This window comes from Actinosynnema sp. NPDC037264 (assembly GCF_055603705.1).
Genome location: NZ_JBVJVK010000069.1, coordinates 1 through 40,621 on the forward strand (window position 1 = coordinate 1; position 40,621 = coordinate 40,621).

Below are 40,621 nucleotides of genomic sequence, written 5' to 3' on the forward strand. Positions count from 1 at the left end.
CCCCCCCCCCCCCCCCCCCCCCCCCCCCCCCCCCCCCCCCCCCCCCCCCCCCCCCCCCCCCCCCCCCCCCCCCCCCCCCCCCCCCCCCCACCCCTGCGCGCACTCAGTTCGCCAGCCCCGCGTCGCGCGCCAGCAACGCCGCCTGCACCCGGTTCGTGAGCCCGAGCTTGGCCAGCAGCCTGCTCACGTAGGTCTTCACGGTCGCCTCGCTCATGTGCAGCCGCTGCCCGACGTCGGCGTTGGACATCCCCAGCCCGAGCAGGGCCAGCACCTCGACCTCGCGTTCGGTCAACCCCTCGACCTGGCGCATCGCCGCCTGCCGGCGGGGCTGACCCACCTGGGCCACCATGCCCACCACCCGGCTCGTCACCATGGGTGACAGATAAGCCTCGCCCGAGTGAACGGCGCGCACGGCGCGCAGCAGTTCCTCCGGGGCGGAGTCCTTGAGCAGGAACCCGGCCGCGCCGTCGGACAGCGCCCGGACGATGTTGTCGTCCTCGCCGAACGTGGTGAGCATCACCACCCGCACCGAGGGTGCGACGGTCCGCAGCTCGCGTGCGGCGGCCAGGCCGTCCAGGCGGGGCATGCGGATGTCGAGCACGGCGACGTCCACCCGCCGCTCCAGGGCGATGCGGACCGCTTCCCGCCCGTCACCGGCCTCGGCGACCAGTTCGATGTCGTCGGCGGTGCCGAGGATGGCCTTGATGCCCGCGCGCATCAGCGGCTCGTCGTCGGCGATGAGGACCCGGATCACTGTCACATCCCCTGCAAGTGGGTGTTCTTCTCGACCAGCGTGCCGTCGGCGAAGCAGAACCGCACGATCTTGGTCGCTCGCGAGGAGTAGGTCTGCACGTCGGCGACGCGGTACTCGCACCGCGCGCCGGCGGGCTCGGCATCGGCGTCGGAGTTGAGGTCGCCCAGCGGCGGCTCGGCGCCGCCCGGCAGCTTGGCCATCACCTCCGCCTCCGCCTGCCCGACCGACACCGAGTCGTACAACTCCTCGGACACCACCTTGGTGACGGGTTGCGACCCGATCCACGTGTAGCCGCCGACGACCACCAGCACGACGATCCCGGCCAGCACGATCGAGCCGACGCCCGCCCACTTGCGGATGCCGGTGGGCTTGGCGGGTTCGGGCTGCTCCTCGTCGGACGGCTCGTCGCCCGCCGCGGCGGTGTCCTCGTACGGCAGCACGGCCGCGATGCGGAACCCGCCGGTCGGCAGCTCGCCCACGTGCAGCATGCCGCCCGCCAGCCGCACCCGCTCGCCGAGCCCGATCAGGCCGAACCCGGCGCCGCCGGGCAGCTTCGTCCGCGGCGGGTTGTTGCGCACCTCCACCACCAGCGCGTCCGGTTCGTACTTCACGGTCACCTGCACGCTCGCGCCCGGCGCGTGCTTGTTGGCGTTGGTCAGGCCCTCCTGGGCGATGCGGTACGCGGCGTGGCTGACCTTCGCGGGCAGCGGCACGGCCAGGCCGCCGCGGACCAGGCTGACCCGCACCCCCGCCCGGCGCGCGCCGTCGACCAGCTCGTCGATCGCGTCGACGGTCCGGTTGTCCCGGCCGACGGTGCTCCCCCGCACCTGGTCCTCGTCCGGTTCCTCGTCGCGCCGCAGCACGCCGATGACGCCGCGCAGCTCCTCCATCGCGGTGAGGGCCGCGCTGCGCAGCACCTGCACGGCCTCGCGCTGGCGTTCGCCGAGGCCGGTGTCCAGGGCCAGCGCGCCCGCGTGCACGGAGATGAGGCTGAGCCGGTGGCCGAGGCTGTCGTGCATGTCCTGCGCGATCCGGTTGCGCTCGCGCAGCCGCACCTGGCGCGACACCATCCGCCGCTCCCGCACCACGCGCTCCTCGCGTTCCTGCAAGGCCGCGACCAGCGCGTTGCGCTGCGCGACGTACCGGCCGACCAGGAACGGCAGCGCCACGACCATGCAGTAGACGGTCAGCATCACCCACTGGCCGAACGGCCCGGACAGGCCGGGCGCGGACAGGCCCCAGGCGAACATGTGCAGGGCGAGCGCGAGGACGGCGGTGAGCAGCGAGCGCTGCCACGGCGCGATCCGGTAGCCGGCGGCGTAGGAGAGCATCACCACCAGCGCGACGCCGCCGTGCTCGGAGCTGAAGACGACCCACGTGGCCGCCAGCAGGGCCAGCGCGGGGAACAGCAGCCGGGACAGGTAGATCACCACGTACCCGGCGCCCAGCAGGATCAGCGTCCAGCCGGAGAGCCGCGAGTTGCCCGAGACCCAGCCGGGGAACACGTCCAGGCCGAGGAACACGACGACCGCCAGCACCTCGCGCCCCACGCGCAGGGGCGTCACCTGGCCGAGGCGCTCGGCGTGGGCGCGCAGGAACGCGGAGGGCGCCTCCCGGAGATCCGGCAGGGCGGGCCGGAGCCGCTGAACGACAGACGTCACGGGGGACCACGGTAAAGAACCAGCCGCCGGACGGCCGCGTTCATTGGTCTCGACCGCCTCCGACGAAAGTTGACGCAGGTGACGCGCGGCGCGCCCGCCAGGCCACCACGAGCACGCCGGCGATCAGCAGCGCCGCGCTCACCGCCACCATCACCGTCGACAGCGCGACGATCTCCGGCGACACGCCGCGGCGGCCGGCCTGGGCGTACACGAACACCGGCAGCGTGGTCGAGCCCACCCCGGTCAGGTAGCTGGACGTCACCACGTCGTCGAACGACAGCAGGAACGCGAACGCCGCACCCGCCGCCACCGCGGGCGCGACCAGCGGCAACGTGACCGTGCGGAACGCCACCAGCGGGCTCGCGCCGAGGTCGGCGGCGGCCTCTTCGAGCCGGTGGTCCACGCCCGCCACCCGGGACCGCACCACGACCACCACGAAGCTCAACGAGAACGCGACGTGCGCGGCCAGCAGCGCGCCGAACCCGAGGGGAATGCCCGCGAGCTTCACGCAGAACCCGAGCAGCGCCACGCCCAGCACCACCTCGGGCACCACCAGCGGCAGGCTCAGCAGGACCGTCCACACGCCCCGGCCGGGGAACGCGCGCCGAAGGCCGAACGCCGCCAGCGTGCCGACCGCCGTGGCGACGACGGCGCTCGTCGCCGCCAGCCGCAGGCTCAGCCCGAGCGCGTCGAGCACCCGCGCGTCGCGGAACAGCGCCGCGTACCAGCGGACCGACAGCCCGGTGAGGCGGCTCAGCGACCGCGAGTCGTTGAACGACACCAGCGCCAGCCACCCGATCGGCGCATAGAGGAACAGGAACACCAGGGCGGCGACCGCGCCCAGCGCCCACGGGCGGCGGTTCACAGCACGTCCTCGCCGCGCCGGCCGCGCGCCACCAGCACGACCACCACCAGGACCAGCAGCAACACCGCCATCGCCGACCCGAGCGGCCAGTTGTTGCCGCCGCGGAACTGGTCGTCGATCACGCTGCCGAACGTCGACTGCTCCACGCCGCCGAGCAGCTTCGGCGTGACGAAATCACCGGCCGACGGCACGAAGACCAGCAACGACCCGGCCAGCACGCCCGGGAACACGCCCGGCAGCACCACGCGGAAGAACGTCGAGGCCCGCGCGTGCCCCAAGTCGTAGGACGCCTCCACCAGCCGGTGGTCGAACCGCGCGCACGCCACGTACAAGGGCAGCACCATGAACGGCAGGAACCCGTACGTCAGCCCCACCACCACCGCGCCGTGCGTCAGCAGGAACCCGCCGTCACGGCCCAGGCCCACGGCGCCCAGCAGCCGGTTGACCAGCCCCTCGCCGTCCAGCAGCGCCTTCCACGCGTAGATCCGGGCCAGGTAGCTCGACCAGAACGGCACCAGCACCGCCACCAGCAGCGCGGTCCGGTGCCGGCCGGCGTGCCGGGCGATGAACCAGGCCAGCGGGAAGCCCAGGAGCAGGCACAACGCCGTCGTCACGCCCGCGTACGCCAGCGTGCGGCCGAAGATCGGCAGGAACGCCGGGTCCAGCGCGGTCGCGTAGGCCCGCAGCGTCCACGGCAGCACGGCCCGCGCCACCCCCGTGTCGCGGGTGGCGAAGCTGAACTGCACCACCAGCGCCAGCGGCGCGACCAGGAACAGGCCGAGCCACGCACCGGTCGGCGCGAGCAGACCGGTGGCGACCAGCCACCGCGGCCGGGCCATCAGCCGGTCTTGACCCTGGTCCACGCGTCGGCGTAGCGGGCCTCCACGTCCGCGCCGAGGTCCTTGGTGAACGGCAGCTTGGCCAGTTGCTCGTCCGACGGGTACACCAGCGGGTCGTTCAGCAGCTCCGGCTCGATCATGGGCTTGGCGGCCTCGTTCGGGCTGCCGTAGCGGATGGCGTTGGCCAGCGCCGCGCCGACCGACGGTTCCAGCACGTAGTCGATGAACCGGTGCGCGTTCTCCGCGTGCGGCGCGTCCTTGGGCACGCACAGCAGGTCGACGTAGGACAGGCCGCCCTCGACCGGGATCGCGTAGGCCAGGTCGTCGTTCGCGTCACGGGCCTGGAACGCGTCGCCGGAGTACGCCTGCGCCAGCGGCGTCTGGCCCGAGGTCAGCGGCTCGATCACGTCCGAGGTGATCTGGCCGAGCTTCCCCTTCAGCTCCAGCAGCACCTCGACCGCCTCGGCGATCTGCCCGGCGTCGGTGGTGTTCGGGTCGTGCCCGAGCTTGAGCAGGCCGAGCGCCAGCGCGTCGCGCGCCTCGTCCAGGATCGTGGCGCGGCCCTGCGCGGCGGCCAGGTCGTAGGCCGAGAACCCGGTCACGTCGCCGAGCTGCGACTTCGAGTACGCCAGGCCGGTCGTGCCCCAGGCCCACGGCACGGAGTAGGCGTTGCCCGGGTCGTAGTCGGCCTCGGTGAACCGCTTGCCGAGGTTGCCCAGGTTCGGCAGCAGGTCGTGGTCCAGCGGCGTGAGCAGCCCGGAGCGCAGGAACCGGCGCAGAAAGTTGTCGCTGGGCACCACCAGGTCGTACCCGGCCGCGCCGGAGGCGATCTTGGCCTCCATCTCGTCGTTGGAGCTGAAGTTGTCGTAGGTGACCTCGATGCCCGAGGCGTCCTTGAAGCCGGGCAGCGTGTCGGGTGCGATGTAGTCGGTCCAGTTGTAGAAGTTGAGCTTCGGCTCGGCGACCGCGTTGCTCGCCCTCGCGGCCGACGCGGGCGCGCTGCTCGTGCCGGTCGGTGGCGCGTCGCCGACGCCGCACGCCCCGGTCGCGGCGAGGGCGAAGAACGCCGTCGAGCGCAGCACGGTCCGGCGGGTCACCTTCGCGTCCTCCGGGTCCCAGAGTCGGGCGATCCGCAGTGTCCGCTCAGTCATCGGCGCTCCCCAGCAACACGGTGAAGTCGGGATCCCAGGCCATCCGCACGGGCTGCCCCGGCGAGCCCGCGTCGGCGACGCGGTGGGTGTTCTGCGCGAACGCGACCAGCTCCGCGCCGCCCGGCACGTCCACCACGTACTGCGTGGACACGCCCGCGTACACGACGTCGCGGACCGTGCCGGTGAGCACGCACCAGCCCGTCGGCGGTTCGTCGGCGAGGTCGTGCAGGTGCACCTTCTCCGGGCGCACGGTCGCCGCGACCCGTTGCCCGTGGCGGACCTCGTGGCCGTTCAGCGGCGCCCTGAGGCCGGTGACGCCCGGCGCGTCGAGCACCGCCCAGCGACCGTCCACACCGGACACCCGGGCGTCGAGGATGTTGGAGGTGCCGATGAAACCGGCGACGAACCGGGTGGCCGGGCGCTCGTAGACGTCCTCCGGGTAGCCGACCTGCGCCACCCGGCCCGCGTTCATCACGGCGACGCGGTGCGACAGCACCAGCGCCTCCTCCTGGTCGTGCGTGACGTAGAGGAAGGTGGTGCCGACCTCGCGCTGGATGCGCATCAGCTCGATCTGCAACTCCTTGCGCAGCACCGCGTCCAACGCGCCGAGGGGCTCGTCCAGCAATAACAGCCGGGGGCCGGCGCCGAGCGCGCGGGCGATGGCGACGCGTTGCTGCTGGCCGCCGGAGAGCTGCGCGGGCCGCCGCTTCGCGTACTGCTCCAGTCGGACCAGTTCCAGGTGCTCCCCGACGACCTGCTTCAGCCGCGCGCCGCGCACGCCCTTGCGCTTGACGCCGTAGGCGACGTTGTCCCACACCGACAGGTGCGGGAACAGGGCGTAGGACTGGAAGACCGTGTTCACGTCACGCCGGTAGGGCGGCACGCCGACCACGTCCACGCCGTCGAGCTCGATCCGGCCCGCGGTCGGGTCCTCGAACCCGGCGATCATGCGCAGCAACGTGGTCTTGCCGCAGCCGGAGGGGCCGAGGACGGAGAAGAATTCGCCTTCGTGGATCCGCAACGTGACGTCGTCGACCGCGGTCTGGTCGGCGAAGCGCTTGGTGACGCCGTGGACGCCGACTTCGACCGGTGCGAAGGTGTCCGGCGTGCGGCCCTCGGCCGGGTGGAACCGTTCGGTCAACCTCGTCGCCCTTCTGGGCGGTTGCGGCGCCCGTTCCGGCCTGGCGGGGTGCGGTGCGAACACGCGGCGGGTACGCGCGAGGGCCGAGGGTAGACGTCACGGCGGTGCCGCGCACCTCACGTCTCGCCTGGCGCGCGGGTGTGCGACGATGACGCCGTTGGTGAACGTGATCGGGCAGGAAGGTCGTGCGGCTGTGTCTTCGTCCTCGGAACTGGACAAGCGTCCGGCGGTCGACACCCACGAAGAGCCGTCGGCCGAGTGGGGTTGGCACGGCACCTTCCCCAAGGGCATCAAGATCGCGGGCTGGCTCTCCACCCTCGCGGTGTTCTCCCTGCTGATCGGCAACCACCACGGCCAGACCGAGAACATCTGGGTGATCCTGACGGGCCTCACCATGGCCGCCCTGCTGATCTGGGACCAGGTCCGCAGCCGCACCTCCTGGCGCCGCTAGACCCTCGGCGGTAGGTCAACTGCCTTGCCGCGCAGCGCCCTCACCGGCCGCGGACGAGTTGTCGACGGCTCACTGATCGGCTGACCGGCTCCACCGCTGCACCGCGGGTGAGGACAGCGCGATGTCGGCGAGTCAGCCTTCGAACCGGTCCCGATCCCGCCGGTCGAGCGACCCTTGCCAATCGGTCTCCACGAGGCTGCCGTCGGGCAGGACTCCGACCCGGCGGCTCCGCAACTCCTCGAGCAGGTCCTCGACATCGACGGACAAACCGTCGAGTTCATCGGACTCCGCACGTCGAAGCCGCACCACGAGGGAAATCGGCAGGCCGACCCGGATGCCCAGACTGGCGATTTCGGCGAATTGGTAATCCTCGTCCTGCCCTGGAGTGCCGATTTCGAGCGCCCGGAGGAACGGCGAATAATAGGCGAGCATGAAGCGGTCCCTGGTCACGTCCAAGGCGACCGCCTCGACGTCGTCGGCGTCCGGGTCGAAGGCCTCCAAGTGCAGGGGCCCGTTCCGCCGGGGAAAGTGTGCGACACACCCTAGAGCCACCCATGGCGGCTTACCCTCCACTGCTGAGACCGAGCGCTTTTGGGCCTCCAGCGCACGCCGCACCTCAAGGGGGACCCTGCCGGAACGACCCTTGGCCTCGGCGACCACCCAGCCTCGTGGCGAGATCCCGAACAGGTCAGCTCGGCGCGTGCTGCGCCGAAGCGAACGCCGCCCGACTCCGACCGATCCAAGGTCAACGCCAAATCCGAGCGCACCTATTCCGCACCGTAAGCCCGACGGACATAAGTCGGAACGAGCGACGCCCGTTGCAACCATTCATATACCGATGACTTACCGTGAGCGAACTCGTCACCGGGGGCGCGACCCGTCATGAAGAGCGCATGCGCGAGATCGTTCGCCGAGAACTGCAAGAAATCCCGATGCGGAACCACGCCGGCGGGGAACGCGAACGCACGGAAGGGCACCCGGAAATCAGGGGGTGGATTCCTCACGGTCAACATTCGGCAGAGACACCGTTCGTGCGCAGGGTCGGCTCGCACGCCGCTCGCGACGCACTCTAGCGACTCCGCAGGGAACCGATCACGTCACGCTACGTCGACCGGCGGACCTCGGCGCCCCCAACGCCGCCTCAACGCGGTCGGTACACGTCGGCACGGTGTTCGACGCGGAGCACGGTGACCTCACGTCGTTCGTCGTCGATCTCGTACAGCACCCGGAAGGCGCCACGCCGAGCCGAGTGGACACCTTCCAGTTCGTACCGCAGCGGTTTGCCGACCCTGTGGGGGTTTTCCAGCAATGTGCGGGTGATGAACTCGATCACGGCCGACGCCACGCCCTCGGGCAACTTGTCCTGGATGGTTCGCGCAGCACTGGTCGCCACGTGAAGCTCGTACGGCTCGGTCACGAACGTGGCCGCAGTGCTCGAACCGCCTCCACACCGCTCACCACGTCGCCACGGGCCACCTCGTCGCGGGACTGCCTGATCGCCGCCACCGCGTTGGGGTCACTGAGGATCTCCAGCGTCTCCTCAAGCGCCGCCAAGTCCTCGTACCCGATCAGCACGGCCGCAGGTCGCCCGTTCCGGGTGACCACGACGCGCTCGTGCTCGCGCTCGGCCCGGTCGATGAAGTCCGACAGGTGGTCGCGCACCGATCGCAGCGGCTCGATGGTCATGGCCACAATTGTGGCACAACTGACCGCAGACCTTCCAGCGCTCAGCCCTCGGCGGCGAGCTGGCCGCAGGCGGCGGCGATTTCCTGACCCCGGGTGTCACGCACGGTGCACGCGACGCCCTGGTCGTTGACCCTCCGGACGAACTCGCGCTCCACCGGCTTCGGCGACGCGTCCCACTTCGAGCCCGGCGTGGGGTTCAGCGGGATGACGTTGACGTGGACGAGCTGGCCCAAGTGCCGGCGCAGCAGCTTGCCCAGCATGTCCGCACGCCACGGCTGGTCGTTGATGTCGCGGATCAGGGCGTACTCGATCGACACGCGGCGGCCGGTGCGGTCGGCGTAGCCGCGAGCCGCCTCCAGCACCTCGGCCACCTTCCACCGGGTGTTGACCGGCACCAACGTGTCGCGCAGCTCGTCGTCCGGCGTGTGCAGCGACACCGCCAGCCGGACCTGGAGGTTCTCCTCGGTCAGCTTCCGGATCGCCGGCACCAGGCCCACGGTCGACACCGTCACCGAGCGCTGCGAGATCCCCAGACCCTCCGGAGCCGGGTCGCAGATGCGGTGCACCGCCTCGACCACGCGCTTGTAGTTGGCCAGCGGCTCGCCCATGCCCATGAACACGATGTTCGACAGCCGTCCCGGCCCGCCGGGCAGCTCGCCGTCACGCATGGCCGCCGCACCGCGCCGCACCTGGTCCACGATCTCCGCCGTGGACAGGTTGCGGGTCAGGCCGCCCTGCCCGGTCGCGCAGAACGGGCACGCCATGCCGCAGCCCGCCTGCGACGAGATGCACAGCGTGGCGCGGTCCGGGTAGCGCATCAGGACGCTCTCGACCAACGTGCCGTCGTGGGCGCGCAGCAACGTCTTGCGCGTCGTGCCGCCGTCGGCCTCGACGCTGCGCAGCTCCGTCCACAACGGCGGCATCAGGTCGGTCACCAGGCGTTCCCGCGCGGCGGCGGGGATGTCGGTCATCGCGTCGGGGTCGACGGTCAGCCGGCCGAAGTAGTGGTTCGACAGCTGCGCGGCGCGGAAGGGCTTCTCACCGAGTGCGGTGACGGCCTCTCGACGCTGGTCGGCGGAGAGGTCGGCGAGGTGGCGCGGCGGCAGCCCGCGCTTGGGCGCGTCGAAGACGAGGGGGAGGGCAGTCATAGCGCCCTCCAGTGTCCCACGCGCGCGCCGCACCCATGACCACGCCGACTGCGATCGCCATCACCGTTGCATCGCGATACGTTCCGATATATCGTCGACACGTCGCAACCGATCGATACGAGGAGCAGGAAGATGCACTTCCACGGACACAGGCACCACGAACACCGGCACCACCGCGAGCACGGCTTCGGCGACCCACGACAGGGGTTCGGCGGCGGAGGGTTCGGCGGCGGCTTCGGCCGCGGCCCCTTCGGCGGTCCCCCGCCACCGCCCGACCCGTTCGGCGGCCCCCCGATCCCGCCCGAGCCGCCCGGCTTCGGCGGGCACGGCCGGGGACGGGGTCGCGGCGGGAGGCAGCGCAAGGGCAACGTCCGCACGGCGGTCCTCGCGCTGCTCGCCGAACGCCCCATGCACGGCTACGAGATGATCCAGGAGATCAGCGGCCGCACGGACGGCCTCTGGCGGCCCAGCCCCGGCTCGGTCTACCCGACCCTGCAGATGCTGGCCGACGAGGGCCTCGTCGCCTCCACCGAGGAGGCGGGCGGCAAGAAGCTGTTCACGCTGACCGAGACCGGTCGGGAGACGGCCGCGAAGCTCGACGGCGCGCCGCCGTGGCAGCAGGTCAACGACGACCTCGACCAGCACGCGGCGAAGCTGCGCACGGCGGCACGGCACCTCGGCGCGGCCATGCAGCAGATGGCGCACGCGGGCACGCGCGAGCAGCAGGCGCGGGCCGTCGAAGTCCTCGGCGAGGCCCGCCGCAAGCTGTACGCGATCCTCGGCGAGTTCGACGTCGAGGAGGACAACGCGGAGGAGTGACCTACCAGCGGTCGTGGACCAGCGGCCGGACCAGCGAGTCGTACACGGCCCGCACCTCGTCCTGGGCCTGCGCCGACAACGGCGCGAGGTCCGCGGCGGCCGAGTTGGCCCGAGCCTGCTCGGCGTTGCGCGCGCCGGGGATGACCACGGTGACGCCCGGCTGGTCCACGACCCACCGCAGCGCGAACTGCGCCATGGTCGCGCCGGGCGGCACGAGGGCGCGCAGCCGCTCCACCGCCTCCAGCCCGACCTCGAACGGCACGCCGGAGAACGTCTCGCCGACGTCGAACGCGTCACCGTTGCGGTTGTAGTTGCGGTGGTCGTCGGCCCCGAACGTGGTCGACGCGCTGTACTTGCCGGACAGCAGCCCCGAGGCGAGCGGAACGCGGGCGATGATCGCCACGCCCGCTTCCGCCGCCGCGGGCAGCACCCGCTCCAGCGGCTTGAGCCGCAGCGCGTTCAGGATGATCTGGACGCTCGCAACACCCGGCCGCGCGATCGCGGTCAGCGCCTCGTCGACGGTCTCCACGCTCACGCCGTACGCGGCGATCCGCTTGGCCTCGACCAGCTCGTCGAGCGTGTCGAACACCTCGTCGGTCGAGAAGACCGGCGTCGGCGGGCAGTGCAGCTGGACCAGGTCGAGCGTGTCGACGCCGAGGTTGGCGCGCGAGCGGTCGTTCCAGGCCAGGAAGTTCTCGCGGTTGTAGTTCTCCGGCGTCTGGTCGACGCGGCGGCCCATCTTGGTGGCCACCGTGATGCCCGCGTCGCCGCGCTCGCGGAGGAACTTGCCGATCAGCGTCTCGCTGCGGCCGTCGCCGTAGACGTCGGCGGTGTCGAAGAAGTTCACGCCGGTGTCGGCGGCGGCGTGCAGCACCGCCAGCGCGTCGGACTCCTCGACCTGGCCCCAGTCGGCGCCGAGCTGCCAGCAGCCGAGACCGATGACGCCGACCTGCCGACCCAACCTGCCCGCGTTCCTGTTCTCCACGTCCCGAATCCTAGGTGAGCGTTCTCAGGGCAGCACAATCCCGGCCGGCTTGCGCCTCACGTGGACGCGGTAGCCGACCTCGAACGACAGGCCGGGCGTGCGCGCGATGGCCTTCTCCGCGACCGCCGCGGAGAACTCGATGCGCAACACCGCCTCCAGGTCCTCACGGCGGTCGAACCGCCACAGCGCGCGCACGCGGCGCAACGAGAACCCCTGATCGGCGAAGAACCGCTCCACGTCCACGGGGTTGTAGCGCGGCTCGTCGGAGCACAGCCAGGGCCCGTAGGGCTCGGCCAGGCCGTCGAGGTCCACGATCGCCAGCGCGCCGCCCGGCCGCAGCACCCGATCGGCCTCGCGCAGGCCCGGCTCGCAGCCGGGGCCGAAGAAGTACGCCGTGCGCGCGTGCACCAGGTCCGCCGTCGCGTCCCGCAGCGGCAGGCGTTGCGCGGGACCGGCCACCGCCTCGGCGTTCGGCACGTCCGCCACCCGGGCCCGGGCGCGCCGCACCAGCGGGGCGTGCGGCTCGACACCGATGACCGAGCGCGCCTCCCGTGCGAACACCGGCAGGTGGAACCCGTCACCGCAGCCGACGTCGACCACGTCCCGCCCGACCCAGTCGCACTCCTCGCGCAGCACGCGCCAGATGGCCCCGTCCACGTCCTGGGCGCGGTTCTCGACCTCGTAGAGCTCGGGCCAGTGCCAGATGTTCGGGCTCGGCAGGACGTCGACAGGCCGGACGGCGGCCAACGCGGCGCGGACGAATCCCTTCACGGGACGACTCTAGAGCCGTAGCGTGATCGAATAGGCGGCTTGCAGGAGGTACGCGGTGTCGATCGTCCCCAATTCTCCCGCTTTGGCCGAGTTGCACCACGGCGCGCCGTGCTGGGTCGACATCGCCACGACGGACCTCCAGGCCACGATCGACTTCTACTCCGGGCTGTTCGGCTGGTACTTCTCCGACTCGGGCGGCAACGCGATCGCCCTGGTGGACGGGATGCCGGTGGCCGAGCTGGTCGTCGCCGACGCGCCGAGCGCGTGGACGCTCTACCTGAACACGCCGCACGCCCGCGCGACCGCCGAGAAGGCGCAGGCGTTGGGCGGCCACGTGCTCGGCGAGCCGTCGGACACCGTCACCGTGCTCGCCGACCCGAGCGGCGCGGTGGTCGGGTTCCGGCACGTCCCACCCGACTGGGTGTTCGGCGCGGACGGGCACGGCGCGTACGCCTGGGCCGAGCTGAACACGCGTGACGGGCACGCCGCGGACGAGTTCTTCCGCGAGCTGTGCGGGTACGAAATCACCCAGATCGGTGACGGCCAGGCGGTCGACTACACGCTCTGGGCCGTGCAGGGGCACACCGTGCTCGGCCGGCAGCGGATGGGCCGGGCGTTCGCGCCGGACACCCCCGCGCACTGGATGGTGTACTTCACGGCCGCGCCGGAGATCGGCACGGACTCGGCCGCGTCCAGGGTGCTCGAGCTGGGCGGGCGCGTCACCGTGGAGCCGTACGACACGCCGTTCGGCCGGATCACGGTCGTCGCCGACCACACGGGCGCGGTGTTCTCGGTGATCGACCCGTCCCGCACCACGCCGCTGTCGGAGGAGGAGGCCACCGAGACGCGGGTGGACGACCCCTACGACGACTGAGAGCTAGCCCGGCACGAACACGTGCAGCAGCAGCCAGGCGACCACGGCGGACGGCAGCAGCGAGTCCATCCGGTCCATCAGGCCGCCGTGACCGGGCAGCAGCGTGCCCATGTCCTTGATCCCGAGGTCGCGCTTGATCAGCGACTCGACCAGGTCGCCCGCGGTCGCGGTGACGACCAGGGCCGCGCCGAACAGCACGCCCTGCCACCACTGGCCGTCCAGCATCAGGCCGACCGTGAGCGCGCCGCCGACCATGCCCGCCACCATCGAGCCCGCGAAACCCTCCCAGGACTTCTTCGGGCTGATGGTGGGGGCCATCGGGTGCTTGCCGAACAGCACGCCGGCCACGTAGCCGCCGGTGTCGGACAGCACGACGCCGATCAGGAACGCCAGGACGCGGAAGACGCCGTCCTCCGGCACGACCAGCATGACCGCGAACGACGCGAACACGGCCACGTAGGCGACCGTGAAGATGGACGCGGTGACGTCGCGCAGGTAGCCGTCCGCGCCGTCCTTGAGCCGCCAGAGCAGGCACGCCAGGATCGTCACCACGAACGCGGCGAGGACGCCGCCGCGCTCGTAAGGCCAGGCCAGCCACACCACGGCCTGCCCGCCGACCAGCACGGGCAGCAGGGCCACCCGGATGCCCGCGCCACGCCGCAACGCGCCCGTCAGCTCGTACACCGACACGGCGACGGCGACGGCGACGACGCCGACGAACAGCTCGCGCACCGTGAACAGCGCGACGAGGATGACGGCGCCCAAGCCGACGCCCACGGCGATGGCCGCGGGCAGGTTGCGCCCCGCGCGTGACGCGCCCTTCTCCGGCGCGTCCTGGTCACCGCCGCCTGACACCTGCTGTGCTCCTATCACGGCCGTGCACCGGCCGAGCCAAGCGCGCGGGCTCCTCGCCCGACCCGCCGAACCGACTTGACCACTAGACCTCGAGCAGTTCGGCTTCCTTGTGCTTGACCAGCTCGTCGATCTGGGCGACGTAGCGGTGGGTGACGTTCTCCAGTTCCTTCTCGGCCCTGGTGCCGTCGTCCTCGCCGACCTCGCCGTCCTTGACCAGGCGGTCCAGCTCTTCCTTGGCCTTGCGGCGGATGTTGCGGATGGAGACCTTGGCGTCCTCGCCCTTGCCCTTGGCGACCTTGACCATCTCGCGGCGGCGTTCCTCGGACAGCTGCGGGATCACCACGCGGATGATCGAGCCGTCGTTGCTCGGGTTCACGCCCAGGTCGGAGTCGCGGATGGCCTTCTCGACCGCGTTGAGCTGGGTGGCGTCGTAAGGCTTGATCACCGCCATGCGCGCCTCCGGGATGGCGACGCTGGCGAGCTGGTTCAGCGGGGTGGGCGAACCGTAGTACTCGACCACGATGCGGGAGAACATCGAGGGGTTGGCGCGGCCCGTGCGCACCGAGGCCAGGTCCTCCTTCGCCACGGACACCGCTTTTTCCATCTTCTCCTCGGCGTCGAGGAGGGTCTCGTCAATCACGACTGACTCCCTTGGTGTGCGCAGTTCGGCTCGAATCCCAGCAGGTCTAGAAGGACGGGCGACCACCGGGGGTGCTCACCAGTGTGCCGATCTTCTCACCACGCACGGCTCGCGCGATGTTCCCCTCGGTGAGCAGGTTGAAGACCATGATCGGCATGTTGTTGTCCATGCACAGGCTGAACGCGGTCGCGTCGGCGACGTTCAGGCCGCGTTCGAGCACTTCGCGGTGGGTGATGTTGTCGAACATCAACGCGTCCGGGTCGATCTTGGGATCCGCCGTGTAGACGCCGTCCACGGCCTTGGCCATCAGCACGACCTCGCACCCGATCTCCAGCGCGCGCTGCGCGGCGGTGGTGTCGGTGGAGAAGTACGGCATGCCCGCGCCGCCGCCGAAGATCACCACGCGCCCCTTGTCGAGGTGCCGCATGGCCCGCCGGGGGATGTAGGACTCGGCGATCTGGCCCATCGTGATGGCGGTCTGCACGCGGGTCTCGATGCCGTGCTCGCGCTCCAGGAAGTCCTGCAGGGCGAGGCAGTTCATCACGGTGCCGAGCATGCCCATGTAGTCGGCGCGGCTGCGGTCCATGCCGCGCTGCTGCAGTTCGGCGCCGCGGAAGAAGTTGCCGCCGCCGATGACGACCGCGACCTGGACCCCTGTTCGGACGACCGCGGCGATCTGGCGTGAGACGGTCTGCACGACGTCGGGGTCGACGCCGACACCGCCACCGCCGAACATCTCGCCGCCGAGCTTGAGCATCACCCGGCGGTAGCCCTGGATCGGCTCGTCGTCGGCGTGATCGGCTTTCGCGTGGTCTACCTCTGCGCTCACAGGTACTCCTCTGGACACGGCAAGGGCGGGGTCGCGACGTCTGCGCGCAACCCCGCCCTCACGCGAATCAGGCCTGGCCGACCTCGAACCGGGCGAAGCGGGTCACGGTGACACCGGCCTCGTCCAGCACGGCCTTGACGGTCTTCTTGGACTCGGTCACGGACGACTGCTCCAGGAGCACGACGTCCTTGAAGAAGCCGTTCACGCGACCCTCGACGATCTTGGACAGCGCCGCTTCCGGCTTGCCCTCCTCGCGAGCGGTCTCCTCGGCGATGCGGCGCTCGTTGGCCACCACGTCCGCGGGGACCTCGTCGCGGGTGAGGTAGCGGGGACGCATCGCGGCGATCTGCATCGCGGCGCCGCGGGCGGCGTCCTCGTTGTCGCCGGTGTACTCGACCACCACGCCGACGGCGGGCGGCAGGTCGGCGGCACGGCGGTGCAGGTAGGTGGTCACGGCGCCGTCGAAGATGGCGACCTTGGCCAGCTCCAGCTTCTCGCCGATCTTGGCCGAGAACTCCTGGACGACGGCGTCGACGGCCTTGCCGTCGAGGTCGGCGGCCTTGAGCACCTCGACGTCAGCCGGGCGGGTGGCCTTGGCGACCGCGACGATCCGCGCCGCCAGCTCCTGGAAGTCGGCGTTCTTGGCGACGAAGTCCGTCTCGCAGCGCAGCTCGATCATCACGCCGCCCTCGGCCATGACCAGGCCGTTCGCGGTCGTGCGCTCGGCGCGCTTGTCGACGTCCTTGGCGCCCTTGATGCGCAGGAGCTCGACCGCCTTGTCGAAGTCGCCGTCGGTCTCCTCGAGCGCCTTCTTGCAGGCCATCATGCCTGCGGCGGTCAGCTCGCGGAGGCGCTTCACGTCAGCGGCGGTGTAGTTCGCCATCGTGCGATTTCCGTTCCTTCTGCGGTCTGGTCGTCGGCTCGCTCGCCGACGCGTTTACGCGCTTGGGGGTGGTGCGGTACCAGCCGGTCGGGCGCTGGTCGCTGTGCGCACGCCGCGCCCACCGTGATCAGGGCAGGCGCGGCGTGCGGACAGCTCAGGACTGGACGGACTCGGTGCCCTCGGCGGGCGCCTCGCCGGCGGGGGCCTCGGCGGCCGCCGGTGCGGCGGGCGCGTCGGCGCCGACCAGCAGCTCCTGCTCCCACTCGGCCAGCGGCTCGTCGACGCCCGGCTCGGGCTTGTCCGCGCCGTCGGCGGCCTTGGTGCGGGCGCCGGAGCGCGCCATCAGACCGGCGGCGGCGGCCTCGGCCACCACCTTGGTCAGCAGCGCGGCGGACCGGATCGCGTCGTCGTTGCCCGGGATCGGGTAGTCGACCTCGTCCGGGTCGCAGTTCGTGTCGAGGATCGCCACGATCGGGATGTTCAGCTTGCGCGCCTCGCCGACGGCGATGTGCTCCTTCTTGGTGTCCACGATCCACACGGCGCTGGGCACCTTGGACATGTCGCGGATACCGCCGAGCGTGCGCTCCAGCTTGTCCTTCTCGCGGTTCATCATCAGGATTTCCTTCTTGGTGAAACCCTGGAAACCGCCGGTCTGCTCCATCGACTCCAGCTCCTTGAGCCGCTGGAGGCGCTTGTGGACCGTGGAGAAGTTGGTGAGCATGCCGCCCAGCCAGCGCTGGTTCACGAAGGGCATGCCGACGCGGAGGGCCTCGTTGGCGATGGCCTCCTGCGCCTGCTTCTTCGTGCCGATGAACAGGATCGAACCGCCGTGCGCGACCGTTTCCCGGACGAACTCGTAAGCCCGGTCGATGTAGGTCAGCGTCTGCTGCAGGTCGATGATGTAGATGCCGTTGCGCTCGGTGAAGATGTAGCGCTTCATCTTCGGGTTCCAGCGACGGGTCTGGTGCCCGAAGTGCACGCCGCTGTCGAGCAGCTGCTTCATGGTGACGACGGCCATGGCCGGGTTCGCACCTCTTCGTTCAGGCGCGCCTGGCGGTGAGCCGGCGCGCGTTCCGGTTGGTCGCGGCGGACCGGGGTCGGACCGCCGCCCTGGTGCCCCTGCCGCCGTCCGAACCGGAGGACGTCTCGCCTCAGGACCGCTGGACGCCGTGACTCGACCACACCGAAAACTGGTCGGATCTGCATTGGCACGCGAAGTCGTCCCGCACTCACACGGGCCGCGGTCCGAGTGTACGCCGGTGAGCCGGAGAACCACGAACCGGGCCTGAGGTTGTCCACAGCCCCATGAGTTATCCACAGGTGAGCCGAAGCCACTGGTAGCCCCCGGTCCCCGCCGGAACGCTGGACCCATGACTCCCACGATGCGAACACTGCTGGTCCTGACCTTGACAACGGTGGTGACGCTACCCCTGACCGCGTCGCCGGCGCCCGCGAGGGCCGACCGCCCACCGCGCTTCGCCTGGCCGCTCGCACCACCGCACCAGGTCGTCCGCGCCTTCGCAGCGCCGGCGACGGAGTACGGGCCCGGTCACCGCGGCGTGGACCTGGCCGCCACCGCGGGCGCCACCGTCCTGGCCGCCGCCGATGCCGTCGTCGTGCACGCGGGCCCGGTCGCCGACCGTGCGGTCGTCTCACTGCTGCACACCGGCGGCCTGCGAACCACCTACGAACCGGTCACCCCCACCGTCCGCCGAGGTCAACCGGTACGGCGAGGCGACCGGATCGGCACCCTGAACCCGGGCCACGAGGGCTGCCCCACCGAGGCGTGCCTCCACTGGGGCGCACTGCGAACCACCCCACCGCGCTCCCGCACCTACCTGAACCCATTGCACCTGTTGTCCAACGGCCGTGTCCGCCTCCTCCCGAGGGCGGACGGCAGCGGCCCTCAACGCGCCCACCCCTTCTGACCAGCCCAACCCGCTTACCGGCCAGCCCCGCTGACCCGGCCAGCCCCTCTGACTCACCTGCCTCGCCATCTCGCCCTCCCTGCCGCACCACCGCACCACCGCACCACCGCACCGAAGCTCGCCCCACCGCCTCGCCCGAGCCACCGCCGCACCCGCCGCACCCGCCGCGTGCCCCTCAACCACGCCCTTCCCGCAACCTCACCCAAAGCCAGCGTCACCCCGACCGCGCACTCCACCGCGCGACCTCCCCACCCGCGCGACCTCCCCACCGCGCGACCTCCCCACCGCGCAACCTCCCCACCCGCGCCCACGTGCGCCCACCAGCGCCTCACCTCGCAGCGCCGCCGCCTAGCGGACAGGGCGGCGCGATCGGGGGATGTCTCCGTGCAGTGGTCGTGGCGGGCTCGTGGCCTCCGGGCCGACCTCGATTCGGCGAAACCGGGTGTCCGTCGAGCACGGCGCCCGTTGAAGGCGCGCGTGTGATTCGCCGACGGCACTTGGCGGGTGCGTCCGGCGGTGGGTTCGGCAGGTGCGTCCGGCAAGTGCGTTCGCCGGGTGGCGGTTGGGGTCTGCTGCCGATGGGCGACTGATGCCGATGGGCATCGGCGGAGCCGGGCTAGGCCTCCAGCTGCTCGTTCAGCTTGGTGCGCAGGCGCAGCACCGCCCGGGTGTGCAGCTGGCACACGCGGGACTCCGTGACGCCCAGGACCTTGCCGATCTCGGCCAGCGTCAGGTTCTCGAAGTAGTACAGGGTGACCACGACGCGGTCCCGTTCGGCGAGCTGGGCGATCGCGTCGGCGAGTTGGCGGCGGCTGTCCTGGTCGACCAGGGTGGCGATCGGGTCCTCCGCGCCCTCGTCGGGCAGGGACTCGGCCAGTGACGAGCCCGCGCCACCGGTGTTGCGGCCGGCGGCGATCAGCTCGTCCAGGGCGACCACGCTGGTGAGCTGGAGCTGGGCGTAGAGCTCGCGCAGCTCACCGAGGCCGATCTTCAGCTCGGCGGCGAGCTCGCGGTCGGTCGGGGTGCGCTGGAGGCGGCCACCCAGGCGTTCCAGGGCGCGCTCGACGTCACGTGCCCGGCTGCGGACTGAGCGCGGCACCCAGTCCTGTGAGCGCAGGTCGTCGAGGATCGCGCCTCTGATGCGCTGCATCGCGTACGTCTCGAACTTCAGGCCGCGCTCGGGCTCGAACTTCTCGATCGCGTCGACCAGGCCGAAGATGCCGGACTGGATCAGGTCCGCCACGTCGACGTGCGCGGGCAGACCGGTGCCGACCCGACCGGCGACGTACTTCACCAGCGGCGCGTAGTGGAGCACCAAGCGGTCGCGCAGGGCCTGCCGACGTGACTCGCCGTAGGTGTGCCACAGCGCGATGATCCCGGCTTCCACGTCATCGGCGGTGCGCGACTCCGACGCCGCGTGCGCGGGCCTGCCGGGGACCACGGCGGGGGCGGCGTGCCCGTTCGTGCGCTGCGGCTCGCCGTCGACGTGGTGACCGTACGTCCCAGTCGGGGTGCGCGCCGCCGACGAGGTCCCGACGTGCGCGGCGGAGGGAGAGGTCACGGTTGCGGTCCGCGAACCTCCCCCTGCGACGTCAGGAGCGGGGGTGGGTTCGGTCATGGATCGCCTTCAGCCGTTCGACGGTGACGTGTGTGTAGAGCTGAGTCGTTGCGAGCGTAGCGTGACCAAGAAGCTCTTGGACGGTGCGCAGGTCCGCTCCCCCTTCCAACAGGTGCGTGGCCGCGGAGTGGCGCAGGCCGTGCGGCCCGGTGTCGGCCGTCTCAGGTACCGCACCCACTACATCGTGGACAACCCTCCTGGCGGTACGCGGGTCGAGCCGCCCACCTCGCGCGCCGAGCAGCAGCGCACGGTGTGAACGGTCGCTGACCAGGGCGGATCGACCATGTTCCACCCAGCGCCGTACAGCCCGTTCGGCCGGAACGCCGAACGGCACGGTGCGTTCGCGACCACCCTTGCCCAGAACCCGAATCACCCTTTGGGAGTAGTCCACGTCGTCGAGGTCGAGACCGCACAACTCGGCGACCCGGACACCCGTTGCGTACAGCAACTCCACCACGGCTTGGTCACGCAGCGCAACCGGATCGCCGTGTTCCGCGCCTACTTCGGCAACTGCCATGGCGGCGTCGGCCTGGTCCGGCCGGAGCACGGCGGGGAGGGTCCGGTGGGGGCGGGGCGCGCTGAGCCGCGGGCCGGGGTCGGCGGCGAGCAGGTCGTTGCGGGAGGCCCAGGCGGTGAACGTGCGGGCGGAGGCGGCGCGTCGGGCCATCGTCGTCCGGCTCGCGCCGGCGGAGTGCTGGGAAGCCAACCACGACCGCAGGCCCGGCAGGTCGATCGCTTCCACGGTGGCGTTGTCGGGTGTGCCCTCGGCTAAGTGGACCAGCAGGGCGACCACGTCGCCGAGGTACGCGCGCACCGTGTGCGGTGACAGACCGCGTTCCATCGCGAGGTGGCGTTCGTAGCGGTCCAGGGCCGTCGCCACGTCCGCGGGCAGCGCGCGACGCAGGCGAACCAGGTCGACACGACGTGTCCGAGCGGGCGGCGGCGGGGACATAGCCCCTGACGCTGCGCCCTCAAGCGCTCTTGGTCAAGTATCGCCACGCCAACTCCCGTCCTGGGAGCGCTTCCAACCGCTCTCCGTGCGTTCGGCGAGACTGGCCAGTTCCAATTGCGGCAACAAGGCGCGCACCCGAGCCAGCTCGACGCCGGATTCGACGGAGATCGCCTCCGGGCTGTGCCCGAACGTCAGGCCCAGCGCTTCGAAGACCCGCATCGCCTCGCCCTGCGGTGGTCCGGTGTCGGTGTTCCTGGTGGCTTCGACGAGGTCGACACCGAGCCGTCCGGTCGACTCGATGATCTCGGCGACGCTGGTCACCGGCACCGCGAGCCCCGAACGCAGCAGCTCGTGGCAGCCCGACGAGCTGACCGACGTGATCGGCCCGGGAACCGCCATGAGCACCCGGCCGAGTGCCGCCGTAGACGCGGCGGTGTTCTTGGCCCCGCTGCGCCGTCCCGCTTCGACGACCACGGTGCCTTCGGCCAGAGCGGCTATGAGCCGATTTCGCGTCAGGAACCGGTGGCGCGCGGGCGTGTGGGTCGGCGGGTACTCGCTCACCAGCAGCCCTTGGCCGGGGATGCGTTCGAGCAAGGGGCGGTGGCCGGACGGGTAGGCGACGTCGATCCCGCAGGCCAGCACGGCGATCGTCGGCCCGCCCGCCGTGATCGCGCCCCGGTGCGCCGCGCCGTCGATGCCGTAGGCCGCGCCGGACACCACGGTGACACCGGCCTCGGCCAACCCGAAGCCGAACTCGCCCGCGACGTGCTGCCCGTAGCCGGAGGCGGCCCGACTGCCGACCACCGCGACGGCCCGCTCGGTGATGGAGGAGAGGTCGGCCTCGCCCCGGACCCACAACGCCAAGGGCTCCACACCGCACCGCAGGCCGTTGGCGGCGGCGAGGGCGAGGGCGTTGAAGGGCCAGCGGGGCCACTCGTCGTCCTCCGGGACCAGGAGCCGCCCGCCGACCTTCGCGGCCGCCTCCAGGTCCTGCTCGGCCTGGTCCACCCCTCGACGCGCCGATGTCTGGCTGTCGACCCCGGACGGCACCTCCCCGGCCCTGACCGACTCCGCGGCCCGCACCGGCCCGACTTCGGCGACGAACCGGACCAGAGCAGCGGCGGGCGGCTCGGCCACCCGCGACAGGTAGGCCCGGGCCAGCCGGATCTCATCGGTGCTCACGGCGACCGCCACCACTCGTCGGGCCCGGGGCGGGTGACCGGCGCGAACCCCTCGCCGGGCTCCGGGTCACGCGACATGTCCGCCGCGCGAACCGCCTTCGACCCGGCCGGCGCCGATTCGATCCCGCTCCGCACGCCGGAGGCCTGCTCGACCTGCGGACCCGACTCGACCGACCGGCCCACGAGCCCACCGCCCGCGTGGTGGCTGCCTGCGGCCAGCCTGGACGCGACCACGGTCCGCGCCGCCGCAGTAGGGCTGACGTCGGTCGACACGGTCGGCGGTGAGGCCCTCGGGGTCACGTTCGAGGGAGGGAGCGGGGGCAGGGCTGGGGTCGGTGGTGCGGAGGGTGGTGGTGCAGACGGCGGTGGTGCGGATGGCGGGGTTGAGGGCTCAGCCGGCGGGCGGGCGATCGGTGGGTGGACGGGTGGGCCCATGGCGCGGTTCGGGTCGGCGGGAGCCGGGTCAGGGTCGGCGAGGATCGGGGCGGTGTGGGTGGGCTGGGACTGGGCGGTGAAGGGCTGGCCGGTAGGGATCGGCTGGGTGGGGGTTGGGTCGGTCATGACTTCCTGCGCTCTCGGAACTCCAGGGCGGCGGCCACGTGGTCCGCTGTCGGTTGGTCGACCTCGGCCAGGTCGGCGAGGGTCCAGGCGACTCGTAGGCACCGGTCCGCGCCACGGCCCGTCAGGGCTCCCGTGGTCAGCGCTCGGTCCAGGACGGTGGTCGCGTGTCTTGGCAGGGCGTACTCCCGCCTGAGCGCGGGGCCCGGCACCTCGGCGTTGGTCAGCCAGCCGTGGGCCGCCCAGCGCTCGGTCGCCCGCGTCCTGGCCTTCTGGACCCGCTCGCGGACGGCGGCGGTCGGTTCCGGTGGGGCGATCTCCGCGTTGCTCATGGCGGTCAGGGGGCGCATCACCACCCGCAGGTCCACCCGGTCCAGGAGCGGGCCGGAGAGCTTGCTCTGGTAGCGCCTCCGCGCGGCGGGCAGGCAGACGCAGTCGATGTCCTTCGGCGGTGCGCAGGGGCACGGGTTGGTGGCCAGCACGAGTTGGAACCTGGCCGGGTAGCGGGCGATGCCGTCACGCCTCGCCAACCGCACCTCGCCCTCCTCCAGCGCGGTGCGCAGCGCGTCCAGCTTCGCCGCGCCGAACTCCCGGGCCTCGTCCAGGAACAGCACGCCCCGGTGGGCCCGGCTCATCGCACCCGGCTTCGCCATGCCGGTGCCGCCGCCGATCAGCGCCACCGTCGACGTGGTCGGGTGCAGCGAGACGAACGGCGGCGTGGCGACCAGCGGGCTCTCCGGGGACAGCAGACCCGCGATGGAGTGCACCGCCGTGACGCCGAGCGCCTCCTCCGGCGACAACGGCGGCAGGAGGCCGGCCAGGCGTTGGGCCAGCATGGTCTTGCCGGTCCCCGGCGGCCCGGTCAGCAGGATGTGGTGACCGCCGGCGGCGGCCACTTCGAGGGCCCACCTCGCCTCCGGCTGGCCCACCACGTCCGCCAGGTCCGGGCCGTCCGGCGGTGGGGCGATGGCGGGCGGGGCGGTGTGGTGGAGGGTGTGCTCGCCGCCCAGCCAGGACAGGACGTCGGTCAGGGTCGTGGCGCCGTGCACGGTCATGCCGTCCACCAGGGCGGCTTCGGGCAGCACGTCCACCGGGACCACCGCCTCGGTCAGGCCCGACCGCTTGGCCGCCACCAGCGCGGGCAGCACACCCCGGACGGTGCGGACCCGGCCGTCCAGGGCCAGCTCGCCCAGCAGCACGGTGTCGGCCAGGCGTTCGCCCGGGATCGCCTTGGCGGCGGCCAGGACGACGCAGGCGATGGCCAGGTCGTAGCCGGAGCCGTTCTTGGGCAGCGTGGCCGGGGACAGGCCCAGCGTCACGCGTTGGGACGGCCAGTCGTGCCCGCTGTTGCGCACCGCCGCCTTCACGCGGTCCTTCGACTCGTGCAGGGCGGCGTCCGGCAGGCCGAGGAGCTGGGTCCTCACCGTGCCGACACCGACGTCGGCTTCGATCTCCACCGGCACGCCGTCCACGCCGAACAACGCCACCGACCACGTTCGCGCGAGCGCCATCACACACCTCGCAGGTGGTGCAGGCGGACCTTGCCCTCGGGCGGCCACTCGATCGCGATCACGTCGAACCGGATCTCCACGCGCCCGACCCGGTTGGCGCTCAGCCAGCGCAGGGCCGACTTGCGGACGCGCTCCAGCTTGTCCGGCGTCACGGCTTCCAGGGGCGTGCCCCTGCTGGTGCCCGAACGGCACTTCACCTCGACGACCACCAGCCGGGCGCCGTCGGTGGCTATGACGTCCAGCTCACCGTCGTCGCACCGCCAGTTGCGCGCCAGGATCGACAGGCCCTGGTGCTCCAGGTACCGGCACGCCGCGTCCTCGCCACGCCTGCCCAGGTCGGTCGCCGTGTTCATGCCCCACTCCTCCGGAATCGGTCCTGGTTCGACCATGCCGGGGTGGTGGCGGGGTGGCGATGGGCAGTTCGCCGGCTGTGGACAACTTCAAGGGCTGTGGACGGCCGCCGGGGAAATGTCGGTGGCGCGTGGTAACGGCCGGAACGCGCAAAGGGGCCCACCCCCACGGGCAGGCCCCTGCGACTTTGCGGGTATCAGGAGTTGAACGGGCCGTCCTCGGGCAGCCTGAGGTCGGGTTTGTCCAGCTCCTCGACGTTGACGTCCTTGAAGGTGATGACGCGGACGTTCTTCACGAATCGGGCGGGGCGGTACATGTCCCACACCCACGCGTCGGACATCCGCACCTCGAAGTAGACCTCGCCGTCCGCGTTGCGGACCTGCACGTCCACCGAGTTGGCCAGGTAGAACCGCCGCTCGGTCTCCACGACGAACGAGAACTGGCTGACGATGTCGCGGTACTCCTTGTACAGCGACAACTCCATCTCGGTCTCGTACTTCTCGAGATCCTCTGCACTCATTACGCCTCCGCGCGGGTAATCATCGAATCCGCGCCCCTCCTCGTCGCGAGCCTGCCACCGCTGGTCTGCGGGGTTGTCCCATTCTGGACCACGGCGGCCGCGACCACGCCGCGCGCCACCCGGTGCGGCGCCGCCATCCCGTGCCGGAGCGCCGCGGCGGCCACGTTCGCATACGACCAGCGGTGTTGCGCGCTCGGGCCGTGCTCCACCAGCGCCGCCGAGTGCTCGGGGGTGCTGTAGCCCTTGTGCACGTCGAACCCGTAGACGGGCAGCTCCTCGTGCAGACCGGTCATGATCCGGTCCCGCGTGACCTTGGCCAGCACGGACGCCGCCGCGACGCACGCCGCCACCCGGTCGCCCTTGACCACCGGCATGTTGGGTGCGGTGAGACCGGGCACCGGGAAGCCGTCCGTCAGGACGTACCCGGGATGTGCCTCCAACCGCGCGACCGCGCGCCGCATGCCCTCGATGTTGGCCACGTGCACGCCGATCAGGTCGACCTCGGCGGCCGGGATCACGATCACCGCGTAGTCCAGCGCGCGCTTGAGCACCAGGTCGTACATCCGGTCGCGCGCGGCGGCGGTGAGCAGCTTCGAGTCGGTGAGCCCGTCGAACTTCGCCGCGTCACCCGGCTTGAGCACGCACGACGCCACGACGAGCGGGCCCGCGCAGGCGCCACGACCGGCCTCGTCCACGCCGGCCACGGGGCCGAACCCGCGCCGGTCCAACGCGGCCTCGAAGGCCCAGATTCCCGCGGTCTGCCGGACCTGGACGCGAGGCGGCTTGCGGATCACCCCTCGACCCTATCCCAGTCGTGAACCCCGGAAACGCGACCTCACCCGCTTGCCCAGCAGCAGCACCGGCCACGCCGCCGCGAGGCCGACACCGGCCGGCAGCGCGTCCTGCCACGCGGGCGCCCCGATGGCCACGACCTGCGGGTTGTGGTCGCCCACGCCCTGCCAGCGCGCCGGCGGCAGCACGATCACCCGCGCCTTGCCCACGACGTTGTCCACCGGCACGAGACCGCCCTCGCGGCCGTCGCCCTGGCACCGCGAGTCGCACGAGTCGTTGCGGTTGTCGCCCATCACGAACAGGTAGCCCTCGGGGATCTTCAGCTCGGCGAACGACTCCTGCACCGTGCTGCGGCCCGGCGCCCAGTACACGTACGGCTCGTCCAGCGGCTTGCCGTCCACCACGACCCGGTTGCGGTCGTCGCAGCACTGCACGGTCTGCCCGCCGACCGCGATGACCCGCTTGACGAAGTCCTCCTCGTTCGCCGCCGGGAACCCCATCAGCGACCCGAGCCCTTGCAACGCCTTGACCAGCGGGTTCGCCGGCTCGGGCGCGACGAAGTCCTGGTTGATCCAGCTGTCGGGGCCGTGGAAGACCACGACCTCGCCCGGTTCGATCTCGGCGAAGTCGTAGACCAGCTTGTCCACCAGCACCCGGTCGCCGAAGCAGCCGCCGGAGCAGCCGTGCAGCGTCTGCTCCATCGACTCCGACGGGATCATGTAGACCTTCGCCAGGAACGACTGGATCAGCACCGCGAGCACCACCGCGACACCGATCAGGATCGGCAGCTCTTTCCAGAACGAGCCCTTGCGCTTGGCCGTTTTGCGCGCGCGGGCACGCCACTGCTCGACCTTTTCCTCGTGCTCCGGTTCCCCCTCGTCGGAGGAGCCCCGGGACGATGCGACGTCCACCACCCGGTCAGCCTACCGATCAGGGCTGTGTGGCCCTGGTCAACCGCCTGCGGAGCTTGCGGCCGAAGAACACCAGCGGCCACGCCGCGGCCAGGCCGGCGCCCGCCGGGACGGCGCTCTGCCACGCGGGCGCGCCGAGCGCGACGGCCTGCGGGTTGTGGTCGCCGATGCCCTGCCAGCGCGACGGCGGCAGCACGATGACCCGAGCCTTGCCGATGACGTTGTCCTCCGGCACGGTGCCCGCCACGCCACCACCGCCCTGCTTGCGGGAGTCGGTGGAGTTCGTGCGGTTGTCACCCATCACCCAAAGGTGGCCTTCGGGGACCTTGACCGGCTCGAACGGGTCGTGGTTCTCCGGCGACGTGCCGGGCTGCCAGTAGATGTACGGCTCGTCCAGCGGCTTGCCGTCGACCTTGACGCGGTGCTGCTCGTCACAGCACTCGACGGTCTGCCCGCCGACCGCGATGACCCGCTTCACGAAGTCGCGCTCGTCCGGCGGCGCGAGGCCGACCAGCGAGGCCACCGACTGGATGCCGGCCACGATCGGGTTGTCCGACCGGCCGGAGTTGAAGTCGTTGTTGCCCCAGGTCTCGGGGCCGCGGAAGACCACGACCTCGCCCGGTTCGATCTCGGTGAAGTCGTAGACCAGCTTGTCGACCAGCACCCGGTCGTTGTTGCACCCGGGGCAGCCGTGGAGGGTCTCCTCCATCGACTGCGACGGGATGACGTACACCCGCGCCAGGAACGTCTGGATCAGGATGGTGAGGACCAGCGCCGTGGCGCCGAGCACGAGGAGCTCGCGCCAGAGCGGCGGCTTCTTCTTGTCCTTCTTCGACTTGCCGCCCGCAGCCGAGTCCGGAGTGGACTCGACTGCGGGATCCTGACCGTCTTCGTCAGCGGAGCGGTGCACGGGATCTGCCACGTGGGGCAGGCTACTGGTTCCGCGTGTGCCCGGCGTCAGGAGGCCGGGCGAGCCTCGCGCTTCTCCTTGATCTTGGCGGCCTTGCCGCGCAGGTCGCGCAGGTAGTACAGCTTCGCCCGGCGGACGTCGCCGCGGGTGGCGACCTCGATCTCGGCGATGTTCGGGGAGTGCACCGGGAAGGTGCGCTCGACGCCGACACCGAACGAGACCTTGCGGACGGTGAAGGTCTCACGGATGCCGCCACCCTGGCGGCGGATCACGACGCCCTGGAACACCTGGACCCGCTCGCGGGAGCCCTCGATGACGCGGACGTGGACCTTCAACGTGTCGCCCGGCCGGAAGCTGGGGATGTCGGAGCGCAGCGACTGGGCGTCAAGAGCGTCCAGGGTGTTCATCGGTGGTCCGTCCTCGTCCTCACGTGTATTGCGTACTCCCCCAGGGCGCGGCCGAACTCATGTCACACACGCGCGGGGGCGGGCCTGGCGCACGCCGGATGAGTCGACCCGGGTGCAGCAACCTGTCCAGTGTGCCAGACGAGGGGCGGCGGCACGAAATCGCCCCTAGTCCGGCCCTCGGTCGAGCTCGTCGAGCAGCTTGCGGTCGTGCTTGTCGAGCGCGCCCTCGGGCAGGGCGTCGAGCAGTTCGGGGCGGCGTTCGCGGGTGCGGCGCAGCGACTGGTCGCGCCGCCAGCGGTCGATCGCCTTGTGGTTGCCCGAGCGCAGGACCTCCGGCACGGCGAGGTCGCGCCACACCTCGGGCCGGGTGTAGCTGGGTCCCTCCAGCAGGCCGTCGGAGAACGAGTCCTCGGCGGCCGACTTCGGGTTGCCGAGCACGCCGGGCAGGAGGCGGACGACGGCCTCGACCATCACCAGCACCGCCACCTCGCCGCCGACGAGCACGTAGTCGCCGATGGAGACCTCGTCCACGCGCATCCGGCGCGACGCGTCGTCCACGACCCGCTGGTCGATGCCCTCGTACCGGCCGCAGGCGAACACCAGGTGCTCCTCCGCGGCCAGGTCGTGCGCCAACCGCTGGGTGAACGGCCGACCGGCCGGCGTCGGCACGATCAGGCGGGTGGCCGGGGTGACGACGTCGTCCAGCGCCTCGCCCCACACCTGGGGCTTCATCACCATGCCCGGACCGCCGCCGTACGGGCTGTCGTCGACGGCCTTGTGCACGTCGTGCGTCCAGTTGCGCAGGTCGTGCACGCCGACGCTGATCAGACCCTTGTCGATCGCCTTGCCGAGCAGGGCGGCGCGGAGCGGGTCGAGGTACTCCGGGAAGATCGTGACGACGTCAATCCGCATCGAGGAGGCCCTCGGGCGGGTCCAGCAGCACGCGCTTGCCCGCGAGGTCCACCGTGGGCACGATCTCGCGCACGAACGGGATCAGGGCCTCGTCGCCGTTCTCGCGCTTGACCACCAGCAGCTCGCCGCCGGGCCCGTGCACGACCTCCAGCACGGTGCCGATCCTCGTGCCGTCCGCGAGCTCGGCGGTCAGCCCTTCGAGCTCGTGGTCGTAGAACTCGTCCGGGTCGCCGGTCGGCGGCAGGTCCTCGGTGCTCGCGAGCAGCAGGGTGCCGCGCAGCGTCTCGGCGACGTCCCGGGTCAGCACTTCCTCGAAACGCACCAGCAGCCGCCCGGAGTGGTTCCGGGCGGCTGCGACGGTGAGGTTGCGGGAGGTGCCGTCGCGCAGTTTGGCGGCCACCACCGAGCCCGGCGCGAACCGGGTCTCGGGCGAGTCCGTGCGCACGTCGACCGCGAGCTCGCCGCTGATCCCGTGCGCCTTGGCCACTCGGCCGACGACGACGTCCATGTGCGCGTTCAGCGGTCGGTGTCGACCACGTCGACGCGCACGCCACGACCACCGATACCGGCCATCACGGTGCGCAGGGCGGTCGCGGTGCGACCGCTGCGGCCGATCACCTTGCCGAGGTCGTCCGGGTGGACGTGGACCTCGAGCGTGCGACCGCGGCGGGTCGTGACCAGGTTCACCCGGACGTCGTCCGGGTGGTCGACGATGCCCCGAACGAGGTGTTCGAGAGCGTCAGCCAACAAGCTCACGCCTCGTCCTTGGCAGCCTCGGGAGCGGCCTCGGCGTCAGCCTTCTTGGCGTCGTCCTTCTTGGCCGACTTCTTCTTCGGGGTGGTCGCCTCGGTGGACGGCGCGTCGCCCGCGGCGGCCAGCGCGGCGGCGAACAGGTCCGCCTTGCTGGTCTTGGGCTCCTTGACCTTCAGCGTGCCCTCGGCGCCCGGGAGGCCCTTGAACTTCTGCCAGTCACCGGTGATCTCGAGCAGGCGCTGGACCGACTCGGTCGGCTGCGCGCCGACGCCCAGCCAGTACTGCGCGCGGTCGCTGTCCACCGCGATGAACGACGGCTCTTCCTTCGGGTGGTACTTGCCGATCGTCTCGATGGCCTTGCCGTTGCGGCGGGTGCGGGCATCGGCGACGACGATCCGGTAGTACGGCTGACGGATCTTGCCAAGCCGCTGAAGCTTGATCTTGACGGCCACGGGTGTGGGTGCTCCTCGTGCTCTCGTGTGCTCAGGTGCGGGCAGTCCTCACCCGAGTGGGGCACGGGTGGTGAAAGCCCAGGTGTCTGGGGCGCCATGGCACGGTGAGAGGGACCGACCTCGGCGAACAACCGACCATTCTGCCAGACGGGTCTACCGGAGGACGAATCGGGCCACGGGGACGCCCGCGTCCGCCAGCGCCGCCCGGATCTTCGTCGCGTGCTCGACCGCGCCCGGCGTGTCGCCGTGCAGGCAGATGGAGTCGACCTCCACCTTGAGCACGGCGCCGTCCGCGGCGATCAGCTCGCCCCGCTCGGCGAGCCGGAGCACCTGCGCCAGCACGGCGTCCGTGCTGGTCAGGACGGCGTTCGGCGCGGTGCGGGGCACCAGGGTGGCCTCGGGCGTGTACGCGCGGTCGGCGAACGCCTCCCGCACCGGGCGCAGGCCCGCCCGTTCGGCGTGGTGGAGCAGGCGCGAGCCGGGCAGCCCGAGGACGGGCAGGTCGCCGAACGCCTTCACGCCGTCGACCACGGCCTGCGCCTGCCGGTCGTGGTGCACGGTGGCGTTGTAGAGCGCGCCGTGCGGCTTGACGTACTCGACCGACGTCCCGGCCGCCTTGGCGCACGCGTCCAGCGCCCCGATCTGGTACAGCACCTCGTCGGCCAGCTCGGCCGGGTCCGCGTCGATGAACCGGCGGCCGAAGCCCGCGAGGTCGCGGTAGGAGACCTGCGCGCCGACCGCCACGCCCGCGCCCGCCGCCTGGCGGCACACCCGGCGCATGGTCGACGGGTCGCCCGCGTGGAAGCCGCAGGCCACGTTCGCGCTGGTCACGATGCCGAGCAGGGCTTCGTCGTCGCCGAGGCGCCAGATGCCGAAGCCCTCGCCGAGGTCGCTGTTGAGGTCGATCGCGCGGGTGCTCACGCGGGCATCACCCCGATGGAGACGAGGAGGAGGGTCAGGCCGGGCAGGAAGTTGTTGATCACGTGCGCCACCACGCTCGCGGTGAGCCGGCGGGTGATGAGGCGGGCGATGCCGATGGGCAGCGCGATGACGATGAGCAACGACGTCCGCAGCGGTTCGAGGTGGCTGGCCGCGAAGATCAGCGTGGTCAGCACGAACGCCGCCCACCGGCTCCAGCGCTGCCGCTCGATCGCGCCCCACAGCAGGCCCCGGTAGATCACTTCCTCGCACACCGGGCCCAGGAAGCACACGTAGACGAACATCGCCACGGCGGCGGCCAGGGGCAGCCCCGCGCCGTCCACGAGCTCGCCGATCGCGGAGGTGGCGTTCTTGTCGCCGACCACCCTCGACCAGATCACCGCGGCCACGTAGGTCAGCACGAGGCCGAGCGCGCCCAGCTTGAGCCCGACCTTGACGTCCGCCCAGTCCCAGGCGAGCCGGAGGTCCTGGAACGGGCCGTTGCCGCGCAGGTAGGTGATGGTGACCGCGACCGCCGCCGCCAGCACCGTCGGCACGATGGACCCGACCAGGACGAAGGTCACCGACGAGCCGATGTCCGTGCCCGACGTGCGGGCCACCGCCGTGATGAACACCGCGCTGAGCACGAAGACCGCTTCGACGAGCAGGAACGCGCCGAAGCCCCACCGCTGGCCCGCGTGCACCGCTTCGGGCTCCCGTCCCACCGCGCGGACGCTGGCGATCAGCCCCGGGGGCGGTTCATCCGGTCGTGTCACAGCCATCCACCCTAGTCAGCCGGTGTAGAGGTAGACGGCGGGCAGCAGGTTGTTCGTCGCGTGGGCCACCACGCTGGAGGCCACCCGGCCGGTGATCATGCGGGCCGCGCCGATGGCCAGCCCCTGCGCGAACAGGCTGAGCACGCGCCAGCTCTCCTCGTGCAGGAACGCGAAGACGACGGCGGTCAGCGCCAGGATCGCGATCCTGGGTATCCGGTAGTGGGCCAGCGCCTGCCACAGCGCGCCCCTGGTGAGCAGTTCCTCGGTCAGCGGCGCGCCGAGGAAGACGAACAGCGCCGCGGCGGCCAGCCAGACCGTCCGGCCGCCGGAGAGCGCTTCGATCTCGTCCAGCGAGCTGGACCGGTCCGGGTTGATGCGCAGCAGCAGCGCGCCGATGAGCCAGGCGGCCAGCAGCGCCGCGCCGCCGGCGGCCAGGCCCACTTTCAGGTCCCGGAGGGTGGGCACCAGGCCGAAGTCCTTGTTGGGCCCGTTGCCCCGGTACCAGGAGATGACGACCGGGCCGAGGCCGAGCAGGACGTTGGGCAGGAACACCAGCAGCAGGAGCGGGCCGAGCACCGGCGGGTCGGTGACGTCCACCTCGGCGAACCGGTCGGCCGTGGCGGCGGTGAAGGCGAGGATGGCGAGGTGGTAGCCGCCGAGCCCGGTGAAGAACGCCAGGAAGCCCCAGTGCGCCCGGCCGGTGTCCCGGTCCTGCTGTTCCTCCACTCGTCCGAACGTAGTGGTCCGGTGGGGCGGAGTGCTGCCCGAGGCCGTTCATGATCACCCTGACGGCGGCAGCAGTCACTTCGGGTGGCGGAAGAACTCCTCGCCACCAGGCCCGATCGCGGATTTCCTACCGCCGCCGGACGGGTGCCGCGAGGTCAGGCGTGGATCCGGCCGCGCAGCATGACCAGCTTCGGGCGCCGCAGGGCGTCGAGGTCCGCGCGCGGGTCGTCCTCGTAGACCACGACGTCGGCCGCGGCGCCCTCGGTCAGCGACGGGAAGCCGAGCCACTCGCGGGCGGCCCAGGACGCCGCGCCGAGGGCCTGCGTGGTGCTCAGGCCGACCCCGTGCAGCGCCTTGATCTCGTCAACGATCCGGCCGTGCTCGATGCCGCCGCCCGCGTCCGTGCCCGCGAACACCGGCACGCCCGCCTCGACCGCCTTCGCGATGGTCCCGGCGTTGCGCTCGTACAGGTGCCGCATGTGGCCCTGGTAGACCGGGTACTTGTCCGCGCCGGCCGCGATGTCCGGGAAGTTCTCGATGTTGATCAACGTCGGCACCAGCGCGGTCCCGTTGCGGGCCATCTGCGCGATCGTGTCGTCGGTCAGGCCCGTGCCGTGCTCGATGCAGTCGATGCCCGCGTTGAGCAGGGCGGGCAGGGCTTCCTCGCCGAAGACGTGCGCGGTGACCCTGGCCTTGTTCTCGTGCGCGACCTTGATCGCCTCGGTGAGCACGTCCTCGGTCCACAGGGGCGCGAGGTCGCCGGTGGAGCGGTCGATCCAGTCGCCGACCAGCTTCACCCAGCCGTCGCCGGCGGCGACCTGCTCGGCCACCGCGGCCGGCAGGTCGGCCGGGTCCTCGATCTCGACGCCCAGGTACTTGATGTACCGCTTGGGCCTGGCCAGGTGCCTGCCCGCGCGGATGATCCGGGGCAGGTCGAGGCGCTCCTGCAGCGGTCGCGTGTCCAGCGGCGAGCCGCAGTCGCGGATGAGCAGCGTGCCCGCCCGCCGGTCGGCGAGGGCCTGGTCGACCGCCTCGGGCAGGTCGACCGCGCCCTTGGCGCCCAGGCCGACGTGGCAGTGCGCGTCGACCAGGCCGGGCACCAGGTAGCCACCGCTGCTGACGGTGGTCGCGCCGGGCACCGGCCGGGTGCGGATCCGCCCGTTGACCACCCACAGGTCCTGCGGGTCGCCGCCCTCGGGGAGGACGACGCCCCGCAGGTGCAGGCCGCTCACTTGTCGAACTTCAGCTTCGACGGGTCGAAGCCGGGTGGGAGCTGGTCGAAGCCGCCGAGGCCGGGGGGCAGCGCGGGGCCGCCGCCCTGGGGGGGCATGCCGGGCATCATCCCGGGCATCCCCGGGAACCCGCCGCGCACCTTCGGCGGCGTGGGGCCGCGGCCCTTGCCCTTCTTCCCCTTCTTGCCCTTGCCCTTGCGGTTGTTCTTGCCGCCACCGCCGGGCAGGCCGAAGCGGCCGGCCATCTGGCTCATCATCTTGCGCGCTTCGAAGAAGCGGTTGACCAGGTCGTTCACGTCGCTGACCCGGACGCCCGAGCCGTTGGCGATGCGCAGCCGGCGGGACGCGTTGATGATCTTCGGGTCGTCGCGCTCGGCCGGGGTCATGCCCCGGATGATCGCCTGCACCCGGTCCAGGTGCCGCTCGTCCAGGTTGGCCAGCTGGTCCTTCATCTGGCCCGCGCCGGGCAGCATGCCGAGCAGGTTCGCGATCGGGCCCATCTTGCGCAGGGCCAGCATCTGCTCCAGGAAGTCCTCGAGCGTGAGCTGGCCGGAGCCCATCTTGACCGCGGCGGCCTCGGCCTGGTCGGCGTCGAACGCCTGTTCGGCCTGCTCGATGAGGGTGAGCATGTCGCCCATGCCCAGGATCCGGCTCGCCATCCGGTCCGGGTGGAAGACGTCGAAGTCCTCCAGCTTCTCGCCGTTCGAGGCGAACAGGATGGGCTGGCCGGTGACCTCGCGGACGCTGAGCGCGGCGCCACCGCGGGCGTCGCCGTCGAGCTTGGTGAGCACCACGCCGGTGAAGCCGACGCCGTCGCGGAACGCCGTGGCGGTGTTCACCGCGTCCTGGCCGATCATCGCGTCGACCACGAACAGCACCTCGTCGGGCTGCACGGCGGCGCGGATGTCGACGGCCTGGCGCATCATCTCCTCGTCGACGCCGAGGCGGCCCGCGGTGTCGACCAGCACGATGTCGTGCTGCGCCCGCTTGGCCTCCTCGATGCCCTTGCGGGCCACGTCGACCGGGTCGCCCACGCCGTTGCCCGGCTCGGGGGCGAACACGGGCACGCCCGCGCGCTCGCCGACCACCTGGAGCTGGGTCACCGCGTTGGGGCGCTGGAGGTCGCACGCCACCAGCATCGGGGTGTGGCCCTGGCCCTTGAGCCACTTGGCGAGCTTGCCCGCCAGGGTCGTCTTGCCGGCGCCCTGCAGACCCGCGAGCATGATCACGCTCGGCGGGTTCTTGGCCAGGTTGAGCCTGCGGGTCTCCCCGCCGAGGATGCCGACCAGCTCCTCGTTGACGATCTTGACGACCTGCTGGGCCGGGTTCAGGGCCTGGCTGACCTCGGCGCCCTTGGCGCGCTCCTTGACCTTCGCGATGAACGTGCGCACCACGGGCAGCGCGACGTCGGCCTCCAGCAGCGCGACCCGGATCTCGCGCGCGGTCGCGTCGATGTCGGCCTCGGACAGCCGCCCCTTGCCCCGCAGGTTCTGCAGGACCGAGGTGAGCCGGTCGGAAAGGGTGTTGAACACGATGCCGCCAGACCTCGCACGTCGTCGGTGGGTTCCTCGTACTCAGGGTAGCCGTTCACGCCGGCGTCACCGACAGGCGCAGGTGGTCACGACGGGTCAGCAGGGTCAGGCCCTGCCAGCCGCGCGGCGGCACGCCCTCGGCGAAGCGGGCGCGCAGCTTGGCCGCGCGGCGCACGTGCCGGGCGAACGACCGCGACCGGATCAGCCTGCCCCGCGCCACCTGGCCGGACAGGGCCTGCTCCGGGCTCGCGTCCAGCCACAGGAAGTGCCTGGGCCGGTTGGTCAGCACGCCGACGGCGACGAGGCCGGCGCGGGTGGTCGGGCGGGTGGACGGCTCGTGCACGAGCAGCAGGCCGCTCGTGGTGATCGCGAACCACACGATCCGGGCGCGGTGCACGAAGTGCACCAACGGCCGGTAGAGCCGGTAGGGCAGGGACTCGGGGAAGAAGGCGCGGAGGCTGGTCCGCACCTGGTCGGAGTCGAGCACGACGGCGGGCGCGCCGTCCGTGTCGGCGGCGGCGAGCAGCGTCGACTTACCCGCTCCCGGCAGTCCGGCCAGCACGACCAGCGAGCGCGGCCTCACGGCGACAGCGGTCATCGCATCCATACTAAAGAGACGTTTCGGACGCCCACGAGTTCCGGGCGTGATCGAGAGCGGCCCAACCCCTCGACAGGCCGCTCCCGACCACGCGGTGGCGCTGACCCCGCCGGCGCCCCCCGGTCCGCGCGGTCCCCCGTGCCACGGGAGAAGCCTCCCCCGGCACGGGGTCCACCGGCAGCGTGAGCCCCCTCGGTCGGTTGTGCGTAGACCTACGCAACCTCAGCGCGCGGCCAGCAGCACGGCCCGCTCGATCCGCCGCCGCTGGTCGGCGTCGCCGCCGTCGGGCAGCGTGATGGCGAACGAGTCCACCACCGTGGAGCCCAATGTGGACACCCGCGACCAGACGATGTCCACTCCGGACTGCTCCAACGCGTCCGCGACGTGGTGCAGCAGCCCGATCCGGTCCGCCGCGCGCAGTTCCAGCACCACCGCGCCGGTCGACTCGTCGTCGAACCAGAGCACCCTCGGCGGTGGCGGGTCCTGCGGCGGGCCGCCGTAGTCGCGTTCCTTCGCGGCGAGCTTGTCGGCCAGCGCGAGGGAGCCGTCCAGCGCCCTGGTGAGCTGCTCGCGCAGCAGGGTCACGTCCGGCAGGGAGCCGAACCTGGGCGACACGGTGAACACGTCCACGGCCGCGCCCTCGTGCGAGCGCAGGGTCGCGGCGTGCACTTCCAGGGAGTTCAGCGCGAGCACGCCCGCCGCGCGCGACAGCAGCCCCGGCCGGTCGGGCGCGACGACCGTCACGGTGGCCGCGTGGTCGCCCGGGTCGACCAGCACGTCCGGTTTCCCGCTGTCCAGCACGGCCCGGGCGAGGTCCTGCTGGCGCTGGTCCAGCGGCTCCGGCTTGGGCAGCGGGTCGCCCGCCATCGCCGTGCGGCAGCGCGCGACCAGGTCGCTGATCAGCGAGGCCTTCCAGTCCGACCAGACGCCCGGCCCGGTGGCCACGGCGTCGGCCTCGGCCAGCGCGTAGAGCAGCTCCAGCAGCACGGGGTCGCCGCCGAGCGTGTCCACCACGCGGCGCACGGTGGCCTCGTCCTCCACGTCACGGCGGGTGGCCGTGTGCGGCAGCAGGAGGTGGTGGCGCACCAGCGCGGTGAGCGTGGCCACGTCCTGCGGCCACAGGCCGAGCCGTTCGGCGATCTGCGTGGTGATCGCCGCGCCGACCTCGGAGTGGTCGGCCTGCCTGCCCTTGCCGATGTCGTGCACCAGGGTGCCGAGCAGCAGCAGGTCCGGCCGGGACACCCTGGTCACCAGGCGCGCGGCGTGCGCGGTGGCCTGCACCAGGTGCCGGTCGACGGTCCACGTGTGCGCGGCGTCGCGCGGCGGCAGGTCCCGCACCGCGCCCCACTCGGGGAACAGCCTGCCCCACAGGCCGGTGCGGTCCAGCGCCTCGACCACGTCGATCAGGCCGACGCCGGTGCCGAGCAGGGCCAGCAGCTCCTCGCGGGCCTCCCTCGGCCACGGTTGGCGCAGCTCCGGGGCCGAGTCGGCGAGCTTGGCCAACGTGCCCGGGGCGATCGGGTGCTTGCTGCGTGCGGCGGCCGTGGCGACCCGTAGTAGTAGTGCCGGGTCACGGCTGGGTACCGCGTCACGCGCCAACGCCACCTCGGAGCCGTGCAGCACGACGCCCTCGTCCAGCGGACGTCTGGCCGGTGCCCGCCTGAGCGGGGAACGGGCGAACACGCCCAGTCCGCGCTTGGGCACCGCGGCGCGCGCTGTGCGCATGGCCACGTCCACGGCGTAGACGATCGTGCGCGCGGCGGACGACATCGAACGGGCCAGCGTGAAGCGGTCCTGCAGGCCCAGCGCGGTGGCGACCTCGTCGCCGTCCTGCGCGCGGAGCACGTCGCGCGGCCTGCCCGCCACCCGGCGCAGCTCGGTGCGCACGTCCAGCAGCAGCTTGCGGGCCTCGTTGACCTCGGCGGACGGCCGGTCGGTCAGCTGCGCCGCGCTCAACGCGTCCAGCAGCGTCACGTCGCGCAGCCCGCCGCGGCCGTGCTTGAGGTCCGGCTCGACGCGGTGCGCGATCTCGCCGCTGCGCGCCCACCGCCGCGACGCCGACTCGGCCATCTCGTCCAGCCTCGTGCGCACCCCCGTGCGCCACGCCTGCCGGGCGCTATCGGTCAGCCGTTGGCTGATCTCCTGGTCGCCCGCGATGTGGCGGATGTCCAGCAGCCCCAGCGCGGTGCGCAGGTCGCCGGCGGCGACGCGCAGCGCCTCGCCGACCGTGCGCACCGAGTGGTCCAGGCCGATGCCGGAGTTCCACAGCGGGTACCAGAGCTTCTCGGCGATCCCGTCCACGCCCTTGTGCCCGTTGTGCACCAGGAGCAGGTCGAGATCGGAATAGGGCACCAGCTCCCGCCTGCCCAGACCCCCCACGGCGACCAGTGCGACCCCACCGCCCGGTCCGCCGACGCCCGCCAGCGAGGCGTGCGCGGTGAGCCAGAACTCGTGCAGGTCCACCAGCGCCTCGCGCAGCGACTCCCCCGTCAAACGGCGCCGACCTGGCGCGAGCAGCCGATCGCGTGCTCGCACCAGGTCGTCAGCCGTGACGACGGCCGCCTCGGCGTTATCCATACGGCCGTCTCCCATTCCTACTTCGGATCCCTATAGGGCATCCGAGCCGCGCTCCCCGGTGCGGACCCGGATGACGGTGTCGACCGGCGTCACCCAGACCTTCCCGTCACCGATCTTGCCGGTGCGCGCGGCCTCCACGACGGCGTCGAGGACCTTCTCCACGGCGGTGTCGTCCACCAGGACCTCGATGCGCAGCTTGGGCACGAAGTCCACGGCGTACTCGGCGCCGCGGTAGACCTCGGTGTGGCCCTTCTGCCTGCCGTACCCCTGGACCTCGCTGACGGTCATGCCCAGCACGCCCAGCTGCTCCAGGGACGCCTTCACGTCGTCCAGGGTGAAGGGCTTGATGATCGCGGTGACCAACTTCATGACTTGTTGCTCCCCTCGAGGACCGCAGTGGCGCCGGCGGCGACACTGGGCTTGCTGCCGCCACGGGCGCCGATGCCGCTGCCGAACTCGTACGCGGTCTCCGCGTGCTCGGCCTCGTCGATGCCGGCGACCTCGGCCTCCTCGTCGGCGCGGAAGCCGACGGTGAGCTTGACCAGGTAGCCGAGGACGAGGCTCAGCACGAACGAGTACGCGAGCACGGCCAGCGCGCCGACGGCCTGCCGCCACAGCTGGTCGACGCCGCCGCCGTAGAAGAGGCCGTCGATGCCCGCCGGGGCGGCGGAGCTGGCGAAGAAGCCGATGAGAATGGTGCCCGAGAGGCCACCGACCAGGTGCACGCCCACGACGTCGAGCGAGTCGTCGAAGCCGAATCGGTACTTCAGGCTGACCGCCAGGGCGCACAGGGCGCCGGTGATCGCGCCGATCGCGATGGCGCCGAGCGGGGTGACCGCCGAGCAGGCCGGGGTGATCGCGACCAGACCCGCGACGACGCCGGACGCGGCGCCGAGCGTGGTGGCGTTGCCGTCGCGGACCCGCTCCACGAGCAGCCAGCCGAGCATCGCGGCGGCGGTGGCGACCAGGGTGTTGACGAAGGTGACGCCGGCGGTGGCGTTCGCGCCGAGGGCGGAGCCCGCGTTGAAGCCGAACCAGCCGAACCACAGCAGACCCGCGCCCAGCACGACCAGCGGCAGGCTGTGCGGCTTCATCCGGTCCTTCGGCCAACCGACGCGCTTGCCGAGGACGAGCGCCAGCGCGAGACCCGCCGCACCGGCGTTGATGTGGACCGCCGTGCCGCCCGCGAAGTCGATGGCGAGCAGCTTGTTGGCGATCCAGCCGCCCGCGTCGACGACGTTGCCGTCAGCGTCCTTGCCGTCGAAGTCGAACACCCAGTGCGCGACCGGGAAGTACACGAGCACGGCCCACAGGCCGGCGAACAGCAGCCACGGCCCGAAGCGCGCCCGGTCGGCGATCGCGCCGGAGATCAGCGCCACCGTGATGATGGCGAACATCGCCTGGAACGCGACGAAGACGGTGCTCGGGATGGTCCCCGACAACGACTCCTTGCCGAGCAGGCCGTCGAGGCCGAAGAACTCGAACGGCTTGCCGAGCAGACCGGCGCCGACGTCGGTGCCGAACGCCATCGAATAGCCGACCAACACCCAGAGCACACCGACCACGGCGATTGCGCCCAGGCTCATCATCATCATGTTGAGCACACTCTTCGACCGGACCATGCCCCCGTAGAAGAAGGCAAGTCCCGGCGTCATCAACAGCACCAGTGCGGCACTGGTGAGCACCCAGGCGGTGTCCCCTGTATCCACGTCGACCTCCACTGCACGTCGGTTGCAGGGAGCATCGGTATGTCCTGTTTCACGCGGTTGCGCCTCAGGTTTCGGGCAGGTGAACTGTCCCGCCCCTGGTGTTACGGGCAGGTTTCGCGGGCTTGAAGCAAGCAGTTCCGCCCGCGATCAGTCCGGGTCGCCGCGGAATTTCCGGTGACGGACCGTGCGAGCACGACTCGACTTTGCGGTGGTTCGTGTGATCCCGCGCCAAGCCCTGACGACGCTGGGTCACCAGCGGTGAGACGCCGGGCCACGTGGTCGCGACCGAGCCTGCCAGACCGGCCGGGGGGGGGGGGCCCCCGGCGGGGGGGGGGGGGGGGGGGGGGGGAGGTGTATGGGGGGGGGGGGGGGGGGGGGGGAGGGGTGGGGGGGGGGAGGGGGTGGTGCATGGTCGAGGGCCTGACCTCCCGTGTTGGCAGGCAAC

45 protein-coding genes are annotated in these 40,621 nt (G+C 71.7%); 4 read left to right on the top strand and 41 right to left on the bottom strand.

Annotated elements, in window-relative coordinates:
• Nucleotides 1–103: 103 nt before the first annotated feature.
• Genes ACZ7GX_RS39470 through ACZ7GX_RS39495 form a run of 6 tightly spaced genes read right to left on the bottom strand, consistent with a single transcriptional unit; the run spans nucleotide 104 to nucleotide 6,411 of the window.
• Nucleotides 104–754 (bottom strand): response regulator, encoded by a 651-nt coding sequence (locus ACZ7GX_RS39470; RefSeq protein ID WP_498784810.1) that lies wholly within the window; start codon nucleotides 752–754, stop codon nucleotides 104–106.
• Between the two features lie 2 nt (nucleotides 755–756).
• On the bottom strand, nucleotides 757–2,415 hold the full coding sequence (locus ACZ7GX_RS39475) for a sensor histidine kinase (RefSeq protein WP_498784812.1): 1,659 nt from the start codon (nucleotides 2,413–2,415) through the stop codon (nucleotides 757–759).
• Between the two features lie 40 nt (nucleotides 2,416–2,455).
• Entirely contained in the window at nucleotides 2,456–3,280 is an 825-nt protein-coding gene (locus ACZ7GX_RS39480; protein ID WP_498784814.1) for an ABC transporter permease, read from the bottom strand.
• Nucleotides 3,277–4,143 (bottom strand): ABC transporter permease, encoded by an 867-nt coding sequence (locus ACZ7GX_RS39485; RefSeq protein WP_498784816.1) that lies wholly within the window; start codon nucleotides 4,141–4,143, stop codon nucleotides 3,277–3,279. The genes ACZ7GX_RS39480 and ACZ7GX_RS39485 overlap by 4 nt, the downstream gene beginning before the upstream one ends.
• Nucleotides 4,119–5,270, bottom strand: a complete 1,152-nt coding sequence (locus tag ACZ7GX_RS39490) for a polyamine ABC transporter substrate-binding protein (protein WP_498784818.1) — start codon at nucleotides 5,268–5,270, stop codon at nucleotides 4,119–4,121. The genes ACZ7GX_RS39485 and ACZ7GX_RS39490 overlap by 25 nt, the downstream gene beginning before the upstream one ends.
• Nucleotides 5,263–6,411, bottom strand: a complete 1,149-nt coding sequence (locus ACZ7GX_RS39495) for an ABC transporter ATP-binding protein (protein WP_498784820.1) — start codon at nucleotides 6,409–6,411, stop codon at nucleotides 5,263–5,265. Before ACZ7GX_RS39495 ends, ACZ7GX_RS39490 begins: the two co-directional genes overlap by 8 nt.
• A 193-nt stretch (nucleotides 6,412–6,604) precedes the next feature.
• Between ACZ7GX_RS39495 and ACZ7GX_RS39500 the strand changes: the two genes are divergently transcribed.
• On the top strand, nucleotides 6,605–6,862 hold the full coding sequence (locus tag ACZ7GX_RS39500) for a DUF2631 domain-containing protein (protein ID WP_498784822.1): 258 nt from the start codon (nucleotides 6,605–6,607) through the stop codon (nucleotides 6,860–6,862).
• A 132-nt stretch (nucleotides 6,863–6,994) separates the two neighbouring features.
• Here the strand turns inward: ACZ7GX_RS39500 and ACZ7GX_RS39505 are convergent, their stop codons facing one another.
• The 4 genes from ACZ7GX_RS39505 to rlmN form a co-directional block, all read right to left on the bottom strand.
• Nucleotides 6,995–7,363 carry a hypothetical protein gene (locus ACZ7GX_RS39505; RefSeq protein WP_498784824.1) on the bottom strand — a complete coding sequence of 123 codons (369 nt, stop codon included), beginning with the start codon at nucleotides 7,361–7,363 and terminating at the stop codon, nucleotides 6,995–6,997.
• A 640-nt stretch (nucleotides 7,364–8,003) separates the two neighbouring features.
• The gene (locus tag ACZ7GX_RS39510; protein ID WP_498784826.1) at nucleotides 8,004–8,279 is read right to left on the bottom strand and encodes a type II toxin-antitoxin system RelE family toxin; all 276 of its coding nucleotides are present in this window, start codon (nucleotides 8,277–8,279) and stop codon (nucleotides 8,004–8,006) included.
• The gene (locus ACZ7GX_RS39515) at nucleotides 8,276–8,548 is read right to left on the bottom strand and encodes a type II toxin-antitoxin system Phd/YefM family antitoxin (protein WP_498784828.1); all 273 of its coding nucleotides are present in this window, start codon (nucleotides 8,546–8,548) and stop codon (nucleotides 8,276–8,278) included. The genes ACZ7GX_RS39510 and ACZ7GX_RS39515 overlap by 4 nt, the downstream gene beginning before the upstream one ends.
• Before the next feature lie 41 nt (nucleotides 8,549–8,589).
• A complete protein-coding gene (gene rlmN, locus ACZ7GX_RS39520) occupies nucleotides 8,590–9,696 on the bottom strand; it encodes a dual-specificity RNA methyltransferase RlmN (RefSeq protein WP_498784830.1) in 1,107 nt (368 codons plus the stop codon).
• 132 nt (nucleotides 9,697–9,828) lie between these two features.
• Here rlmN and ACZ7GX_RS39525 point away from each other — a divergent pair, with 132 nt between their 5' ends.
• Nucleotides 9,829–10,515: a PadR family transcriptional regulator gene (locus tag ACZ7GX_RS39525; protein ID WP_498784832.1), complete on the top strand. Its 687-nt coding sequence runs from the start codon at nucleotides 9,829–9,831 to the stop codon at nucleotides 10,513–10,515.
• Nucleotide 10,516: 1 nt separating this feature from the next.
• Here the strand turns inward: ACZ7GX_RS39525 and ACZ7GX_RS39530 are convergent, their stop codons facing one another.
• Both ACZ7GX_RS39530 and ACZ7GX_RS39535 read right to left on the bottom strand, forming a co-directional pair.
• Entirely contained in the window at nucleotides 10,517–11,500 is a 984-nt protein-coding gene (locus ACZ7GX_RS39530) for an aldo/keto reductase (protein WP_498784834.1), read from the bottom strand.
• A 24-nt stretch (nucleotides 11,501–11,524) separates the two neighbouring features.
• Nucleotides 11,525–12,271 carry a class I SAM-dependent methyltransferase gene (locus tag ACZ7GX_RS39535; protein ID WP_498784836.1) on the bottom strand — a complete coding sequence of 249 codons (747 nt, stop codon included), beginning with the start codon at nucleotides 12,269–12,271 and terminating at the stop codon, nucleotides 11,525–11,527.
• A 55-nt stretch (nucleotides 12,272–12,326) separates the two neighbouring features.
• Between ACZ7GX_RS39535 and ACZ7GX_RS39540 the strand changes: the two genes are divergently transcribed.
• Nucleotides 12,327–13,145: a VOC family protein gene (locus ACZ7GX_RS39540; RefSeq protein WP_498784838.1), complete on the top strand. Its 819-nt coding sequence runs from the start codon at nucleotides 12,327–12,329 to the stop codon at nucleotides 13,143–13,145.
• 3 nt (nucleotides 13,146–13,148) lie between these two features.
• Here the strand turns inward: ACZ7GX_RS39540 and ACZ7GX_RS39545 are convergent, their stop codons facing one another.
• The 5 genes from ACZ7GX_RS39545 to rpsB form a co-directional block, all read right to left on the bottom strand.
• Entirely contained in the window at nucleotides 13,149–14,000 is an 852-nt protein-coding gene (locus ACZ7GX_RS39545; protein ID WP_498784840.1) for a phosphatidate cytidylyltransferase, read from the bottom strand.
• A gap of 82 nt (nucleotides 14,001–14,082) precedes the next feature.
• Complete coding sequence (frr, locus tag ACZ7GX_RS39550) at nucleotides 14,083–14,640, bottom strand: ribosome recycling factor (RefSeq protein ID WP_498784842.1); 558 nt, start codon at nucleotides 14,638–14,640, stop codon at nucleotides 14,083–14,085.
• A 46-nt stretch (nucleotides 14,641–14,686) separates the two neighbouring features.
• Complete coding sequence (gene pyrH / locus ACZ7GX_RS39555; RefSeq protein ID WP_141984185.1) at nucleotides 14,687–15,397, bottom strand: UMP kinase; 711 nt, start codon at nucleotides 15,395–15,397, stop codon at nucleotides 14,687–14,689.
• A gap of 139 nt (nucleotides 15,398–15,536) precedes the next feature.
• Complete coding sequence (tsf, locus tag ACZ7GX_RS39560) at nucleotides 15,537–16,352, bottom strand: translation elongation factor Ts (RefSeq protein WP_498784844.1); 816 nt, start codon at nucleotides 16,350–16,352, stop codon at nucleotides 15,537–15,539.
• Nucleotides 16,353–16,506: 154 nt separating this feature from the next.
• Entirely contained in the window at nucleotides 16,507–17,370 is an 864-nt protein-coding gene (gene rpsB, locus ACZ7GX_RS39565) for a 30S ribosomal protein S2 (RefSeq protein WP_498784846.1), read from the bottom strand.
• A gap of 397 nt (nucleotides 17,371–17,767) precedes the next feature.
• Here rpsB and ACZ7GX_RS39570 point away from each other — a divergent pair, with 397 nt between their 5' ends.
• Entirely contained in the window at nucleotides 17,768–18,280 is a 513-nt protein-coding gene (locus ACZ7GX_RS39570; protein ID WP_498784848.1) for a M23 family metallopeptidase, read from the top strand.
• Between the two features lie 616 nt (nucleotides 18,281–18,896).
• Here the strand turns inward: ACZ7GX_RS39570 and ACZ7GX_RS39575 are convergent.
• From ACZ7GX_RS39575 to ACZ7GX_RS39690, 24 genes are all read right to left on the bottom strand, one after another.
• Entirely contained in the window at nucleotides 18,897–19,898 is a 1,002-nt protein-coding gene (locus ACZ7GX_RS39575; RefSeq protein WP_498784850.1) for a FliA/WhiG family RNA polymerase sigma factor, read from the bottom strand.
• The gene (locus ACZ7GX_RS39580) at nucleotides 19,873–20,850 is read right to left on the bottom strand and encodes a tyrosine recombinase XerC (RefSeq protein WP_498784852.1); all 978 of its coding nucleotides are present in this window, start codon (nucleotides 20,848–20,850) and stop codon (nucleotides 19,873–19,875) included. The genes ACZ7GX_RS39575 and ACZ7GX_RS39580 overlap by 26 nt, the downstream gene beginning before the upstream one ends.
• A gap of 33 nt (nucleotides 20,851–20,883) precedes the next feature.
• Complete coding sequence (dprA, locus tag ACZ7GX_RS39585) at nucleotides 20,884–22,032, bottom strand: DNA-processing protein DprA (RefSeq protein WP_498784854.1); 1,149 nt, start codon at nucleotides 22,030–22,032, stop codon at nucleotides 20,884–20,886.
• Entirely contained in the window at nucleotides 22,029–22,304 is a 276-nt protein-coding gene (locus ACZ7GX_RS39590; protein WP_498784856.1) for a hypothetical protein, read from the bottom strand. The genes dprA and ACZ7GX_RS39590 overlap by 4 nt, the downstream gene beginning before the upstream one ends.
• A 284-nt stretch (nucleotides 22,305–22,588) precedes the next feature.
• The gene (locus ACZ7GX_RS39595; RefSeq protein ID WP_498784858.1) at nucleotides 22,589–24,100 is read right to left on the bottom strand and encodes a YifB family Mg chelatase-like AAA ATPase; all 1,512 of its coding nucleotides are present in this window, start codon (nucleotides 24,098–24,100) and stop codon (nucleotides 22,589–22,591) included.
• Nucleotides 24,100–24,453 carry a YraN family protein gene (locus tag ACZ7GX_RS39600; RefSeq protein WP_498784860.1) on the bottom strand — a complete coding sequence of 118 codons (354 nt, stop codon included), beginning with the start codon at nucleotides 24,451–24,453 and terminating at the stop codon, nucleotides 24,100–24,102. The genes ACZ7GX_RS39595 and ACZ7GX_RS39600 overlap by 1 nt, the downstream gene beginning before the upstream one ends.
• A 194-nt stretch (nucleotides 24,454–24,647) precedes the next feature.
• The gene (locus tag ACZ7GX_RS39605; RefSeq protein ID WP_015104440.1) at nucleotides 24,648–24,971 is read right to left on the bottom strand and encodes a DUF2469 domain-containing protein; all 324 of its coding nucleotides are present in this window, start codon (nucleotides 24,969–24,971) and stop codon (nucleotides 24,648–24,650) included.
• On the bottom strand, nucleotides 24,971–25,765 hold the full coding sequence (locus tag ACZ7GX_RS39610) for a ribonuclease HII (protein WP_498784862.1): 795 nt from the start codon (nucleotides 25,763–25,765) through the stop codon (nucleotides 24,971–24,973). The genes ACZ7GX_RS39605 and ACZ7GX_RS39610 overlap by 1 nt, the downstream gene beginning before the upstream one ends.
• Nucleotides 25,766–25,774: 9 nt before the next feature.
• Complete coding sequence (gene lepB, locus ACZ7GX_RS39615) at nucleotides 25,775–26,677, bottom strand: signal peptidase I (RefSeq protein ID WP_498784864.1); 903 nt, start codon at nucleotides 26,675–26,677, stop codon at nucleotides 25,775–25,777.
• Between the two features lie 16 nt (nucleotides 26,678–26,693).
• Nucleotides 26,694–27,596, bottom strand: a complete 903-nt coding sequence (gene lepB / locus ACZ7GX_RS39620) for a signal peptidase I (RefSeq protein ID WP_498784866.1) — start codon at nucleotides 27,594–27,596, stop codon at nucleotides 26,694–26,696.
• Between the two features lie 35 nt (nucleotides 27,597–27,631).
• Nucleotides 27,632–27,991 carry a 50S ribosomal protein L19 gene (gene rplS / locus ACZ7GX_RS39625; RefSeq protein ID WP_498784868.1) on the bottom strand — a complete coding sequence of 120 codons (360 nt, stop codon included), beginning with the start codon at nucleotides 27,989–27,991 and terminating at the stop codon, nucleotides 27,632–27,634.
• A 165-nt stretch (nucleotides 27,992–28,156) separates the two neighbouring features.
• Nucleotides 28,157–28,903: a tRNA (guanosine(37)-N1)-methyltransferase TrmD gene (gene trmD / locus ACZ7GX_RS39630; RefSeq protein WP_498784870.1), complete on the bottom strand. Its 747-nt coding sequence runs from the start codon at nucleotides 28,901–28,903 to the stop codon at nucleotides 28,157–28,159.
• Nucleotides 28,893–29,411 (bottom strand): ribosome maturation factor RimM, encoded by a 519-nt coding sequence (gene rimM, locus ACZ7GX_RS39635; RefSeq protein WP_498784872.1) that lies wholly within the window; start codon nucleotides 29,409–29,411, stop codon nucleotides 28,893–28,895. Before rimM ends, trmD begins: the two co-directional genes overlap by 11 nt.
• 8 nt (nucleotides 29,412–29,419) lie before the next feature.
• Complete coding sequence (locus tag ACZ7GX_RS39640; protein ID WP_015104447.1) at nucleotides 29,420–29,659, bottom strand: RNA-binding protein; 240 nt, start codon at nucleotides 29,657–29,659, stop codon at nucleotides 29,420–29,422.
• Nucleotides 29,656–30,108, bottom strand: coding sequence for a 30S ribosomal protein S16 (gene rpsP / locus ACZ7GX_RS39645; protein WP_123745950.1), 453 nt, complete (start codon nucleotides 30,106–30,108; stop codon nucleotides 29,656–29,658). Before rpsP ends, ACZ7GX_RS39640 begins: the two co-directional genes overlap by 4 nt.
• Nucleotides 30,109–30,261: 153 nt before the next feature.
• Nucleotides 30,262–31,029: a LamB/YcsF family protein gene (locus ACZ7GX_RS39650; RefSeq protein WP_498784874.1), complete on the bottom strand. Its 768-nt coding sequence runs from the start codon at nucleotides 31,027–31,029 to the stop codon at nucleotides 30,262–30,264.
• Entirely contained in the window at nucleotides 31,026–31,808 is a 783-nt protein-coding gene (locus ACZ7GX_RS39655) for a CPBP family intramembrane glutamic endopeptidase (protein WP_498784876.1), read from the bottom strand. Before ACZ7GX_RS39655 ends, ACZ7GX_RS39650 begins: the two co-directional genes overlap by 4 nt.
• Before the next feature lie 9 nt (nucleotides 31,809–31,817).
• Nucleotides 31,818–32,528 carry a CPBP family intramembrane glutamic endopeptidase gene (locus tag ACZ7GX_RS39660; RefSeq protein ID WP_498784878.1) on the bottom strand — a complete coding sequence of 237 codons (711 nt, stop codon included), beginning with the start codon at nucleotides 32,526–32,528 and terminating at the stop codon, nucleotides 31,818–31,820.
• Between the two features lie 155 nt (nucleotides 32,529–32,683).
• Nucleotides 32,684–33,760, bottom strand: coding sequence for an amidohydrolase family protein (locus tag ACZ7GX_RS39665; protein WP_498784880.1), 1,077 nt, complete (start codon nucleotides 33,758–33,760; stop codon nucleotides 32,684–32,686).
• Nucleotides 33,757–35,292, bottom strand: coding sequence for a signal recognition particle protein (ffh, locus tag ACZ7GX_RS39670; protein ID WP_498784882.1), 1,536 nt, complete (start codon nucleotides 35,290–35,292; stop codon nucleotides 33,757–33,759). The genes ACZ7GX_RS39665 and ffh overlap by 4 nt, the downstream gene beginning before the upstream one ends.
• Before the next feature lie 55 nt (nucleotides 35,293–35,347).
• The gene (locus ACZ7GX_RS39675; protein WP_498784884.1) at nucleotides 35,348–35,890 is read right to left on the bottom strand and encodes an AAA family ATPase; all 543 of its coding nucleotides are present in this window, start codon (nucleotides 35,888–35,890) and stop codon (nucleotides 35,348–35,350) included.
• 222 nt (nucleotides 35,891–36,112) lie between these two features.
• Nucleotides 36,113–38,467: a [protein-PII] uridylyltransferase gene (locus ACZ7GX_RS39680; RefSeq protein WP_498784886.1), complete on the bottom strand. Its 2,355-nt coding sequence runs from the start codon at nucleotides 38,465–38,467 to the stop codon at nucleotides 36,113–36,115.
• Nucleotides 38,468–38,497: 30 nt separating this feature from the next.
• On the bottom strand, nucleotides 38,498–38,836 hold the full coding sequence (locus ACZ7GX_RS39685) for a P-II family nitrogen regulator (RefSeq protein ID WP_230567690.1): 339 nt from the start codon (nucleotides 38,834–38,836) through the stop codon (nucleotides 38,498–38,500).
• Nucleotides 38,833–40,176 carry an ammonium transporter gene (locus tag ACZ7GX_RS39690; RefSeq protein WP_498784888.1) on the bottom strand — a complete coding sequence of 448 codons (1,344 nt, stop codon included), beginning with the start codon at nucleotides 40,174–40,176 and terminating at the stop codon, nucleotides 38,833–38,835. The genes ACZ7GX_RS39685 and ACZ7GX_RS39690 overlap by 4 nt, the downstream gene beginning before the upstream one ends.
• Nucleotides 40,177–40,621 lie beyond the last annotated feature (445 nt).

Coding starts and splice junctions, on each gene's coding strand:
- trmD (WP_498784870.1), bottom strand. CDS start 28,903: ATGCGGATTGACGTCGTCACGATCTTCCCGGAGTACCTCGACCCGCTC.
- ACZ7GX_RS39605 (WP_015104440.1), bottom strand. CDS start 24,971: ATGAGTGCAGAGGATCTCGAGAAGTACGAGACCGAGATGGAGTTGTCG.
- pyrH (WP_141984185.1), bottom strand. CDS start 15,397: ATGCTCAAGCTCGGCGGCGAGATGTTCGGCGGTGGCGGTGTCGGCGTC.
- tsf (WP_498784844.1), bottom strand. CDS start 16,352: ATGGCGAACTACACCGCCGCTGACGTGAAGCGCCTCCGCGAGCTGACC.
- ACZ7GX_RS39680 (WP_498784886.1), bottom strand. CDS start 38,467: ATGGATAACGCCGAGGCGGCCGTCGTCACGGCTGACGACCTGGTGCGA.
- ACZ7GX_RS39580 (WP_498784852.1), bottom strand. CDS start 20,850: ATGTCCCCGCCGCCGCCCGCTCGGACACGTCGTGTCGACCTGGTTCGC.
- ACZ7GX_RS39655 (WP_498784876.1), bottom strand. CDS start 31,808: ATGGCTGTGACACGACCGGATGAACCGCCCCCGGGGCTGATCGCCAGC.
- ACZ7GX_RS39525 (WP_498784832.1), top strand. CDS start 9,829: ATGCACTTCCACGGACACAGGCACCACGAACACCGGCACCACCGCGAG.
- ACZ7GX_RS39675 (WP_498784884.1), bottom strand. CDS start 35,890: ATGACCGCTGTCGCCGTGAGGCCGCGCTCGCTGGTCGTGCTGGCCGGA.
- rplS (WP_498784868.1), bottom strand. CDS start 27,991: ATGAACACCCTGGACGCTCTTGACGCCCAGTCGCTGCGCTCCGACATC.
- rpsB (WP_498784846.1), bottom strand. CDS start 17,370: ATGGCCGTCGTCACCATGAAGCAGCTGCTCGACAGCGGCGTGCACTTC.
- ACZ7GX_RS39600 (WP_498784860.1), bottom strand. CDS start 24,453: ATGAACACGGCGACCGACCTGGGCAGGCGTGGCGAGGACGCGGCGTGC.
- rlmN (WP_498784830.1), bottom strand. CDS start 9,696: ATGACTGCCCTCCCCCTCGTCTTCGACGCGCCCAAGCGCGGGCTGCCG.
- ACZ7GX_RS39575 (WP_498784850.1), bottom strand. CDS start 19,898: ATGACCGAACCCACCCCCGCTCCTGACGTCGCAGGGGGAGGTTCGCGG.
- ACZ7GX_RS39490 (WP_498784818.1), bottom strand. CDS start 5,270: ATGACTGAGCGGACACTGCGGATCGCCCGACTCTGGGACCCGGAGGAC.
- ACZ7GX_RS39685 (WP_230567690.1), bottom strand. CDS start 38,836: ATGAAGTTGGTCACCGCGATCATCAAGCCCTTCACCCTGGACGACGTG.
- ACZ7GX_RS39515 (WP_498784828.1), bottom strand. CDS start 8,548: ATGACCATCGAGCCGCTGCGATCGGTGCGCGACCACCTGTCGGACTTC.
- ACZ7GX_RS39595 (WP_498784858.1), bottom strand. CDS start 24,100: ATGGCGCTCGCGCGAACGTGGTCGGTGGCGTTGTTCGGCGTGGACGGC.
- rimM (WP_498784872.1), bottom strand. CDS start 29,411: ATGGACGTCGTCGTCGGCCGAGTGGCCAAGGCGCACGGGATCAGCGGC.